Consider the following 57671-nt stretch of genomic DNA (forward strand, 5'->3'; position numbering starts at 1 on the left):
TCATAATGCTGGTATATCAGCATTATGACGCTTCTCTTTTGCTAATTGGTATCAAATTAAAACCCCAATTTTGCGTTTTGGCTGTTGTGATCACAACAGCACTGTTAAGCGCTCATAAAAAAGGGTTTTGGGATCGTGTCACAAGTAAGGGTCCTATGAATTAATTATTACTCGTTAATAGTGTCTGAAAGGCCGTTAGCGACATTCCAGGTACGACCCGTTGTCGAGTGAGATTGTATGGGTTCTGTGTGCTGGTGGCGATGCCAGGTGCCGTTGATAGGGCATACTGATAGCCAGCCTGTTTATCGGCTTTAATGGTCTGCTGATTAGCACGGCCGGCTGGGTAACAAATAACTTGTGTGTTCTGTTGTAAATTATGATCGAGCCATTTTTTGGAACTTGATAATTCCGTAAGTTGAACCTGGTAAGTTAAATTATTTAAATCCAGATGGCGAACGGTGTGACTTTGAAAATCAATATTACCGGATGCTTGCATCCGCTTAGCATCAGCTAAAGTTAAGTGGTTTTTCTTATGGGTAAAGCCGGTAATAAAATTAATGGTGGCGTGTTGGTGCGTCTGTTTCAAAATTGGCCAAGCTGCTGTCATGTTATCTTTATAGCTATCGTCGAGTGTGATCCAGACAATCTTCTTTTGTGGAATTCGCCGATGTTTGAGCGCGTATACGGCTTCATTGGCAGTCAGCGTTCGGTAGCCGTGTGCCTTTAGATAAGTCATTTCAGTTTGAAATTCTTTGGCGGGGACACGTAACTGGTTCCCGCTAGAAATACTGTGATACATCAAAATAGGCAAGTGAACATCTTTGACGGTATGCCAATGTTGATAAGGCCGTGCTTGTGCTTGGTGTTTAGCCGAGCTGTGAACGCTTTTAGCGCTAGTCTTAGATGATTGACTGCTGGCTTGTTTAGTTGCCGGTGAAGCCGCCTGACAGCCTGCTAACAGGCCGAGCGCGACGCCGAGACCTAATACAAAGTTGATACCCCGCATGTGCATGATAAATCCCCCCATGATTTAAAAACTACTTCCTATTCTAATAGAATAGCATGCAAAGCGCGATAATTATTGAATTATTGTTAAAATAATTTCCTTAATGTTTAAGGAAAATCGAATTTGATTAGTAATCGTTTAAACTGATTAAGAAAGCCTAGTTAGGGTAGCCAGAGGAGCTTTACTCCGATACGATTAATAAAATAATTAATTCGGGGGATAGTATTTATGAATAAAAAAAGGGCTATTTGGTTGGCGGCGATTATTATGATGATTAGTGTAGGTACATTGTTAATTGTACCGACGATGACGAAGAATCAGGGGGAGTGAGCTGGCAATGGCGGTGGATAACTTAAACCCATTTGTTAAGGTACAAACGGTCTATGGTCGGACTAATCAGGCAATCGGCCACTCGACTGGTCAGATGGGCGAAGATATCTATACCTATCGAATGCTGACCAGCGATGCGCAAGGTAAGCAACGCTGGTTGACATTTACCGCAGATCACCGGCTAAAGCAACGACACTATTTAAAGATTGAGACGAAGGGACAAAACGTGAATTCATGGGAGGCCGTTGCGACAAATCAGGTACCTCAAAATATACAAGAAGTATTGGCTTAAATTTAGGCATAGTGCCGTGTCAGCGATTAGTGACGCAGCACTTTTTTTGTGTTATTACGAAGGCGAGCTTAATAAATTCTTAAATCCTTTTGAGTGCTAAACTGCGATGAGTGCGTTACAATATTTTACGTGAGACTTGTAAAGATGGTTGACAAAAGGACCATTTTTAGTTAGATTAAGATACTGCATTATTATGTAATAATGAATGAAGGGGAGCGTGCAAATGCTTAAAATAGCAAAGGGTCGGATTTCGTATCCCGCGGTAATCGGTGCGGTCTTATTTATGATCGTGCAAGTGATTGCGACCTTAAATCTGCCTAGTTTGACATCTAATATTGTGAATAACGGGGTGGCTACTGGTGACATTAGTTATATCTGGAAAATCGGATTTGAAATGATTGGTTTTTCATTGTTATCAGTCGTCGCAGCGTTTGGCAACGTCTTTTTGGCGGCGCGGTCATCACAACAATTAGGGAAGAATTTACGGTCGGATATTTATAAAAAGGTCATCAATTTTTCAAATGATGAATTTGATAAAGTTGAGACGTCTTCACTAATCACTCGAACGACCAATGACGTCGTCCAGATTCAAAACGTGGCCATGATGGCGTTACGAATGATGATTATGGCACCAATCATGCTGATTGGTGCAAGCTTTTTAGCGTATACCAAGAGTCATGAATTAACTTGGATCTTCGTGGTTTCTATTCCGGTACTATTGATTTTTATTGGTTTGATCATGGCATTTGCAATACCGTTGTTTCGGGCGATGCAAACTAAGACTGACCGCATCAACCTTGTTTTTCGTGAAGGCTTAACGGGAGTACGCGTTATTCGGGCATTCCGTCAAGATAAATTTGAACAGGACCGTTTTGAAGACGCTAACCAAGATTACACGCACAATGCGATTAAGGTTAATACGATTGTAGCCTTGGCTTACCCGGTAATGACTTTGATTATGAGTGGGACTAATGTGGCAATTGTCTGGTTTGGTGGCCAATTGATTAGTAGTCAAACAATGCAAGTTGGGAATATGATTGCGTTTATGACTTATGCCATGCAAGTATTGATGAGTTTCATGATGCTTGCCATGGTATTTGCGTTCATTCCACGGGCGGCCGCTTCCGCTTCCCGGATTCAAGAAGTCTTAAGTATTGAACCTAAAATTACTGACCCTGACAAGGCAGCAACGTTACCAGCGACGACTGAACACAGCTTAGAATTTGATCATGTCAACTATCGATATCAAAGTGCGGAGCAATTAGCGCTGGCAGATATTGACTTTAAAGCCCATTCTGGACAGACCGTTGCCATTATTGGTGGGACCGGTTCTGGGAAGACCACGCTCGTTAATTTAATCCCCCGATTCTATGATATTGAGAGTGGGGCGGTCAAATTAGATGGGAAAGATGTTCGGCAGTTGAAGTTAGCTGATTTACATCAAGCCGTTTCGTTTGTTCCGCAAACTGCTACTTTATTCACGGGGACGATTCGTGAAAATATGCAATTCGGTAACGAACACGCGACCGATGATGAAATCTGGCATGCGTTAGAAATTGCTCGTTCAACTGACTTCGTTAAAGAAGAAGGCGGCCTGGATGCACACGTTGAACAAGGTGGGGGTAACTTCTCTGGTGGTCAACGGCAACGATTAGCAATTGCTCGTGCACTTGTCAAACAGGCTTCCGCTTATGTATTTGATGATTCTTTCTCCGCATTGGACTTCAAGACTGATGCTCAATTACGGGCTGAATTACGCCAGGATAAACAGATTCAACAGAGTGTCGTAGTCATCGTGGCGCAACGGATTGCGACGGTGGCGGATGCTGATCTGATCTTGGTCCTAGATAACGGTAAGTTAGTCGGCAAGGGGACCCACGCTGAATTGAAAGCTAATAATGAAGTTTATCAAGAAATTATGAAGTCACAATTACGAGAGGAGGATCAGCTGTAATGAGCGAAAAGAATACGAGTTCTACTAAGCCTGCACGTCCTGCTGGCGGTCATGGCCCCGGTGGTCATGCTGGACTAGTTGAAAAGCCTAAGAGTTTTTGGAAAACGGCGATTCGATTGATGCGCTACATGTCAGACCGGTGGGTCGGTTTGGCAGTGGTCATGATTTTTGCCATTGCTTCCGTGATTTTCCAGATTCGAACACCTAAGATTTTAGGTAAAGCAACGACCGAACTTTATAAGGGAATTATGAAGGGGGCCGCGCAACAGAAGGCTGGTATCAGTCAATCCGGTTACCCAATCAACTTTGAAAAAATCGGTCAGATTATTATGATCGTTTTGATCATGTACTTGGCCTCAGCACTGTTCAACTTTATTCAACAGTACATTATGACGCGGATTTCCCAACGGACCGTGTATAAGTTGCGGCGTTCATTTAAGGGTAAGATGCAAAAGGTGCCGATTTCATATTATGATACCCATTCGAATGGGGACATTATGAGTCGGGCCGTCAATGATATGGATAATATTGCCAACACGTTGCAGCAAAACCTAACCCAAGCGGTGACAAGTACCGTCACCTTTGTTGGAACCTTATGGATGATGCTGACGATTAGTTGGAAGCTGACCTTGATTGCACTCGTTACCATTCCACTGAGTGTCGTGGTGGTTGGTGTGATTGCGCCGAAATCACAGAAATTCTTCGGAACACAGCAAAAGAGCTTGGGGTTGTTGAATAACCAAGTTGAAGAAAACTATGCTGGACACGTGGTCATCAAGAGCTTTAACAAGGAACAAGATGCCATCGATGATTTTGAAATCCAAAACAATAATTATTATCAATCAGCCTGGAAAGCGCAATTTATTTCAGGTATTATCATGCCACTGATGATGTTCTTAAATAATATTGGCTACGTCTTTGTTGCCATCATTGGTGGGATTGATGTGGCTAACGGGAACGTTTCGTTAGGTAACATTCAAGCGTTCTTACAATACACGCAACAATTTTCACAACCGATTTCACAAATGGCGAACTTGTTGAACACGATTCAATCGACCGTGGCTTCCGCTGAACGGGTCTTTGAAGTGCTTGATGAAGAAGAAATGAAACAGACGAAATCCAACTTACCAGCCGAACCAGATAGTGATAACTTGATTAGTCTGCAACACGTTCAATTTGGTTATGCGGATAACGACCTGTTAATGAAGGATTATAATCTGGACGTTAAACGTGGGCAACAAGTGGCCATCGTTGGGCCAACTGGTGCTGGTAAGACGACCATCATTAATTTGTTGGAACGTTTTTATGACATCAAAGGTGGTTCTATTAAATTGAAAGGGACCGATACACGGGACCTGGATCGTGAAGACTTGCGGTCACACTTTGCGATGGTGCTTCAAGATACCTGGCTCTTTACTGGGACGATTTTCGACAACTTGAAGTACGGCCGTGAAGATGCGTCAGATGAAGAGATTTATGCTGCGGCTAAAGCGGCCCATGTTGATAGCTTTGTTCGCAAATTGCCAGATGGTTATCAGACGGTTCTGAACGAAGAAGCTTCAAATATTTCACAGGGACAACGCCAATTATTGACGATTGCCCGGGCGTTTGTGGCTAATCCGGAAATTCTGATTTTGGATGAAGCAACGAGTTCGGTTGATACGCGGACTGAAGTGCATATTCAGCATGCCATGGAACGACTCCTGAAGAACCGGACCAGTTTTGTGGTTGCGCACCGGTTATCAACGATTCAGGGTGCGGACAACATTATTGTGATGAACCATGGGTCAGTGGTTGAAACTGGGACGCATGAACAGTTGATGGCTCAAAATGGGTTCTATGCGGATCTATATAACAGTCAATTTACTGGCAATATTAGTCTCGACTAAAGGAGGGGTGTCAATTGTTCCGGAAAACAGCAATGGTTGCCGTTACTGCGGGTGCGCTAACGTTCTTATTAGCGGGCTGTGGTAAGACAACCTTATCAACGACTAAAACCACATACAAGCCGAACGGGTTAGTAGCGGCCGTCAAAGGAAAATCCAACGTTAAAAAGGTTCATTATCAGCTTGACGGTGGTCAGACGAAGACGGCGACGGTGCGTAATCATACGTTTGTTATTCAAGTTCCGACCAAGACGACCCGCCAAACGGTGAAGATTAAGGCCGGTTCGGATACCACGACGGTGCACGTAAAGGGCGCCAAGAAGCTAGTTGGCTATCAAAAGATGGCGACGACTTACAATCAGGCTTTGATTGCTTCTAAACTCAGCAAGTCTGATCAACAGGCGGCTAAGAAGTTGCAAACTGAGGGTGCAGCCCTTAAAAAGCAACAAGCAACGATCCAAGCCAAAGTCAAGCAAGCCCAGGCCCAAATCAAGGCTGGCGGTACGGCGGCTGCCACGGGTGCTAAGACACTCCAAGCCCAACAAACTGCTGCGGCGCAACTCAAGACCAAAGCAGCTAGTTTGCAAACGACTCAGAAGCAGGTCGAAGCGGCAATGGCAACGGCGAAAAAGCAGGTCAAGTCGCAATTGTTACCGACGAAGACGCCAAGTGATGGCATTAAGAACGTGTTAACAACTAAGGATTATAAGATCCGGCTAAATGTTCAGAAGGGTGACGTATTAGGGGCAGCGATGATTGTTCCAACCAAGGCCTTTAAGAACAAGACCCGCCAGAAGAACTTTGGGACGGCGTTTGCTTTGATGACGACAACAACGGGCGCCAATGCCAAGAAGGTTATGAAACAGTTCCAGAAGGAAACCAAGGATAATAGTGGTAGTACGACGACAATCGATCCGATTACCTCTAAGGGCGTTCGCTTCACGATTGGTGTCTCCACGTCTGACTTGTATATCTTTATGACTAAGTAATGTTTTATGAGCGCGACTGGACTTTGATTAGTCAAGTAAAGCTCACTATTCGAGGTTATGACGGGACGAACCCGTAGTTCTAAGTCGGCTGCATTTTACGCTTGTAAAGTAATCAAAAAATCACCACCTGGATGAACATAATCCAGGTGGTGATTTTTTGATTGATCCATTTTAAATTTGATTCCAAATAGACCGTAAAGGTTACGTGCGTTAAATTACTCAAATGATAACTCTAAGAAGTATAAGTGTTTGGCTGGTAAATGGGCCGAAGAAACCCACACTTCATGGTAGTTAGGGACTTTTTTCTCTGTGTAATCGAAGAAGAAATCAAGTAAGTTGCCGTTTTTAGCGACAAAGTCATCCTGAAATCGGTTGACTAATAGCTTGTTGTCAGGAAAATAAATTTCGGGGTTAGCGACCTTAATATGATCGGGAACACCCATCCGAACGACATTCGTGTATTCCGGTTGGGTAAACTGAATTTCAGTCGGGTGATGGGTGATATAGAACATGACGTTATAAATTGAATCTGAATTACTAGCCACGACAAACCAGTCCTTTGCTAAATTTACACTCATTATACCAAAAAAATCTTAAAGCGTTGGAAATGTTTGACGGGCCCTTGACAAACTTCTAATTAACCATTAATCTTTTAATTAAATTCAAATTAATTAATTTGGAAAATTACATATAAAGGAAGTCGAAGCATATGGCAGACGTACAATTAGACTGGAACAACTTGGGGTTTGAATATCGGAATCTTCCGTACCGTTATCGTGCGTATTGGAAAGATGGTGCTTGGTACAAAAAAGAATTAACGGGAGATGCAACTTTACATATTAGTGAAGGCTCAACAGCATTACACTATGGTCAACAAGACTTTGAAGGCTTAAAAGCTTACCGCACTAAAGATGGTAGTGTTCAATTATTCCGGCCAGATCGTAATGCAGCCCGAATGCAGACCAGCTGTGAACGGTTATTAATGCCACAAGTGCCGACAGACATGTTTGTGGACGCTGTTAAACAGGTTGTTAAGGCTAATCAAGATTACGTGCCACCGTATGGAACTGGTGCGACTTTATACTTACGGCCATTGATGATCGGGGTTGGGGGTAACATTGGTGTTCATCCAGCTCAGGAATACATCTTCACGGTCTTTGCCATGCCAGTTGGTAGTTATTTCAAAGGCGGGATGACGCCAACCAACTTTACGACGTCCGAATATGATCGTGCGGCCCATAAAGGAACCGGGGCTTATAAAGTTGGTGGGAATTATGCGGCTAGCTTATTCCCAGGTCAAGAAGCTCATGCCAACGGTTTCTCCGACTGTGTTTATCTTGACCCGGTTGAACATCGTAAGATTGAAGAAGTAGGTTCAGCGAACTTCTTCGGGATTACTAAGGATGGCACTTTTGTGACACCCAAGTCACCATCAATTCTACCTTCCGTTACGAAATATTCATTACTCTACTTGGCAGAACATAAATTTGGGATGAAGACTGAACAAGGCGACGTCTACATTGATGATTTAGACCGGTTTGCTGAAGCTGGGGCTTGTGGGACAGCTGCGGTTATTTCACCAATCGGTGGCTTGGAACATCAAGGCAAGTTACACGTGTTCTACAGTGAAACGGAAGTTGGTCCGGTAACGAAAAAATTATATGATGAATTAACTGGAATTCAATTTGGCGATCGGGAAGCGCCTGAAGGTTGGGTCCAGAAAGTTGAATTAGACTAAGTACAGTGTTGTTTGTGTGAATAAAAAGACGGCTTTAGTAAGACCCGTGATACGGGTGGAACTAAAGTCGTTTTTATGTGCGTGCGCATGATGCACGTGGTATTGTGAATAGTAAGAAATGCTGTCTAATCAGTAGACGCATGATCGGAACGACAGTTATTCGGCTAAGGGGACGTTACGGTTAGGTTAAGATTGCTGATTGTGATGTAAAGTTGCTGAAGAAACGCTAAAATTAAAGGGAGTTGGGCAAGATGATAAAGTGGAGTAATCGACATTGGCAGACAGTTGAATGGGTCAGCACGGGAATTTTGGTGGGCTGTACGTTACTGTATAATCATCAGGTTGTCTCGAATCAATGGCTTCTCGTCATTGGCGGGGCCGCTTTAATCAGTTATTGGTTGGTCACATTACCGCGGTTATTCGGAAGTCAGCACTAGCTTCGGGCAGGCCGTTGATGCAATCAGGTCAGTTCGTATCCGCAGAAATTGTCAGGGTAAAACGTGGACAGTTTGCCAGGTTACTTGGTTGATACTGACCTTGAAGGTAGTTTAGCCACAGTCAATCCCAACTTGAATCATGATCCTAATAAGAGAGAATGAATAAATTAATGTTAACTTTTAGTAGAACCGCAGCACTAATTAACCAAATGGTCCAAGATCAAGTGATCCCAGGGGCGAGTTATGCCTTGATTGATGGGGCTGAGTGGCACACGAATCAAGTGGGCGTCGCTCAAATAAAACCAACGATCAAACCATTATGGCCGGATGCGATGTATGATTTAGCCTCGGTTACTAAGGTCGTGGGAACAACAACCGTGGCGATGCAGTTGATGCAAAATGGGCAACTTGAAATTGACCGCCCCGTGCATGACTACCTACCGGCTTTACAGTCCACAACGATTACGGTTCGTAATTTGATGACCCATACAAGTGGGCTGAGTGGTTATATTCCAAATCGGAATGCGTTGTCAGCGGATGCGTTATTAGCCGCGATTCAGCAGCTACCAATCAGTGAGCGTAACCGCAATCATCGGGTGGTTTATACGGATTTAGGCTTGATCATCATGGGGCAAGTCATTGAACGAATTCTTGGAGCGGCCATTCAGCCAATTATCACTGAGCGCGTCTTGCAGCCATTAGGGTTGGCACACACGAGTTTTCAACCTCAACTAGCGCAAACCGTTCCGACGACGTATTCTGTGAAAACTGGGTTGTTACGGGGGATCGTTCATGATCCTAAGGCCAGAGTCTTAGGTGAACACTGTGGTTCCGCCGGTTTATTTGCCAGTGTGACAGACCTTGTTCGGTTTTCACAACTGATGCTCGGCCAAATCGACGTACCAGCTGTGCTATCACAGGCCACGATTGCAAGCTTGTATCAAGATTGGACGCCCAATCAACACTTACGCCGGAGCTTTGGTTGGAACCTCTGGCACCGTTCTAATGAGACGCTGCCGGTGATTTTTCATACTGGTTATACTGGCACGCTCCTGATGCTTGACCGTCAACGGCAACGGGGCCTTGTTTTCTTATCCAATCGGGTGCATCCAGTTGCAAATAATTCGGTGTTCCTTCCAGCACGTCGCCGGTTAATTGCGGCTTGGTTGGCGGATACGGTTACAAATTAGCTACTTCGGTTTCACAACCGCTTTCATTTATGCTAAAATTTAGATATTAAATTCAACAATGGAGTGAGTAGATCTTATGAGTGAGCCATACTTTTTAAAGCCGGTGTTCCATGAAAAAATTTGGGGCGGTACCAAATTACATGATGATTTTAATTATGATATTCCCAGTGATCATACTGGTGAATGTTGGGCTATTTCAGCTCATCCGCATGGTCCGGCGACCGTTGAAAATGGGCCGTACGCTGGCATGACACTGGATCGGGTATGGGCAGAACATCGTGATGTGTTCGGTGATGCTAAGGGAGATGTCTTCCCACTATTAACGAAAATCTTGGATGCTAGTGAAGATTTGTCGGTGCAAGTGCATCCTGATGATGCGTACGCGGCTGAACACGAGCACGAACTTGGCAAGACTGAATGCTGGTACGTGATTGCGGCTGAACCGGGTGCAACGATGATTTATGGTCATCATGCGAAGACCCGTGAACAGCTCGCTGAATGGATCAACAACGGTGAATGGGATAAGCTATTACGGCGAGTGCCCGTTAAGCCTGGTGATTTCCTTTATGTTCCATCTGGAACGATTCACGCCGTTGGTAAGGGAATTATGGTGTTAGAAACGCAGCAGAGTTCTGATACGACTTACCGGCTATATGATTGGGACCGGGTCGACAAGACCACTGGTCAGAAGCGCGAACTGCATTTGCAACAATCCATTGATACAACTAACGTTCCGCATCATGACCCTGACCTTGACATCACAACCACCCAGGTTGGGGATGCAACGGTGACCAAATACGTCCAATCACCATTCTTTGGTGTTTGGCAATGGCGGCTAACAAATGGGCAAGCAACTTTTAACCGGGGAACAGCACCTTATACGTTAGTCTCTGTACTGGATGGTGAAGGTAGCATTGTCGTTGACGGTCAAGACTATCCATTGAGTAAGGGCGTCCACTTTATCTTGCCATTTGACGTAAAACAATGGACATTGAAAGGCGATTTACAAATTATTGCTTCAGAACCTGGGGCTAAGGCGTAATTAGTTAACCCCTTGATGGGATAAAAAAGATTGATACTGGTTGGAAGCCACTATCAATCTTTTTTTGTGTATCTACTGATAGTATCAGTTTATTAATAATCGCTATCTGAAAGTATATAAATATTTATTATAGCTTGAAGGGGTTTACTAATGAGAAGGCTTCCAAAAACTGTTATCATTGTAACCAATTAATACGGATCAAACTAAAAAAATCGTCACTGGCTGGTAACTAAGTCAGTGGCGATTTTGAGTGATACGTTTTAAGGTTTCACGATGACGTTTTTAGTGAGGTCTTCGTTGAGTTGATCCAGTGCATCGAAGTTGCCTTCAGGGTACTTACGTTGTAAGGCCAGTTTCAAGATTCGTTTGGCGAGGGCTTCATTGCGTGCAAGGATTGGACCATGGAAGTAAGACCCAAAGGTGTTCTTGTAGATAACGCCTTCAGATTGATCTTTGCCATTATTGCCGTTACCTTGGAGCACTTGACCAAGGGGCCGTTCACCTTCGCCCAGGAAGGTCATCCCGTTGTGGTTTTCAAAACCATAGTAGGTCTGGTGGGTTTCGGCGTTCTCAATGGTTATATTACCAATAAAGCGATTGTTATCCTGACTGAGCGTGTAATGATCTAAGGCACCGATACCCGCGATCTTTTCACCATGGGCCCCAATGTAGTAATGGCCCAGCATTTGAAAGCCACCACAGATTGCTAATAATGGGCCACCGGCTTCGATATATGCGGTCAAGGCGTCTTTTTTCGTTTGTAAATCCTTGGAAACAATCGTTTGCTCGTAATCCTGACCACCGCCGAAGAGGGCGAAGTCATATTTTTCTTCGTCAAACCGATCATCCAAGCTAACTAAGTCAACAGTGATGTCGGCATCCACTGCTTTAGCATAGTAGCGCATTGCTAAAATGTTACCGATATCACCATACGTGTTCATTAGATCGCCGTAGAGGTGTGCGGCGTGTAGTGTATAAGTCATGGTTAAGCCATCCCCCCATCGATAATGCCTTGGCTAGCAAGTTGTTTTCGTAATTGCAACATCGCGGTGTAAGTTGCGACGACGTAGACTTGCTTGGTCGGTAGTTTTTGAATTGCGGTCGTCATGTTGGTCAGGTCAGGAATAATGGTTAACTGATCTTCCGGTACCCCAGCAACTTTTAGCCGGAACGTGATATCACGATAACGTTCACCGCCACTAATATAGGCGGGAATATTCAATGCCGGTAATTTTTCAAAATTACCATCCCAGATCCAACTAGTATCAATACCATCTGCATAGTTTGCGTTGAGCAGAGCGGCAAATGAGAATGGCCGGTCATCGGTGCTGATTGTTTGCAAGACTTGGTTAAGGCCCACTGGATTCTTGACGAGAATCAGCGTGACGTCCTTTTCGCCAACGTGAAAGGTCTCTTGACGACCAAAGACTTGTTCATCGTTGTCGCTAAGGGCGTGCGCGATTTTGGCCGGCGTGACGTCCATGAAGCGCCCAACCGCGTAGGCAGCTAGCGCATTATAAATATTGTATTGACCACCGATATTAAGATGCATGGCCTGACCGTTGATTTCAAAGTCTGAGCTAGTCGGTGTCATAGCGGTTAGGGCGTTTAATTTGTATGTCAACTGTGGACGCTCAAAACCGCAGTGGGGACAATAATACTTGCCCATATTGCTATAAGTTCGACTATGGTAACGCAAAATATGCTGACAACGCGGACAAAGCAGGCCATCCGTATTTGCTGGCGCTTGTTGGTCATGGTCGGGCTGGTAGTCAAATCCGTAATACAGTATCGGATTAGGCAATTGTTTGGCATTGAAGAGTGGCAAATCACCGTTGGCAATAATTGTCGCTTCAGGTGCTAAAGCAACCCCGTCTAAGATTTTTTGATATGTCGTGTAGATTTCACCATATCGATCCATCTGGTCACGGAAAATGTTCGTGAAGACAAAGGCTTTTGGCGTGATGTACTTGGTGACCATGATTACGTTAGCTTCGTCGACTTCTAGAACTGCGAGTGGCTTTTGGTGCGCTTTAGGTGCCCGTAAAAAGGTCGTGACGATACCTTGCTTCATGTTGGATCCACTTGGATTGGTTAAAATGTCAGGGTACTGTTCACGTAAAACCTTGACCGTCAAGGCGGTCGTTAACGTTTTACCGTTGGTCCCAGTGATGACGATGACGTCGTAGTTTTTAGCGAGATGCTTTAAAATCGTTGGATCGAGCTTCAGCGCTAACTTGCCGGGGAGTGAGCTCCCACCGCCACGGAAGGTGTGTAAAAACCAATATGCGGATTTACCCGTCCAGGTGGCTAATGTACTATTAATTGACATAAGTTATCGGTACCCCTAATTCTTGATTTACCTGGGAAATGATCAGTGTGACCAACTACCGGGTATTAAAATCATAATTACCGGACAAAATGTCCTACTCTCAAGTATTTTATACTGAACGTCCCTAAAAGAAAAGTGATACTCCCGCCATTTAACCGCATATTATCAATTCGTTAATTAGTTTTAATGACAGAATGCTGAAATTCACGGCCAAATCCGCTATAATTGACTAGAAATGTGTAAAAAAGGGGAATGAGTCGCTTGGCACAGTTATTTTTTCGATATGGCGCGATGAACAGTGGTAAAACCATTGAAATTTTGAAAGTTGCCCATAACTATGAGGAACAAGATAAGTCGGTCATTATCTTAACGAGTGGCTTAGATAATCGTGATGGTGTGGGCTATGTTGCGAGTCGCATTGGCCTTAAACGTGAAGCAACGCCAGTATTTGATGATACCAATATTTTTGAGATCGTTAAACAAACGAATCCGGATGCTGCGTGCGTTTTAATCGACGAAGCCCAATTTTTGAAAAAGCATCACGTCCTAGAATTGGCTGACATTGTTGATGAGCTAAAGATTCCAGTGATGACGTTTGGTTTAAAGAATGATTTTCGTAACGAATTGTTCGAAGGTAGCAAGTACCTACTGCTATATGCGGACAAGATCGAAGAAATGAAGACGATCTGCTGGTTCTGTCGTAAAAAAGCAATTATGAATTTACGGTTCCACGATGGTCAGCCCGTTTATGAAGGCGAACAAGTTCAAATCGGGGGTAATGAGGCGTACTACCCAGTTTGTCGTCATCATTATTTTTACCCGCCGAAATTAACAAAGTGAGGATTAACTGAGAATGGATAAGTTTTTTGATAAGTTACAAGCCGTTGCCGATCGGTATGAGGAACTCGGTGAACTATTAAGTGATCCGGAAGTTATTTCGGATTCTCAACGTTTCATGAAGTTATCTAAGGAAATGGGTAATATTCGTGAAACGGTTGAAAAATATAATCACTACAAGGAAGTCACGAGTCAGATCGAAGAAAATGACGAATTGCTTCATGAAAAGCTCGACGATGAGATGAACGCGATGGTCAAAGATGATTTAAAGAACCTTAACGCGGAAAAGGATCAATTGGAACATGAAATCACGTTATTGATGTTGCCTAAAGACCCTAACGATGACAAGAACATCATCATGGAAATTCACGGTGCTGCTGGTGGTGACGAAGCTAGTTTGTTTGCTGCGGACCTGTTCAACATGTACTCGAAGTACGCAGAACGTCAAGGCTGGCAAGTAGAAGTGGCTGATCGTAATGAAACTGAAGTTGGTGGCTTTAAAGAAATCGTTCTGATCATTTCTGGTGACAAGGTCTACTCTAAGCTGAAGTATGAGAGTGGCGCGCACCGGGTACAGCGGGTGCCAGTGACTGAATCAGCTGGGCGGGTTCATACCTCAACTGCAACAGTCGGCGTTATGCCGGAAGCGCAGGATGTTGACATTGATATTGATCAAAAAGATATTCGGACCGATGTTTTTCGTTCATCTGGTGCTGGTGGTCAGCATATCAACAAGACGTCTTCAGCGGTGCGGATGACCCACTTACCAACCGGTATCGTGGTCTCGATGCAAGACCAACGTTCGCAACAGCAAAACCGGGCCAAAGCGATGGAAATCTTGCGGGCACGGGTCTACGACTACTATCAGTCACGGGAACAAAACGAATATGATGCTGAACGTAAATCAGCCGTTGGGACGGGTGACCGTTCTGAACGTATTCGGACTTACAATTTTCCACAAAATCGGGTGACGGATCATCGAATTGGGTTAACGCTCAACAAACTTGACCGGGTGATGAACGGCGAGTTAGACGAAGTTATTGATGCCCTCGTTTTAGCTGATCAAGCTGAAAAAATGGAGCGCTTAACTAATGAATAAGCCCACTCAACCCACTTATTTTGAAGCCCAGCAGTGGGCTTCTTTTTGTCTAAAAACGTCCCAGTTGCCGACTGATAGTGCTCGCTTCCTGTTATTGGGCTTGAGTCGGCTAGACCAGACACAATTACTCATTCGTTACCGCGAGCCGCTACCCAGTGCTGTTTGGCGTGCTTATCAGCAGGGGATTGACCGGGTTGTTGCTGGTGAGCCAGTGCAGTACGTACTCGGAGACGCACCGTTTTATGGACTCACGTTACAAGTTGATCCAGCAGTGCTTATTCCTAGAGTTGAAACAGAAGAATTGGTAGACTGGATTTTGACGGATGTCCCAGCGACAGCGCCAGTTCGACTCTTAGACGTTGGTACCGGCTCGGGCGCCATTGCATTGGCAATCAAACACGAACGGCCGGCATGGGAGATTACGGCCAGCGACATTTCAACCGCTGCGCTGCAAGTTGCCAAAGCCAATGCGGACCGCCTACATTTAGATGTTAAGCTGGTTCACAGTGATCTATTGACCAGCGTATCTGCGCAGCCGTTTGATATTATTGTCAGTAATCCGCCATACATCGCTGCGAGCGAAAAAGACGTCATGGACGCCAGCGTCCTCGCCCACGAGCCACAAACGGCCTTATTTGCTGACCACGATGGGTTGGCACTTTACGAGCAGTTAGCGACGACGGTTGCCGATCATCTGACTTCGACCGGTCGCTTATACTTGGAATTCGGCTACCATCAGGGACCGGCCTTGCAGACGCTTTTCGCGCAGTCGATGCCCGACGCGACCGTGACGCTGCGACAAGACATGGCGGGTCACGATCGGATGCTGCGAGTTGCAATGACTCTGACTCGGCAATAGTTGCGCGTTATCCTGGAGAATGCTGATAAAAGCGGGCCGATTAGGTAGATTGCTGTTTGTAATCCGCGTCCCATTCCGGCCTTCGGGGGTGGGTGAACGCAGTCGTCGATTTGAGCCCGCACATAACCCGCGTTATCTCAAATGTGAGTCTTATCCTAAGCGGGCTGTTTTTAACCTGGGAGGTACGGCGTGAATTTATGAGCAATTGATTAAGTCCGTGATGTAAATAATAAATAATATTATATGAAAGTAACGATGAATTAATAATAAAGTAGAGGTTTGAATATATTATGGAAACGAAAGTATATACGCCGGCGGAGATTCCGGCCGCTGCGGCGTTGTTAACTGCGGGGCAGTTAGTGGCATTCCCAACGGAGACGGTCTATGGGCTAGGTGCCGATGCGACAAATGTGGATGCTGTTAAGCAAGTGTACTTAGCTAAAGGCCGCCCGAGTGATAATCCTTTGATCGTGCATGTTGCTGATGTGGAAACCGTTGAGCGGTTTGCTCAACCGTTATCGGAAGCAGCCAAGAAGCTGGTTAAGGCGTTTTGGCCAGGCCCCCTGACGATGATTTTTAAATTGAAACCAGATGCGTTGGCACCAGAAGTTACTGGTGGGCTGCAGACGGCGGCTTTCCGTAATCCTGATAATGAGGCAACCCTGGCTTTGATTCGTGCTGCCGGAACGCCTATCGTGGGACCATCCGCTAATACATCTGGTAAGCCGAGTCCGACGACGGCGCAGCACGTATTGCATGATCTACGTGGTAAAATTGCTGGTATTCTGGATGATGGTCCGACGAAGGTTGGCGTTGAATCTACAGTTCTGGATCTTTCAACCGACCAACCAGCAATTCTACGGCCCGGTGCCGTAACGCCTGAAGCAATCGAACGGGTCATTGGCATGCCAGTTCAAACCGAATTGCACCATGTCGGAGCTAAGGAAGTTCCTAAGGCGCCGGGGATGAAATATAAGCACTATGCGCCAAACGCACAAGTTTATATCGTTGATCGTTCGGAAGATTGGCCAGAAGCGCTGGCGTGGGCAGCCCAGCAAGATGTGCCAATGGGCGTTATGGCAACAGATGATATTTTAACTAACAATCAAATTCCGGCTAATTGCGAACAATTTTCGCTTGGAGAAGATATTCAATCGGCAAGTCGAGAGCTGTTCGCGGGCTTGCGGCACTTTGATACTGAGACGGAAATTAAAGATATTCTGTGCCAAGCCTTTGAAAATAAAGGACTTGGGCTTGCCTACATGAACCGATTAAATAAATCTGCCGGTCAGACTCATTTTTAGTGTATAATGATTGCAAGTCGGGAAAACCCGAAAGTTGTCACTTGCGAAATGGAGGAGATTTATTCATGAATTACCAGGAACAAGATCCAGAAGTATGGGCTGCGATTAGTAAGGAACAGGCACGGCAACAACATAATATTGAGTTGATTGCTTCTGAGAACATCGTTTCAAAGGGCGTCCGGGCAGCGCAGGGGAGTGTGCTGACCAATAAATACTCTGAAGGCTATCCGGGTCACCGCTTTTACGGTGGTAACGAATACATTGACCAAGTGGAAACCTTAGCCATTGAACGGGCTAAGAAATTATTTGGTGCGGAATATGCTAATGTGCAACCACACTCTGGTTCCCAAGCCAATGCGGCTGCATATATGGCACTGATTCAACCTGGTGACCGGGTGATGGGGATGTCACTAGATGCTGGGGGACACTTAACACATGGATCTAGTGTGAACTTCTCTGGTAAACTTTACGATTTTCAAGGTTATGGGCTCGATCCTGAAACTGAAGAATTAAACTATGATGCAATTCTTGCACAAGCACAAGATTTTCAACCAAAGTTAATCGTTGCGGGGGCTTCTGCTTATAGTCGGTTGATTGATTTCAAGAAGTTTCGCGAGATTGCGGATCAAGTTGGGGCCTTATTGATGGTTGATATGGCTCATATTGCCGGCTTAGTTGCGGCCGGGCTACATCCTAATCCAGTGCCATATGCTGATGTGGTTACGACAACGACGCACAAAACGTTACGGGGGCCCCGTGGCGGTATGATTTTAGCGAAAGAAAAGTATGGCAAGAAGATCAACTCGGCCGTTTTCCCTGGCAATCAGGGTGGGCCGTTGGATCACGTAATTGCGGGTAAAGCGATTGCTTTGGGCGAAGACTTACAGCCTGAGTTTAAGGTTTATGCCCAACATATCATTGATAATGCCAAGGCAATGGCGAAGGTCTTCAATGACTCTGACTTGGTTCGGGTTATTTCTGGTGGCACGGACAATCATTTAATGACGATTGATGTCACTAAGTCTGGTTTGAACGGTCGCCAAGTACAAGATCTGTTAGATACGGTTTATATTACGGTCAACAAAGAAGCGATTCCGAATGAGACGTTAGGGGCTTTCAAGACCTCTGGTATTCGGTTGGGAACACCTGCGATTACGACCCGTGGTTTTGACGAAGCTGATGCAACTAAGGTCGCTGAATTGATTTTGCAAGCGTTACAAGCACCGACAGATCAAGCAAATCTAGATGACGTTAAACAGCAAGCAATGGCTTTAACAGCGAAGCACCCGATCGATGTTGATTAAGTAATTTATATCAGGTCTGGTTTTTTCTCTCTAAATTAGCTACAATAGAAAGAAATCACTAAGGAGTGTGCGTAGCAACATGGGTAAGTTTGAGGTTTTGGATCATCCGCTCATTCAACATAAATTGACGATCATTCGGGAAAAGAACTGTGGTACTAAGGTCTTCCGGGAAATGGTTAACGAAATTTCAACGTTGATGGCGTACGAAGTATCACGCGATATGCCGTTGAAGGACATTGAGATTGAAACACCGATTGCCAAGTCAACGCAAAAAACGTTGGCAGGTAAGAAAGTCGCCATTGTACCAATCTTACGGGCTGGCTTAGGGATGGTTGACGGTTTCTTAAACATGATTCCGGCAGCTAAAGTTGGGCACGTTGGGATGTATCGGGATGAAAAGACCTTGAAGCCGGTCGAATATTTCGTTAAATTACCAAGTGATATTTCACAACGGCAATTATTTGTCGTTGATCCAATGTTAGCCACTGGTGGTTCAGCCATCATGGCGATGGATATGTTGAAAAAGCGCGGCGCAAGTAATATTAAGTTTATGTGTTTAGTTGCGGCGCCTGAGGGTGTTAAGGCACTTCGGGACGCACATCCAGACATCGACGTTTACACGGCAGCACTTGATGACCATTTAAATGAAGATGGCTACATCGTTCCTGGTTTGGGCGATGCGGGCGACCGGTTATTTGGTACGAAGTAAGTTGCATTGACAAAAGGTAGCACCGCCAGGCAATGTCTGGGGGGCTACCTTTTTGTTTTCCAAAATTATTAACAACTTTAGCTATAATCATCCGCATTCTGTGAGTTCATTAGTCATGAATCGTGACTAAAACGTGCTAATTTCTAAGATTAGAAGCAGCCAGCTATGGACCACTGGAAACGGGTGTAAGTGGGCGTAAACATGCTTTGCTGGTTCGTCCTAAGCCGACTTCCAGTCGTGACAGTGTTCGAATGGCTGACGAAGATGTACCTAACTTTTGATGAATTTGTCGTTGCTTTTTACAACCAGTAATTTTGTCAATCAACTGGCAGACTGAAAATGATATTGAGATAGCTCACTAATCCTGAATTGGTGTAGTAAAATTTAATCTCTTGACAAAGTGCTAATGCACCTAACGCTTTGTTTGAAGTTCCAGTGTCAAAATAGTCAGCGACAAATTGTACCAAGTTAAGTGGCCGTTCATCAGCCATTTGAGCGGCTTACCGACCGGAGGGGCTTGGGTGACAATGCTAAGTAGCCAAATTATTCTTAGCTGGAAGTGGTCTGCTTCCGGCTTAGAATAAGACTCGTATTTGAGATGACGCGGGTTATGCGTTAGCTCAAATCGATGTCGGCTGCGTTCCAGCAATTGGCACCCAGCCCCGGAGGTCGGCATAGGACCCACACCGGCTGACGTGCAATAATCTAATTAGCACGTTTTAATCACCGTTAATGCCAAATAATAATTTGTACAACGCGTATATTATAGGTAGTTATTGACATTAACTGTTGGGGGACACTGGATAATTAGGGTGTTTTAGATGGCGATTACACTGTATTGGTCGAATATTCGGTAACGTTGGGTGAGAAAGTCACATTATTTCAGGAATGTTGTCGCAAATATTATGATGTTTTGAACTAATATCGTTTTTAGGGGCTGTTACTGGTTCGGTTCAAACATTGAGTTGACAATTATTTCGGAGACGAGTAGACTAATTGCAATTAAACAGTTCCTTTAAATTAGCTCAGAGAGGCTGAAAAGGATGAACGGACGTACGCTTTCAAGGAAGCCGTGCGTAATTTCGGACAGCCTAGCCGCTTTGAGTGGTGGGCTGTCTTTTCTTTTGCAATCATTCATAAAAAGGGGTGCGTTATGACAAAGAAAGCGGCGTTTCATAATGATGAAGTCGTGTTAGATATTCATGACCGACCAAAATTAGGTAGTTGGTTAGGCTTGTCGGTGCAACATCTGTTCTCGATGTTTGGTTCCACGGTATTGGTGCCAATCCTGGTGGGATTAAATCCAGGTATTGCGCTGTTTAGCTCTGGTGTTGGGACGCTAATGTATATCCTCATCACGCGCGGAAAGATTCCGGCGTATATGGGCTCGAGCTTTTCATTTATCGTTGTGATGCAGTCTCTGATGAAGACCGCAGGATATCCGGCCATCGCTCAGGGGACTGTCGCGGTGGGCTGTGTGTACCTGCTAGTTAGTTTATTAGTTACTTTAATTGGTTCTGACTGGATCGATAAGGCGCTTCCCCCGATCGTCGTGGGGCCGATTGTGATGGTAATTGGGTTGTCACTCGCAGGGACGGCAGCTAAGGACGCAACAATGAACGGGAGTAGTTATGATATTAAATATTTCGGCGTCGCGATGGCGACGATGTTACTGACCGTCATTTTTAACATGTACTTGCGTGGATTTATGAGTTTAGTACCGATATTGTTGGGAATCGTCTGTGGGTATATCATTGCCGTGTTAGTTGGAATCGTTGACTTTTCTGGTGTGGAAAAAGCGCAGTGGTTTGCGATGCCCGCCTTTCAATTGCCTTTTATTAGTTATCATCCTGGCATTTATTGGGGCGCGATTCTGAGTATGGCACCAATCGCCTTTGTGACGATGTCAGAACATATGGGCCATATTATGGTACTCAATAAGTTGACTAAGCGGAATTTCTTCAAGGATCCAGGTTTGAACCATACATTGGCTGGCGACGGGACAGCCTCGATTATCGCCGGCTTTGTCGGTGGACCACCCGTGACCTCCTATGGTGAAAATATTGGGGTGCTGGCAATTACGCGGGTCCACAGTATTTATGTGCTCGGTGGGGCCGCCTTTTTTGCCATCGTCTTTAGTTTTGTGGGTAAGTTATCCGCGTTGATCGAGAGTATTCCATCACCCGTCATCGGTGGGGTCAGCTTTCTACTGTTTGGGGTAATTGCTTCAAGTGGGATGCGAATTCTGATTGATAATAAAGTTGATTTTAATCAGAAGCGAAATTTAATGATTGCATCAGCGATTTTGGTCATTGGAATTGGCAATGCCTATTTACAACTGGGAAGCTTTCAGTTCAGTGGTCTAGCAGTTGCAACGGTGCTCGGAATTGTGATGAACTTGGTGCTGCCAAAGACGGCGGTAAATGAGAAGTAGGCCGTCATTGCGCGTGCCAAGAATGAAAATAAAGTCAAAATAATGAAAATCCAACGATTTGAAAGCTTAATGAAAGCTTGATATTGTTGGATTTTTATTGATTGACGAAATGTTGAAATTATTTTGAATTTTTTCGACGGTGGTGGTATTATTACCTTTGTATTTTGATTAGGGGTGTCTCTAATCTACCATTTCAGGTTACGATAAAATTGACGTTGACTAGCTCAAAGGTTAAGGTTATCGTAGCACCGAAATTAAAGGAAAGAGGTGATATTCAGTGGGTGATCCAGTTCCTACAGTCAAATTCCTTGGACTGACGTTTAATATCGCGAATGACATCTCAGTAATTGTGACTTGTCTGATTGTTTTCTTGTTTGTTTTTTTACTTTCGCGACATTTAACAATGAAGCCCAAGGGTGGACAAAATGTGCTGGAGTGGCTCATCGAGTTCACGAATGGCATTGTCAAAGGGTCGATCAAGGGTAACGAAGCGTCTAACTTCGGTTTGTACGCATTTACATTGTTTCTCTTTATCTTCATCGCTAACCAACTTGGATTGTTCATTCACGTTCAGGTCGGGCAGTATACGTATCTGAAGAGTCCAACCGCCGATCCGATTGTGACTTTGACGTTATCGTTTATGACCGTTGCACTTGCACATGCTGCGGGTGTTCGTAAGAAAGGTATGGGTGGTTATTTGAAAGAATACACACAACCTTTTGCTGTTTTCTCGGTTATTAACGTCTTTGAACAATTTACCGATTTCCTAACTTTAGGTCTTCGGCTGTTCGGGAACATCTTTGCTGGTGAAATGTTACTAACGAAGGTTGCTGATTTGGCAAAGAGCAACGGTTGGTTGAGCTATGTTTACTCATTTCCAATTGAACTCTTATGGCAAGGTTTCTCAGTGTTTATCGGGAGCATTCAAGCGTTCGTGTTCGTAACCTTGACTTCAGTTTATATTTCTCAGAAGGTTAACGACGAGGAATAATTTCTAGTTTTTTAATTTTAAGGAGGATACACAGATTATGGGAGCAATTGCTGCAGGTATTGCTATGTTTGGTGCCGCTTTAGGTGCTGGTATTGGTAACGGTTTGGTTATTTCTAAGATGCTTGAAGGGATGGCCCGTCAACCAGAATTATCTGGTCAATTACGGACTAACATGTTCATCGGTGTTGGGTTGATCGAATCAATGCCTATCATTTCCTTCGTTGTTGCTTTGATGGTTATGAACAAGTAATCATTGGTCAACGAGTTCATTTTAATGAAAATGAAAGAAGGAGGTGTCATTAGATGCTCTCGCATTTAATTATCGGTGCATCCGGTCTCTACCTTGGTGATATGTTGTTTATCGGGATTAGCTTTATTGTTTTGATGGCATTGATCTCTGTTGTTGCTTGGAAGCCCATCACAAAAATGATGGCTGATCGAGCTGACAAGATTGCGAACGACATTGATTCAGCACAAAAGTCACGGCAAGAAGCGAGTGACTTAGCTGATCAACGGCGTGATGCGCTATCACACTCTCGCGCTGAAGCGAGTGAAATTGTCGCTGACGCGAAAAAGAGTGGCGAAAAGCAACGGTCAAGTATCGTTGCCGATGCGCAAAACGAAGCAACGCAGTATAAACAAAATGCGCGTAAGGATATTGAACAGGAGCGTCAAGATGCCTTGAAGAACGTCCAATCAGACGTCGCTGACATTTCGGTTGCGATTGCTACGAAGATTATTAAGAAGCAATTGGATCCGGAAGGCCAACAGGCATTAATTAATTCGTATATTGAAGGGTTGGGAAAGCATGAGTCTTGATAATCTTACAATTGCAAGTCGTTATTCAAAGGCACTCTTTGAACTTGCAGTTGAAAAAGATCAGACCGAAGCATTCCTGGCCGAGTTAAAGCAATTACGGCAAGTCTTTGTCGACAACCCGCAATTGGCAGAGGTCCTCTCAGGATCATTGCTTCCGGTTGATCAAAAACAGACAACGTTGTCAACTTTGACTGACCACGCTTCAGAATACATTAAAAACTTTATTCAAATGTTGTATGATTACGGCCGCATGTCGAACTTAGTTGGCATTGTTGACGCGTTTGAAGCACGTTTCGATGAGAGTCGCAAAATAGTGCATGCCGAAGTAACGTCTGCGGTCAAGTTGTCAGATGAGCAAGCTGATGCAATCGCAAAGGCATTCGCCAAACGTGTTGGTGCCAATCAGGTTGTTTTGTCACGTAAAGTCGATGAAGCAATCATTGGCGGTGTAATTGTGAAGTCAAATAATCAAACGTTTGATGGTAGCGTTGCGTTACAACTAACGAATTTAAGACGAGCACTCATCAACAATTAGTTTACGAAGAGGTGAAACTTTTATGAGCATTAAATCTGAAGAAATCAGTGCTCTAATCAAACAACAATTAGAAAGTTATCAAACTGAGCTCTCAGTTGCTGAAACCGGTACTGTCACCTACGTTGGTGATGGGATCGCCCGTGCTCACGGACTCGACAACGCCTTACAAGGTGAATTACTCGAATTCAGTAACGGAGTTTACGGGATGGTACAAAACCTCGAAAGCAACGATGTTGGTATCGTTGTTTTAGGGGATTTTGATGGTATTCGTGAAGGCGATACTGTTAAGCGGACTGGCCGCATCATGGAAGTTCCAGTCGGTGACGCCATGATTGGCCGGGTCGTTAACCCATTAGGTCAACCAGTTGACGGTTTAGGTGAGATTAAGACCACGAATACGCGGCCAATCGAACATAAAGCTCCTGGTATTATGCAACGGCAATCAGTTAGCGAACCACTTCAAACTGGGATCAAGGCCATTGATGCCTTAGTTCCAATTGGTCGGGGCCAACGTGAATTGATTATCGGTGACCGTAAGACTGGGAAGACGTCCGTTGCCATTGATGCCATTTTGAACCAAAAGGACCAAGACATGATTTGTGTCTACGTTGCAATCGGTCAAAAGGACTCAACTGTACGGGCCCAAGTTGAAACGTTGAAGAAGTTAGGTGCGATGGACTACACAATCGTTGTAACTGCCGGACCTGCTGAACCAGCGCCATTACTGTACTTAGCTCCTTATGCTGGGGCAGCGATGGGTGAAGAATTTATGATGAACGGCAAGCACGTTTTGATCGTCTATGATGACCTTTCAAAGCAAGCAACGGCTTACCGTGAACTTTCCTTGATCCTCCGTCGTCCTCCAGGTCGTGAAGCTTATCCTGGGGATGTCTTCTACTTGCACTCACGGTTACTCGAACGGGCTGCCAAGTTGAGCGATGAATTGGGTGGCGGTTCAATGACGGCCTTACCAATTATCGAAACGCAAGCTGGGGATATTTCGGCTTATATTCCAACTAACGTTATTTCAATCACCGATGGGCAAATCTTCTTGGATAGTGATTCATTCTATTCAGGTGTGCGGCCAGCGATTGATGCCGGGGCCTCTGTTTCCCGGGTTGGTGGGGATGCGCAAATTAAAGCGATGAAGTCGGTTGCCGGGACCTTGCGTCTTGACTTGGCTTCTTATCGTGAATTGGAATCCTTCTCACAATTCGGTTCTGACTTGGATGCTGCAACCCAAGCGAAATTAAATCGTGGGCAACGGATCGTTGAAGTCTTAAAACAACCTGTTCATTCACCATTGAAGGTCGAAGAACAAGTAATGATTTTATATGCTTTGACCAACGGTTATTTGGATAAAGTGGCAGTTGATGATATTGCCCGTTACCAAAGTGAATTGTTTGAATTTATTCATGCTAGTCATCAGGACCTCTTTGATACGATTTTGGCAACCAAGAAGTTACCAGAAGCTGATAAGATGAATGGGGCCTTAGATGCGTTTGCAGAACAATTCCAGCCAACCGCTGCCGCTGCGAAGTAGTTATGGCTGAAAAGGATGGTGAGTAGTGCATGGCAGAATCATTAATGGATGTCAAGCGCCGAATTGACTCAACAAAGAAGACTCATCAAATTACGTCGGCAATGCAAATGGTCTCAACTTCAAAATTGAACCAGATTCAAAAGCATACCAGCACGTATCAGGTGTACGCTTCTAAAGTTGAAAGCATCGTTTCACATCTTGCCAAAGCTCATCTGATGTCAGCAAGTGCCGGTGTTGCTAACAGTAATTCGAATACGATTTCAGTTAGTGAATTGCTCGCGCAACGCCCCGTTAAAAAGACTGGTTTATTGGTGATCACTTCGGACCGTGGCCTCGTTGGTAGTTACAACAGTAACGTGTTGAAACAGACTAACGATTTCATGCGGACGCACAAGGTTGATGCCGATAACGCAGTCGTTTTGGCGGTTGGTGGCACTGGTGCGGATTTCTATAAAAAGAACGGGTTAAACGTGGCTTATGAGTACCGCGGCGTCTCTGATGTCCCAACTTTTAAAGAGGTTCGTGAAATCGTTAAGACAGTCACATCAATGTACCACAACGAAGTCTTTGATGAACTTTACGTCTTCTACAACCACTTTATTAATCGGCTCTCTTCTGGTTTTCGGGCCGTTAAGATGTTACCGATCTCCGAAGAGACCTTTGAACAAAGTGAGTCAGATAATCGTAAAGCCAAGGATAGCCGGGTAGATGTCGGTCCCGAGTATGAAATGGAACCGTCAGAAGAAGCCATTTTGTCGGCCGTGTTGCCACAATATGCTGAAAGCTTGGTTTATGGTGCAATCTTGGATGCCAAGACTGCTGAACATGCTTCGTCGTCAACCGCGATGAAGGCTGCATCAGATAACGCTGGCGATTTAATCGATAAATTAAATCTGAAATATAACCGCGCACGTCAAGCTGCTATTACCACTGAAATCACTGAAATCACTGGTGGTTTGGTTGCGCAAGAATAACGAAGTGGGAGGAATTAACGACTAATGAGTACAGGTAAAGTTGTACAAGTTATTGGACCCGTTGTTGACGTTGAATTCTCTCTAAACGATAAGTTACCCGATATTAATAACGCCTTGATCATTCAGAAGGACAACGATGACACTTTAACGGTGGAAGTATCGTTGGAATTAGGTGATGGGGTTGTTCGGACCGTCGCGATGGATGGTACGGATGGCTTGCGCCGGGGAATGACAGTTGAAGACACTGGTTCTTCAATTACTGTTCCCGTTGGTAAAGAGACGTTAGGCCGGGTCTTCAACGTTTTAGGGGAAACCATTGATGGTGGTCCAGAATTCGGTCCAGACGCAGAACGTAACCCGATTCATCGGGATGCGCCTAAATATGATGAATTAACGACCAGTACTGAAGTATTGGAAACTGGAATTAAAGTTATTGACCTCTTAGCACCTTATGTTCGTGGTGGTAAGATTGGGTTGTTCGGTGGTGCCGGTGTTGGTAAAACTGTTTTAATCCAGGAATTAATTCATAACATTGCCCAAGAACATAACGGGATTTCCGTGTTTACCGGTGTTGGTGAACGGACGCGTGAAGGGAATGACCTTTACTTCGAAATGAAGGCTTCCGGCGTTTTGAAGAATACCGCCATGGTTTATGGTCAAATGAACGAACCACCTGGTGCCCGGATGCGGGTGGCCTTGACCGGTTTGACGATTGCGGAATACTTCCGTGATGTTCAAGGTCAAGACGTGTTGTTATTCATCGACAATATCTTCCGGTTCACGCAAGCTGGTTCTGAAGTTTCCGCCTTACTTGGTCGGATTCCTTCAGCCGTTGGTTACCAACCAACCTTAGCCACTGAAATGGGTCAATTACAAGAACGGATCACTTCTACCAAGAAGGGGTCAGTTACTTCGATTCAAGCCGTTTATGTACCTGCCGATGATTATACCGACCCGGCACCTGCAACGACTTTCGCCCATTTGGATGCGACGACCAACTTGGAACGTTCTTTGACGGAACAAGGGATCTACCCAGCCGTTGACCCATTAGCTTCTTCTTCAATCGCTCTGGACCCATCAATCGTGGGCGAAGAACATTATCAAGTTGCAACGGAAGTTCAACGGGTCTTGCAACGTTATCGTGAATTGCAAGATATTATCTCGATTTTAGGGATGGATGAATTATCTGACGAAGAAAAGACAACTGTTGCGCGTGCACGGCGGATTCAATTCTTCTTGTCACAAAACTTCTTCGTTGCCGAAAACTTTACGGGCCAACCTGGTTCGTATGTGCCAATCAACGATACCATCAAGGGCTTCAAAGAAATTCTTGAAGGTAAATATGATGACCTACCAGAAGACGCATTCCGTCAAGTTGGTAAGATCGACGACGTGGTCGAAAAAGCGAAATCGATGGTAACTGATTAGGAGGGGTTTACATGGCTGACAATGCAAAATCATTAACCGTTAGCATCGTAACTCCAGACGGTCAGGTCTATGAGAATAAGACGCCAATGTTGATCGTGCGAACGATTGACGGCGAACTCGGAATTTTGCCGAACCATATTCCTGTGATTGCATCGCTTGCAATCGATGAGGTTCGGATCAAGCAACTTGAAAGTGATCAGGAAGATGACGAAATTGCCGTTAATGGTGGTTTTGTTGAGTTCAGTAATAATACGGCAACGATTGTTGCCGATAGTGCTGAACGTCAGAATGACATTGACGTTGCTCGAGCTGAAAATGCACGGAAACGCGCTGAAACACGGATTCAAAATGCCCAACAAAAGCACGATGATGCTGAGTTGGCGCGGGCCCAAGTCGCTTTGCGGCGTGCCATGAACCGTTTGAATGTTGCTCGGCATTAACAACTTAAAATTCTGAAAAGCATCTGCAATTATTTGCGGGTGCTTTTTTTGTGCGGTTCAGTTAAGCCGCGATGCACAAGTTAGTCAAACTTACCGCGGTGAGTCGTACCCGTTACTGTCCAGTTTTAAGCTTGCACGGTTCAAAGCAGATTGGAACCGTGGGTTGATCAAGGGCCAAGCACTGGCTTACTAATGGCGATATCGCGTTGTTAACTAGAAGAATCGGTCTGATTCGAATATTTTTCGCCAACATTGCATCAGTATCTGGCAGAGCAGTAATTAAGACGTGGATCGCGTCTTAAAAGGGTGATCATCACGTTCCGACAATTGGCAGCAATTCCAAAGGTCGGCATAGGAAACATGAACAACTAAGTTTACAGCGAACTTAAACGTTTCAGCGGCCAATTTTGTCGCGACGTTGAAATGTTTTGTCCAGTCGGCGCGGATGTTCGTGAACTAGATTTTACTAATCGATTGAGCGTATTAGGGGCATTGCGATAAGTTGAATGGTAGAATGCAACTTATAGTGAGATTACAATAAAGAAAACGATTACAAATGAACGATACTGCTAATCAATATGGGTATGGCTTGTCAAATAATTACACGACGGACTTCTAATTAGTTAACTAATCATAAGTATTTAATATTTGTGTTGAAATTGTAACGAAAATGTAAAATGTAATATTTATCCACTAGTGTTCTATGGTATGATGATTAGGAACCGATTTGAACCTGCATGCTGCTATTGGCAAGTTGCCATGGTGTGTCCAGGTTGTTTTGATGGTTGAGCTGGTGTTTGGATTGCACACCGCGCGTTGCCGATTTGCTTAGTACAGCGGTGAACAGTGGAATTTGGGCAGGTGCGAGGCATCTGATCCAATCGGGTTCTTTTAGTAAGTGTGCTTTTTACGCAATCCGAAATCTCACGTAACTTGTTTGTTGATTATCGTTTAGTGATGGAGGGTTTATCCATGGAGGAAATTGTAGTTCATGGCGGTCAACGTTTGACAGGAAATGTCCATATTGAGGGCGCTAAAAATGCCGTGTTACCAATCTTAGCCGCAAGCTTGTTGGCTAGTTCTGGTCAGACACATTTATCAAATGTACCAGTGTTATCAGACGTTTTTACAATGAACAACGTCTTGAAATTTTTGAATACTAAAATTGATTTTGATGAAATTAATAAAACAATTGATATTGACGCTAGTCGTCAATTATCATCCGAAGCACCATTTCAATACGTATCCAAAATGCGTGCTTCAATCGTGGTCATGGGACCACTATTAGCACGATTAGGCCATGCGAAAGTCGCGATGCCAGGTGGCTGTGCGATTGGTTCACGACCAATCGATTTACACTTAAAGGGGCTGAACGCGCTTGGTGCTGAAATCGAACGCCACGATGGCTATGTTGAAGCAACCGCGAACCAGTTACACGGAGCGGCCATTTACTTAGATTTTCCAAGTGTTGGGGCAACGCAGAACATAATGATGGCGGCAACACTTGCAGATGGCATCACGACGATGGAAAACGTCGCTCGTGAACCTGAAATTGTGGACCTAGCGAACTATTTGAATCAGATGGGCGCTAAGGTTACCGGGGCCGGTACTGAAACGATCCGCATTGAAGGGGTTAAAGCGATGCATGGCTGTGACCATAGTATCGTTCAGGATCGGATTGAAGCTGGGACATTCATGGTCGCTGCTGCGGTGACTCAGGGAAACGTCTTGGTTGAGGATGCTATTGCCGAACATAATAAGCCATTGATCTCGAAGATGCGTGAGATGGGCGTCACAGTAACGGAAGAACCGGCTGGTATTCGGGTCATTGGTCCAGAAATCTTGAAGCCAACCTCCGTTAAGACGATGCCCCATCCGGGTTTCCCAACGGATATGCAACCACAAATGACAATTTTGCAGTTGTGTGCGCAGGGCACTAGTTTATTAACTGAAACGGTTTTTGAGAATCGCTTCATGCATCTTGATGAGTTACGGCGAATGAACGCCGACTTCAAAGTTGAAGGGCGCTCCGTCATTATGTATGGTCCCACTGACTTTAACGGGGCCCAGGTCACTGCGACGGATCTTCGGGCAGCTGCAGCGTTAGTAATCGCTGGACTGGTCAGTCGGGGTTACACTGAAGTGACTAATTTGAAGTATCTTGATCGGGGCTACTTTAACTTCCATGGTAAGCTGGCTAAATTAGGTGCTGAGATTAAACGAGTTGATGTTCCCGATGGCACCGTTTATGCGTTGAATCCTGATTTTGCGAACGAAGCTGCGGAATAAATCGAAATAAATGCTTACAAAACCTTCAAAGTGCGATAAACTCGTTTTTGAAGGCTTTTTTGTGGCGAAGCGGGGTAACCCGGCGCCAACATTCAGGAGGACAGCTTATGTTTATTAATATTATCGACAAACACATTTCATTGAAACCAACTGAAGTGGCTGACGCGGAGCCGCTTTTCGACTTAGTTGATCATAATCGCGACCATTTGAAGTTATGGATGCCGTGGGTTGATGCGACGGCGACCGTGCAAGACGAGCGTCATTTTATCGAATCAATGTTGACCAAGCAGGCTCATGGACAGGTGTTTATCACCACCATCATTGTGGATGGCGAAGTCGCTGGGATGCTAGACTTGCATAATATTAGTGCCATTAATCACAACGGTGAGATTGGCTACTGGCTGGGCCAGAAATATACTGGTCGTGGCGTCATGACTAAAGCGCTCGAACGATTAGAAGAAATTGCTTTTACGGAGCTTGATCTGCACAAGGTCATCTTAGGTGCAGACGTTGCCAACCAGGCAAGTCGGGCTGTTGCTGAGCGACGCCAATATCATTTGGATGCGACCCTGCCAGAAAATATCTTGTTAAATGGTCAATATCGTGATGAAGCAATTTATTCGCTGACGGTCGATGAGTGGTCGAAACGACAGGATGATTAGGCACAGCCAATTGATTGGTAGTGACAAATGAACGAGTGGCTAGGACAGCCGTCAGTTCTCATCAACTGTAGAGTATGGTATAATGATTAGTCGTATAATTGTATGTTTGAGAGGAGCAAAAACATGGCTTTAGATATTGGTATTGACTTAGGTACTGCCAATGTTTTAATTTACGTATCGGGTAAGGGCATCGTCCTTAACGAACCATCCGTGGTCGCTATCGATACGAACACGAATCAAGTGTTGGCAGTCGGGTCCGAAGCCTACCAAATGGTTGGAAAGACGCCTAGTAACATTCGGGCAATTCGACCATTAAAAGACGGAGTAATTTCGGATTTTGATGTCACCGAAGAAATGCTGTCCTATTTTATTAAAAAATTAAATGTCCGTGGCATTATGTCGCGGCCAAGTATCATGATCTGTACCCCAACGAACACTACTGAAATTGAACGCAAGGCAATCTTGCAAGCTGCTGAAAAATCTGGCGGTAACAAGGTTTACTTGGAAGTTGAACCAAAAGTGGCGGCTATTGGCGCAGGGATGGATATTTTCCAACCACGTGGGAACATGGTCATTGATATTGGTGGTGGGACTAGTGATATCGCTGTCCTATCATTAGGTGACATTGTGGCAAGTAGTTCGTTACGAATGGCCGGCGACCGGATGAATCAGGACATCGTGAACTACGTCAAAGATCAACATCACTTGTTGATCGGTGAACGCAGTGCAGAACAAGTTAAGATTCAAATCGCACAAGTTTTCAAGCAGGACGGCGATGATGATAAGGTCACCCAAGTTCGTGGTCGAGATACTGTGACGGGGATGCCGCGCTCAATTGACATTGACTCCAATCAAGTTGAAGAAGCTATTCACGAAACGCTGATGCAGATCGTTAGCACGGCCCATCACGTGATGGAAACTTTACCACCAGAAATTGCGGCCGATATTATTGACCGTGGAATTACGTTGACTGGTGGTGGCGCACTGTTGAGTGGCCTCGATCAATTGATCAGTGAAAACTTAAAGGTGCCCGTAATAGTTGCCGAACACCCATTGAACAACGTTGCTCAGGGGGCTGGGATTTTACTTGAACATATGCAGAAAACTGCTAAGAACAAGAAATAAATTACGATGCGACGGTTATTAATGAAAGGCATCCGCTTTTATCAGCGGGCCTTTTCTGCGTTTAGTCCGGCTCATTGTCGCTATTATCCAACCTGTTCTAATTACACGTTAGAAGCGATCGATCGGTTTGGCGCAGTTAAAGGCGTTCTAATGGGAGTTGCACGTATCTTACGTTGTCAGCCCTTAGTTAAGGGCGGCTTTGATCCGGTACCAGCCCATTTTTCATTGCGTCGTAATCCGCAATACAAGGAGGAAGACCACCGTGGCAAGAAAAGATAAGGCGATTTCGGTCACTTTAAACGAAACTAAGGTCAACGGTCAACCAGTTACCGAAGTTTTGATCGGTAAACAAGTGATTGGACAAGTGACTCAAGTCGGTGAACGATTTGAAGCTGAAATGGTTAGTGACAACCAACCATTTGCGCATACCAAATCTTTTGATGAGAGTCTGCAAGAGATCTTGTCGGCTTACCATCTACACAAAGGCTAATTTTTAGTAAACCTTCAACCTGGTTCCGAGAATTCGGCACCAGGTTGTTGTATAATAAAAACTATCTTAAAGTACAAAATGATATTGTGAATAGGGTTAGTCTGACGCGTGCGGTGGGCTAATCCCAACAGGTTAGGAGCGTTATTTGTGGCAGAAGAATCTAGACTCCGCAGTCAAGACGAGGATTCAAGAATTGACTGGGGTATCATATTTTCAGTGATGATGCTAGGATTGATCGGGCTGGCGTCGATTTATGTCGCCGCAGTGCACGACTCTAGTTCAGTAAACGTCACGAAGCAGGTGATTTCTCAAGTCATGTGGTTCGTGATTGGGACCGCGATTGCCGTAATTGTGATGCAATTTGATTCGGAACAGTTATGGCGAGTGGCACCGATTGCCTATTGGTTTGGGATCTTCCTGCTTGCGGCCGTTTTGGTCTTGTACAGTAGATCACTGTTTGCGAGCACTGGGGCTAAAAGTTGGTTCGCAGTTGGTTCCTTGACGTTGCAACCGTCTGAAGTCATGAAGCCCGCCTTCATCTTGATGCTTGGACGAGTCGTGACAATGCATAACACGGAGCACCCAACACATACGATGGCGAGCGATTGGCAACTCATTGGGAAGTTAATTGCGTACATGGTGCCAGTTGCTATCCTTTTGAAGTTACAAAATGACTTTGGGACGATGCTGGTGTTCTTCGCGATTCTTGGGGGCGTTATCTTAGTTTCTGGGATTTCGTGGCGATTATTGGCACCGACGTTTGCCATTGTGGCGGCGATTGCGGGGACTGCGTTATATCTCGTGATCTCGCAGAGTGGTCGCCATATTTTGGAAGCTATCGGTTTTAAGCAATACCAATTTGCGCGGATCGATACCTGGTTGAATCCGTCGACGGACACGTCTAACAATGCTTATCAAGTTTGGCAGAGTATGAAAGCGATTGGTTCAGGTCAGATTACTGGGCGGGGATTTAACGTTTCCCACGTGACTGTTCCTGTGCGTGAATCTGATATGATTTTCTCGGTAATTGGTGAAAACTTTGGCTTTATCGGTTGTGCCGTGGTCATTTTATTGTATTTCTTATTGATTTACCAGATGATCCGAGTGACGTTTGATACGAAGAATGAATTCTACGCTTACATTTCAACCGGGGTCATTATGATGATTCTCTTCCACGTGTTCGAAAACATTGGGATGAGTATCGGACTGTTACCAATGACTGGGATTCCCTTGCCGTTTATTAGTCAAGGGGGTTCGGCGTTGATTGCCAATATGGCTGGGATAGGTTTAATGATGTCGATGCGATATCATTACAAGTCCTACATGTTCAGTCGTAACGACCGGTTTGAATAGTAAAATTATTGTAAAGGTATGGTGTTTAGTATGAGTGAAGATGCAGCTTATTTTTGGACAAAAGACGTTGATGGACATACGCGGTTAGGTTTAACTAAGGCCGCCCATGAGGCTCTTGGTGAAGTGAAATATGCTGAGTTACCAGCTATCGGTGACAAGGTCAGTCAGAACAGCGCTTTTCTGAGCGTTGAAGCGACCAAAGCCGTTTCTGAATTCAACTGTCCAATCAATGGGACCGTGGTTGCGGTCAACCCGGCGTTGAGTGAGAACTTCGATGCGTTAAATAGCGTTGAAGACGGCGTTGCTTGGTTAATCGACGTGGACTAATTGCCAGGCCTTGACAATTAGAAACAGGCTCGGTATACTCGTTACATTAACAATTGATTAAAAAAGTTATCATTTTGAAAAGATGAGTACGCGGTTATGATTACTTAGAGAGTCCCTGATTGGTGAAAGGGGATTAATCGTGAAGCTGAAGATGGTCTTGAAGTAATGAAGTTTAGTGAGCAGTCGCAAGCTAAGCTTGGGTCGCACCCATTATCATGCGGAGTTCAAAGTAACTCTTGAGACAACTGGCGTGAGCTAGTTGTGAAGATGGGTGGTACCACGAGGCTAAGCTTCTCGTCCTATTGATGATTATTGTCGTAATTGTCTGGGATGAGGAGCTTTTTTTGATGCGTAAGGAGGAATTGACTTGATTGAATTTAAAGATGTGACGAAAACCTTTGATGCTAAGCAAGGGGCGGTTCACGCCGTTCAAGATGTTAATTTAAAAATCGAAGATGGTCACATTTATGGCATTGTTGGCTATTCGGGTGCTGGTAAAAGTACTCTGGTACGGATGCTGAATGGCTTAGAGACACCCACTAGTGGGTCAGTTGTGATTGATGATGTCAATATTACAACGTTGAGCGGGGCCAAGTTACGTGCCCAACGTCAAAAGATCGGCATGATTTTTCAACATTTTAATCTATTATGGTCGCGGACCGTTTTGGAGAATATTATGTTTCCACTTGAAATTGCTGGTCTGTCCAAGGTGGATGCCCGTAAGAAAGCCGAACACTTAGCAGACTTGGTTGGGTTGGCCGGTCGGGAAACGGCTTATCCGTCAGAATTATCAGGTGGTCAGAAGCAACGGGTCGGGATTGCCCGGGCACTTGCGAATGATCCTCAGATTTTACTTTCTGATGAAGCCACTAGTGCCCTAGACCCGCAGACAACTGATGAAGTGTTGGATCTGTTGTTATCGATCAACCAGAAGCTCCATTTGACGATCGTATTGATTACGCATGAGATGCACGTGATTCGCAAGATTGCTGATCATGTCGCGGTGATGGAAGCTGGTAAAATCGTCGAACAAGGACCAGTACTTGAAGTCTTCAAGCGACCACAGCAGGCTGTGACTAAGCGGTTTGTTAATGAAGAGGTCACGCCGTCGCTGAATGACACAACGGTGGTCGTGGACCAGCTGCTGGCGAAATATCCAAAGGGAACTATCGTACAACTGACGTTCCATGGCGATCAAGCCCAGCTACCGATTGTTTCAGAGATGTTGAAGAAGTATCCGTTAGATTTAAATATTATTGAGGGTGGGATTCACCAAACCCAAGAAGGGGCGATTGGTTCGCTGTACTTACAACTAACGGGTGATCAGGAACAGATTAAGGGCGCTCTAGCGTACCTACAAACGATGCGGGTGGAAACGGAGGTCTTGAACCGTGAATGATCAAGGATTAGATTCATATTTTAAATTTGCAAATGTCGATTGGGGTAGCATGATGTCGGCCACGTGGGAAACAATTTGGTTGACGATTGTGTCGATGGTCGTAGTTGCCATTCTCGGAATCGCCTTAGGTCTGTTACTTTATGAGACGGCTGGGAGTCAGAATCCGCTGGCTAAGGCCTTGAATTGGATCGTTGCGCTGTTTGTCAACGTTTTCCGGTCGATTCCTTTCATTATTTTGATCGTGCTATTATTGCCGGTAACGTCTAAGTTAGTTGGAACGATTATCGGACCGCGCGCGGCCTTACCATCACTGATTATTTCTGCTGCGCCATTCTATGCGCGGATGGTTGAATTGGCCTTCCATGAATTGGATCATGGAGTGATTGAGGCCGCTGAATCAATGGGGGCGACCCGGTGGCAGATTATTCGAAAAGTCCTATTGCCAGAAAGCATGCCGGCATTAGTTTCTGGAATCACGGTCACGACGATTTCATTAATTGGCTACACCGCGATGGCAGGAGCCATTGGTGCTGGTGGTCTGGGTAATTTGGCCTACCAAGACGGGTTTCAGTCCAATAACAACGCCATCACATTTGTAGCGACGGTAATCATTGTGATTATCGTGTTTATCTTCCAAGTTATTGGGGATATTGCAGTTCGGCATATTGATAAGCGGGTTAATTAAAGTTCGTATAGGAGGAAACGGAATTATGCAAAAAAAAGGGATTCTAGGATTATTAGCAGTTGCGGCAACGGCAATTTTGTTAGTCGGTTGTGGGAAGTCAGCGTCAACAAAGACAACGACCATTACTGTAGGGGCTTCTTCAGTGCCACATGCACAAATCTTGAAGCACGTGCAACCGGAATTGAAAAAGGAAGGCGTTAACTTGAAGATCAAAGTCTTTCAAGATTACATCTTACCTAATAAGGCATTGGCTTCGAAAGAATTAGATGCCAACTACTTCCAACACATCCCATTCTTGGATAACTGGAACAAGGAGAATCATGGGAGTCTCGTATCGGCGGGGAAAGTTCACTTGGAACCAATCGGTGTTTATTCCAAGAAAGTTAAGAGTCTAAAAGACTTGAAAGACGGCGCAACCGTTCTGGTCAGTAGCAACGTGGCTGACTATGGTCGGGTCCTGACGTTATTTAAGGATGCGGGTTTAATTACTTTGAAAAAAGGGACAGATTTAACTTCAGCAACTTTTAATGACATTAAGACTAACAAACGTCATTTGAAGTTCAATCATTCGTCTGATGCTAAGTTAATGACATCGTTCTACAAAACCAATGATGGTGATGCGGTCGTTATTAACGCGAACTACGCGGTTCAAGCTGGGTTGAATCCTAAGAAGGATGCGATTGCACTTGAAAAATCAGATTCACCATATGCCAACATTGTGGCTGTTCGTAAGGGTGATAAGAACAAGCCAGCTATTAAGAAACTAATGAAAGCTTTACGTTCTAAGAGCACCCAGAAATGGATTGAAAATAAGTACAAGGGTGCCATCCTGCCAGTTTCGGCCGACTAAACGGACCATCTTAAATCAGAATATTGATTGATTGAGCTAGCTTCAGGGATTCCCTGAGGCTAGCTTTTTTCACGGAGTTTGACTACGGTAACTTTCCGAAGCGGGTTAATGAAAATGCACGTTTGATATTATCTAAGTAGTACTGTTGATTAAATTCTTATGAGACAGCGTCCTGCTTGACTTTATAGCGGTTGCAAGGTACGCTAACCAAGTTAAATAAACTACAGATTGGGGTTTGCAGCATGCGTAAATATGGTGTGATCGGGTTAGGCCAAGTCGGTGCGACAGTGGCTTATACGTTGGTTCAACAAGGAACCGTTGATGAATTAGTTTTAATCGATAAGAATGAGGCCTTGGCCAAGGCGCAAAAACTCGATTTAGACGACGCGTCACCTCGTCTAAGCTCAACCACTAAGATTATTTTAAACGATTATTCAGCTTTGGCCGATGCCGAAGTGTTGATCGTGGCTTCTGGCAATATTGGTGCCATTGATATGAATAGTTCCAAGGGTCGCTTTGGTGAGTATGATTTAAACCAAGCGATTGTACGGGAGATCGCGCCCAAGATTGTGGCATCTGGCTTCAAAGGTATTTTGATCGATATTATGAATCCGTGTGACGTCATGACGGATTATTTACAACGAATGACAGGTTTTCCACGGCAACGGGTTTTTGGTACGGGGACCTTCTTAGATACGGCGCGGATGCAAAAGTATGTCGGACAAGCAGCTGGTACGAATGGTAAAAATGTTGCGGGGTACGTATATGGCGAACACGGCAACTCACAATTTGTAGCTTGGTCAACGGTTAGCGTCAATGGGCAGCCTATCAAAAATTTCCCAGGTCTGAACCTTGATCAACTTGAAGAAGATGCAAGGCAAGGGGCATTTGCAGTCATGGCGGGTAAGCATTATACAAACTTTGCGATTGCTACTTGTGGTGTCCGATTGGCAGAAGCTGTCAGCGCGGATGCACAACTGGCTTGCCCAGTTTCAGCTTTTGATCCGCAATATGGGACATACGTTGGCATGCCTGCTGTGATTGGTAAAAACGGGATTGAATCATTAATTCAACTAGATCTGACCACTGATGAACGAGCGTCGTTAGCAGCGTCAGCGAAGTTTATCAAGTCGCAAGTGGACGTTTTACCGCAAGCATAAGCTTTTTCTAAGCATGGATTGAAACATCTTGTCATTAAACGTGGCCTAATCAGGGTGTGCGGTGTGGACTTGGGTATTGGCTCAGGTTGGCTTCGTGACGTCTATAATTAGGTCACGTTTTATGATTGAATGGTTCTTTTGGGCAGACAGGCGCTGACATGCTAAAATAGAAGGTAAATTCGAGATTACGAGGTCATTATGCAAGCAGAGAAATTGATGCAGGTTAAGGATGCAGTGTTAAAGTTAAGACAACAACTTCGAGCGGGACAAATCTATCAGTCACTGCCCAGTCGAATGGCAACGCTGATTAAGCAGTTACCGAGTACCGTGACAACCACGGTAACGATTCCGAGCGACGAAGAGGTGCTTCCACTGATTGCAACACTTCATGAGCAGTTGAAGAAAGGCACGTTGACCGCGATGAGCGACGATCAAATCAAATTATTGATGGCACACGTTGGTTCGCTGAATCCGCTGGTTCGTGATCAAGGCGTCTACTATTTGTTAAACGAGGCATTACAGCAGCAGGTACTCACACCGGAACAGTTGGGCGATATTTTTGATCAGTTGATTCAAGATCAGATGTTATTTGCACACATCGATGAGCCGCAAAATGATGCCATTTATCAGCGGTCATTTGCGATACTATTACTGTCAGTGCTCTTGTATGCGGACCATGCGGGTCTCAAGTTTATGACACCCGCGCGGCTGGATCTAGTTGTTGAGCAAATGACAGTCTACATTTTACTCGAAAAGGATACTCGGGGGTTTGTGGGCACCACCGGTTGGGCGCATGCGTACACGCATATTGGTAATATCTTAGATGAACTGGCAGATGAGTCTCAACTCGCACGTGCGGATAAATTATTACTGTTGGCCGCATTGATTGCTCGTTATCAAAAGTTAACAACGCCGTTGATTTTTGGCGAGCCAGAACGACTATCGACTTATTTGACCTTGATTACAAACAAACATGAGCTTTATTGTGATTATTTGTTAACTGCGATGAAGGACTGGCATCAGCAGTTGATGATGCATACTCGTCCGGCTAGTGAAGCTGAATGGACGCAGATTTTCAATCGTAATCGATTATTGGAAGCACTTGCATTACACGATGATCTGCCAACGGCCGTCGTAGATTATTTGGATGATGAATTAGAATTTTTAGGTTAGTTTTGGAAGGAAGTCTTTTGAATGCAGGCAAAAGCAGTTGGATTAACGCAAGGGTTGCCAGTGAGCGATCCGAATAGTTTACAAGATGTCACCATTAATGTAAATCAACCTCGTGGCCGTGATATCTTAGTAGCCGTCTTAGCAACCGCAGTCAATCCAATCGATACGAAGCAGCGGCAAGGTCAATCGCCAGTGACAACGCCGCGAATACTAGGTTTTGATGCCGTTGCTAAAGTGTTGGCGGTCGGTGAAGCAGTGACAACGATTATGACAGATGATGTCGTTTATTATGCTGGCGCCGTCGATCGGCCGGGGAGTGATGCTCAGTATCAATTGGTTGATGAACGGTTAGTTGCGTGTGCCCCGAAAACGTGGTCGCCGGCGCAGTCAGCTGGTCTGCCGCTAACGACACTGACAGCTTGGGAAGCATTGTTTGAAAAATTACCATTCACTGCAGCGGCTGACGCGAATCTTGGTCAGAGCGTCCTTATCATCAATGGTGCTGGTGGGGTTGGCTCGATGGCCATCCAGTTGGCAAAGTGGGCGGGTCTTCAAGTTATTACGACGACTGGTAAGCCAGAAACCACTGAATGGGTTAAGCGGTTAGGTGCTGATATCGTCTTAGATTACCATCAAGATCTGGGATCGCAATTAGCTGCGGCCGGTTTGCAGGCTGTCGATCATGCGATACTATTACACTCTACGGATCAATACTTGCCATTAGTGACACCGCTAGTCCGGCCACTTGGCACGATCGTCGCCGTAGTGACAAATCAGCACCCCTTGCCAATGGCGTTACTAAAGCCGAAAAGTTTGAATTTTGCTTGGGAGTTTATGTTTACGAAGGCTAACTATCAGTTGCCATCGATGGCGACGCAGGGGAGTATTCTGGCACAGGTAGCGCAACTGGCCGATGCCGGGGTGATTGTACCGACGACCAAGCGGACTTTAGCTGGAATTAATGCAGCAAATTTGCGAACTGCGCACACAATCGTAGAGACGGGGCAAATGTTGGGTAAGATTGTCTTGACTGCGCCATTTGACGCGTAAAAAACAACGTTTTATTGTAAAAATGTTTTCAATTGTGCTCAGATATTGTAGAATTAACTAAGCCGTAGTATGAAATAAACCTTGATAGGATGAACAAAATTATGGAGACACAAAAAAAGATCCATGTTGGTATGTTGTTTGGTGGTAACTCTTCAGAACATGATGTTTCGAAGCGTTCAGCGCACAACATTTATGATGCCATGGACAAGAATAAGTACGAGATTGACTTGTTTTTAATCACGAAGAACGGGATTGTCTTGAGTGATGCTGCAACTCGGCGCGTATTTGATGGTGAACCAGAAGATCAAGTCGTCGCCGAAGAAATGCCAAAGTTGGACATGAGTGATCCATTAGCTCCCATCAAGAACCTGACACTGGCCAAAGATATTGATATCTTCTATCCAGTGGTTCATGGTAACTTAGGGGAAGATGGTACTTTACAAGGGCTGTTCAAGTTATTGAAAAAGCCGTATGTTGGTAGTGGTGTCTTAGCGTCGGCAGCTAGTTTTGATAAGGATATTACGAAGCAGATTTTAACGCATCATCATATTCAAAACACCAAGTACGTGGTGGTTACACCGGAAAACCGGGACCAAATGACGTACGCTTATTTACAAGCCCACGTGGGTGATCATTTATTCATTAAGCCAGCCAATCAAGGATCGTCGATTGGGATTCATAAAGCTGAGAATGAACAAGAATACTTGGATGGTTTGGCCGATGCGTTCAAATATGACTACAAGATTTTAGTTGAAGAATCGATTGACAATCCGCGTGAAGTGGAATGCTCGATCTTAGGCAATGAAAATCCTAAGGCATCTAAGCTTGGTGCCATTGATGTGCCGAAGACGGACACGTTCTACGACTATAATAATAAGTTCGTGGATGCGAGTGGTGTAACGTTCGAATTACCAGTCGAATTACCAGCTGATTTGACGAAACGGATTCAACAGATGTCGCTAGACGCGTTTAAAGCGCTTGGTCTAAAAGGAATGGCACGCGTCGATTTCTTAGTGTCTGAAGATGGTGAACCATACTTGGGTGAAATCAATACGTTACCTGGTTTTACTAACATTAGTTTATATCCAAAGCTATGGGAAGTTTCGGGCATTAGTTATACGGCGTTGATCGATCAATTGATCCAACTTGGTTTTGATGAATTCAAACGTCAATCTGATATTCACTATGATTTCGTTGCGTTAGACGCGGAATAAGATAGTAATGAGTTTTGTGGTGGTTGGGATGAAGCGATTCATCACGGCCGCCTTTTTTTGTGAGGAGGGGTCAGGTTGTTAAGTCGCGGATGGCACTTAGTGATGCAGGGAGCGCGCCAACTGGCTGGACCGCTAGCCTGCTGGTGGTTGGCCGGCATATTGCTGGCGGTACTCGCTAAGGTGCTCGGGATTCTGGTCGGTGGGGTAGTCAGCTTGCTAGGCTTGTTGCTTTTGAGTGCCTGGTTACCAGCCATGGTCGCTCGTAGTAATCATGAGTCGTGGCAGGCCGGTCAATTTTTGTATCGCTGGGTGCTGTTAATGTTTACGGCGGTGTGGTGGTTACCACTCGGTTGGTTAGGCTATTTAGCAACTTTACAAGCGAGCATACAATTGCCAGCGACTGTTCAAAATATAATCTTTAATACGCGTTATGACTGGCTTCCTGTGGCGGGACCACTTTGGCTGTTGGGCTGGCTGATTAGCTGGAAGTGGTTACCAGCACTCCAACGCCAATTGACCGCTCCGACCAGCTGGCGTAATTATTGGCGAACGGGTTGGCGGATTTCCTGGTGGACAGTCTTTAAAAAAAGTCGAAATGTGTGGCTGTTCCTGATTAGCTGGCTCGTTATGGCAATCATTAGTGGTGGCATAGTGTGGGCTAGTGGCGCTGTTAGCCAGCTGGTCAGTCAATTTATTGCAGTTTTCATGATGACTGGGTTGCAACTGCTGGCTTGGTTAATGTTTATGGGATGGTGGTCGTGCCTTTGGCCAGAAACAGCAATCGCCGGTCACTCTAACTGGCAAACTGGGCTACTTACGTTGACCGGTTTGCTAGTCTTGGGTGGTTACGCAGGCTGGTGGCTAGGAACGCCACCAACGGCGCCGCTAGCAATTATTGCACATCGGGGTGTTAATGGTCGTGACGGTGTCCAAAATACCACAGCGGCGCTTAAAAGGACTGTAAAGCAAGTTCAGCCTGATATGGTCGAAATGGATATCCAGCCGACAGCGGATCGCCACTGGGTCGTCATGCATGATCCAACGCTGAAAGCTTTAGCGGGTCAACCCGGTCCCGTTCATGAGTACCCCGTTGATAAGTTGAGTGGATTACCACTACGGGAGCATGGTCAAAAAGGCTACTTGAGTACGTTTAAGCAGTACTTTGCGGTGGCACACAAATTACAGCAACCTTTATTAGTCGAAATCAAGTCAGTTGGGACGGCTGATCAACTAATGGGGATTTTTGCCGACAACTATGCACAACGACTGATACAACAAAAAGGGGCGGTACACTCTTTGGACTATCGTGTGATTGAACGATTACATCAACGGGCGGCGCAACTACCGGTTGGCTTCATAACACCGTTTTATCTGACGGATTTTTCTAATTCCGTCGCGGGATTTTATTCTTTACAAGCACTGACCGCGACCCGTGAGCAGATCAGTGCGGCCCACCGCCAACATCGGATCGTCTACTTCTGGACTGTTGATCGGCCGCTTGCAATGCAGCGACTGACGGCCATGGGGGCTGACGGGCTGATCACAAATCGACCGGGCCAACTACGAAGATTACAGGGTCAATCTAAGCATTATTATTTTTATCAATTGATAAATTGGTTAGTTAGTTGGTTATAAACTACTGAAAGAAGTATGAGAACTAATCTTAATTATTAAGCCACGTCAACCGATTAATTGAGGGTGTCATGACAATTGATGTTTGCTGTTAATAAGGTTAATTCGCTCCCCTTTAAATCGCTTTCAGTAGTTCTCACTTTTAATGAACAAGTCCTTGATTAGGGTGGTTAACGAACTGTAAGCCTGGATAATTAATAAATGACCTTCGGCCGATATCATGGTATAAACTTAATATTAAATAAGAATTACGCGTATTTCTTGCTAAAATTCCGTTATGTGAATATAATTATATGCGTAATTGGTATTGTCCAATTGGTTAGTGCTCAATTATTCGAACGGATTAACGAGGATTGATTAGGTGTCACGATACCCTTGTTCATTTAGTGGGGGCAGCAAGGGGAGTTACAAAATGAGTTTGGTTTAAGGCAATCAATGAAGAGGGGTTAAGCATGAGAATATTAGGAGAAAAAGTGCGGCAGTTCAGAAAGCGGAAGGGCATGTCGCAGAAGGAACTGGCTGATGGGATTTGTACTCAGGCAACGATTAGTCTAATCGAGAAAAAAAGTAAAATTCCAAGTATGAAGATTATGATGAAAATTTGTAATCGATTAGGAATTCGTTTATCGGAAGTCATTATTGAAAATGACGACCAGTTATATCGGACCTTCAAAAAAATTGATACTTTGATTCGACATACACAACTGGAAGAGGCTCAGGATGTGTTCCAGCATATCCGTCCGAAGCAGTTACGTAGTAATACGGATAAGAAACAGTATTATTACTATGAGGGCTATCTTCAATTAGTGCTCAATGACAATGCTGATGAAGCCATCTTTAACTTTGGGATGTTGCTTAATCAGTTCGTCAAGTCTAGTCACGATATGTTTGCCATCCTGGCCACACTTGGAACCGGCTTAGCTTATGAACGTAAGCAGGCCTATGACAAGGCTGAAATTTTTGTCAAACAGGCAGTTGCTACCTTACACACAATGGATGCGCAAGCAATGCCGATGGGTGACGACGATTACTTACAAAATGAAATTTTGATTTACGCCTCAGCCGCACAATTGTATGCTAAGATCAATTTTCCAGAGGAAGCTTTGGAGTTGATCGACTTGGCACTCAAGAAGGCTCAGGAGAGTCAGTCACTTTATTTATTAGACCGTTTGTATGCACAAAAGGCGGCCAATGAAGTTGTTTTAAATAATGTCCAGTCAGCGCATGATCACTATTACGTGGCGTATGCGTTAAGTCTGGTGACACATAACAGTAGTTTGACCGAAAAAATCACGAAAGAAATGGCCGAGTACCATATTGCACCCTTGCAAGTGGCTAACGACGCTTAGATAACGTGATAGGACAGTTAGCGGTGAACGGCCGCGCTTAATGGGAGATATTGCGGTTCCCATTAGGCACGGCACACCGCTGACTGTCCTATTTTTAATACCGGGGGGAATGTGAAGATGAGTTGTCAAAACTGTGGTTACCAAAATTCACCGCATGCCGTGACTTGCCTAAAATGTGGTCATCGTCTAACGCCAGTGAATGGTGATGTCAATCAGCAAAGCCGAGTCCAGCGGCGGCGTCAACAATCACGGCGGACAACTTTTTCGAGTCGCTTTAGGCCACAAACACTCCTTGGGGTATTAATTGCGGGGTTACTATTGCTGGGTGGCGGCTATATCGTGGGACAACTATTGTGGTCGTCTACGACATCGGCAACTGCCGAGTCGGCAGGTAAAAGCCAGGTGCATAAGCCGGCTGCCAGCGATTCTGACGCACCGATGAAGGCAACACAGACATTTCCGACTACGACAGTTACTGATCTGGTTGCGCAAGCAACGAATGGGTTGGCTGGTCAAACTTCGGTAGCGGTGATGCCATTAACGGGTAGCCAGACCGTGGTTTTGAATAATCGAGCGCAACGTGCTGGCAGTTTGATCACGTTATTTATTATGGTCACTGCCTTTGATCAGGTCCATCAAAATAATTGGCGCATGCAGGATCGTTATACCCTGCGTGCTGCCGATAAAGTTGGTGGAACCGGGACGTTGCACACGTTACCAGCTGGAAGCCAGTTGACGTATGCTGAAATCACGAAACGCATGATTACGGAGAGTGATAATACGGCTGCTAATATCATGTTGGATCGTGTTGGCGGCTTCTCGGCGGTCAACACGGAAATTGCACAGTTGGGTCTGACTGATACAAAAATGGCTCGGCGGTTAATGGATACTGCCGCACTAAAGGCCGGGCATGATAACGATACTTCGGTTCGGGATGTGGCAACGGTGCTGAAACGACTGGCGAACCTGCGTTTGATCTCGAACAAAGCCGATCACGCGATGTTAACGATTTTGAAGGCGAACACGGATCACAGTAAGTTGGTCAAAAATCTGCCAACACGCGCGACGATCTATAACAAAACTGGGGACTATCAAGCATACGGTGTTCAAAATGATGCGGCCATCGTTCAGAATCGTCAGGGAACTTTTATCATGACGATGATGACTGCTAGTGGGGAACGTACCGCGCAAACGGTCGCGATGAATGATCTTGGTCAGGCGCTTTACCGGGCAATTTTAGAGCAGTAAGTGGTATGATTTTGGCAAATAGTAAAAAATCGGCCAGTGAGGTAAGTAACTTCACTGAGCCGATTTTTATTGTACGTGTATCAAAAGATTACTTTTTCTTTGGTTTAGGAGCTGGCTTATTTTCCAAGTCAGTCCGGACAACGAGAACGTCACAAACAGCCATCCGAGTGACATATTCGGTGACTGACCCGATCAATAAGCGTTCAACCGCGTTGAGACCAGTTGCGCCAATCATAATTAAATCGATGCCCATATCCTTAGGAACGTCGCGCGCAATAATCGTCTTAGGTGCGCCATATTCAATCGAATAATCCACGTTATCTAAGCCGTCCGCCTTAGCTTCTGCAACGTACTTGTCCAACGTTTTTTGAGCAGTATCGGTCACTTGTTCAACCATGGTCGTATCAAAACTAGAAATGTTTTGGAAAGCACGGGTATCAACCACGTGGACCATGTGAACTGAGGCGTTAGGTCCGTTCCGTTTCGCGACGGCAACCGCCTTTTTAAATGCTAATTCCGCTTCATAAGAACCATCAACAGGAACTAAAATGTGTTGGTATTGTTGTAACATCATTCTCACCCCTCATTACTTTATAACTATATTGTAAAGGTTTTCGCAAAAAATAAAAAGCGTTTTCTATGAGATTTGCATGAAACTCACTAAAATTAGTGCAATTGCCATCATAATCAGTGAACCGCTAGCCAGTACAATGGCAATTAGCATTGTCGCTTGAACAAAGATGGTCACGAAACAGGCGATGGTAACTAGTAACATTAAGCCGCCACCATAGCGTGCGACGTGTTTGATTGTCGGCGCTTTGTTCGGGTCAAAAAAGAGAAATGGTCGGGACTGGTGCGTCAGCAGATAATAACTGAGCCAACCCGCAATGAGCGTGTATATGACAAGCAGTAATGTAATCAAAATGAACCTCCAACAGGTGATGTTAATCTTATTTTAGTTGATTCCGGAAGAGAAGACAAATGCAATGCTAGCTAAAGATAAGCGATTAGTACTAGTAGTTCACACAACACAATTTAGCGTCAAATGATTGCGACACACGTCATGCTGGTTTTATGAGGATGAGTAATTGTTCAGGAGTGCCGGATTGTTGCAGAAATACCCAAACCAGCGTGATGGACTGTATTTCAGTAGCCGAGATTATTCATGTATAACCGGCTTCCCAATTAACCATTCTCCCCATGAGTTTTGGACGGTGTTAGTAAAATGACGTTGTGAACTTGGGTCGCTTTCACGCCACAAAAAAAGGCCAGGAACAAGTCCTGACCAACGGAAGTAAACTTCCGGAAAAACTAGTGGTGCCGTTAATCGCCCTTCAGTATTGACCCGCTTTAAGGCAGGTGGGACGTTCTGACTAATTCGCTAACTACCAAAGGATAAGGCATGTTATGGAATTAGCTAACGGACATCCCAAAGTAGTATTAATTGTTCGGCAACACTTTGTTTAGAGCAATGCGCACACCTTAGTAATTTCGACTCTTAGTCTAGCATATAAAAATAAAAGTTGCAATTATTAGCACAACCAAGGTATTGTTAGCGATTTCTCTCGTTAGCCTTTAATAATTTTTCGTATTGTTGCGCAAGGGCTGTTTCGTAGCGGCCATTTGTTTTGGGCTCGTAATACTTGGCTGATTTGATGGCATCTGGTAAATACTGTTGAGCGACCCAATCACCCGGGTGATCGTGTGGAAAATCGTATCCAACACCATGACCGAGTTTGGCAGCGCCTTGATAATGCGCATCCTTGATGTCGGCCGGGATATCACCGAAATGGCCGTCACGGACCGTTGTGAGCGCGGCATCAATGGCACTGATCCCTGAATTTGACTTTGGCGATAAGGCTAATTCAATCACAGCGTCAGCTAGCGGAATCCGTGCTTCAGGAAATCCCAATTGATCGGCAGCTTGAACAGCTGCGACGGTGTGGGCACACGCGGCTGGATTAGCTAATCCAATATCCTCATAGGCAATCACCATCAGCCGACGCATAATACTCTTTAAATCCCCCGCCTCAACTAGCCGGGCTAAGTAGTGTAATGCAGCGTTTACGTCGGAACCGCGTATGGACTTTTGAAAGGCCGAGATCACGTCGTAGTGGGCGTCACCATCTTTATCTGCGGATAAGGCTTTCTTTTGCAAGCATTCTTCAATCGTTTGTTGTGAAATGGCGATGGTGCCGTCATCGGCCGGAGACGATGATAATACGGCCAATTCTAACCCATTGAGGGCACTGCGCAAATCACCGTTGGTAGCGGTGCACAGGTGGTGCATGGCCGCGGGTGCTAAATCAACGTGGTAACTGCCAAGACCGTTTTTTTCGTCAGCGAGGGCTCGTTCCACCGCGTGCTGAATATCATCGTCAGTGAGCGGGAAAACTTGAAAGATCTGCGTTCGACTACGGATGGCTGGATTAATGCTAATATATGGATTTTCGGTCGTAGCACCAATCAAAATGATGCGGCCACTTTCTAAGTGAGGCAATAAAAAGTCTTGTTTAGTTTTATCCAACCGGTGGATTTCATCCAGCAGAAGAATGACCGTCCCGCTCATTTTGGCTTCTTCGGCTACGATTTGAAGTTGTTTTTTACTGTCGGTAGCTGCATTCAGCATGCGAAAAGCATACTTGGTGGAACCGGCAATGGCACTCGCGATACTAGTCTTGCCAGTACCTGGTGGGCCGTATAGAATCATTGATGATAGTCGTTTGGCTTTGACTATCCGGGCGATGATCTTGCCTGGGCCGACCAATTGTTGCTGGCCGACAACGTCTTTCAGCGTTTTTGGTCGCATCCGGTAGGCTAATGGTTGTTGCATCGTTTGAAATCCCTCCTTGCAAAACTAGTCCCAACTATTATAGCATTTACAATGAAGGACACCGAATAATCAGTTTAACGAACAAAATAATTATAAAGGATTGATCATTATGGAATTAGATGCCGTTGGTAAGGCAATTGTACAGTATCACTTAGTCCCACTCGTTCATCAGGCTAATTTAGGACTAGAGGTCACCATGCACCGGGTGGACGACCATGGTCACTTAGCGACGACAGCACACCCGCAAGCGTTTGGATCAGCGCAACAAAATCATCAGTTACGTCCGGGCTTTTCCGCAAGTGCTTTAAAGTTTACTACGCCGGTGCGTCGTGACATTCCTGCATTGATGGCGTATCTGAAGGGCTTGAATACCGCAGCACGGCGGTCACTCGATGCGGACGAACGACTTTGGCCACTGTCGAGTACGCCTGTGTTGCCGGATGATCTAACGAACGTGCCACTGGCTGATGTTGATCAAGTCAGCTATCAGCGTCGTCGCGTCTTAGCTCGTAAGTATGAGTTACAGCGATTAATGACGACTGGTAGTCACGTGAATATGAGCTTGAATGAAGCTTTATTCACCCGTTTATATACTGAGACTTTCCATCATCAGTATCACAGTTATGTTGACTTTCGCAATGCAATTTATCTGAAAGTCGCTCAGGGATTGGTGCGCATGAACTGGCTGATTCAGTATTTATTTGGCGCTTCACCACGCCTAGCCGTTACGGATACTACGAGTCGTCCACAGCGCAGTAGTGTTCAACATCCCGATGGTCGCTACAGTCAAGTGACGGGAGACTATACGTCAATTGATCGCTACGTGGCCAAGTTGACGGCGGCTGTTCGTCAACAGCAGCTGTTGTCGGTCAATGATTTTGACGGGCCAGTTCGGTTTCGGAGTAATGGGCAGCTAGCTACGATGGCCCGGCAGGGGGTCTATTATCTTGAATACCGGGGCTTGGATCTCGATCCAACTAGTCCAGTCGGGGTGGACGCGAACGCGGTGGCATTTGTTCGTTTGTTGGCGAGTTATTTCGTAATGATGCCGGCACTTCCAGCTAAGATGGTATCCCAAGTCAACGCTCAAGCTGACCAATTGACCCGTCAAGTTTTGGGTGAAAATCCAACGACGGCTAGTGCTCAGGCTGTACCGGCTGTTCAAGTTTTAGATGCACTTGCTGATTTTGTTAAAACCTATGGCCTACCAAATGAAGATGCCGTGTTACTCAAACAGTTGAAGACGCGGGTCACTGATCCAAAGACGACGTTGAGTGCGCAGATTGCCATGCAAGCCGATCCGTTAGCATGGGCACTCGAACGGGCTGCACGCTATCAGGAATCGAGCAATGAACGTCCGTTTGAACTTGCGGGCTTTACCGCGCTAGATCTATCGAGCCAGCAACTAGCCCAGCAGGCCTTGACGCGGGGAGTGCAGGTGGACGTTGTTGACCCACACGCTAACATTTTACGATTGACTAAGTTAGGACGGTCGCAATTAGTTGTGAATGGGAGTGGAACGGATTTAAATCCACAGGCGCTAACGACCGTACTGACACATAAAGCAGCGGCCAAACAAATTCTGGCTGAGCACGGGGTTCCGGTGCCGGCTTCACAGACATATCATACAGCTAATCAGTTGATTGCTGATTATGATCGGTACGTTCAAGCTGGTGGGATCGTATTAAAAGCGGCGGATGAGTCGCACAAAGTAATTGTCTTTCGGATTATGCCCGAACGCGGACTGTTTGAACAAGTCGTCCGGCAACTATTTGAGCAAACGTCCGCGGTAATGGCCGAGGAAGTGGTAGTCGCATCAAGTTATCGCTTTTTGGTTATCGATGGTCGTGTGCAAGCAATCGTCGAACGAATTCCAGCCAATATTGTTGGTGATGGTCGCTCAACAGTCAAGACGTTACTTGACCGCAAAAATGGTCGAGCGTTGCGCGGGACCGCTTTTAAGTGGCCTCAATCAGCGCTACAGTTAGGAACGATCGAACGGTATCGCCTGGACTCATATCACTTGACCTTAGATTCTGTGGTCAGCCGGGGAACTCAAATCTTATTACGAGAGGATGCGACTTTTGGTAACGGGGCGGACGTGTTAGACGCGACGGCTGATATGCATCAATCCTATGTGCAGGCGGTGGAAAAGCTGGTAGCAGACTTACACTTAGCGGTCGCTGGGGTCGACGTGATGATTCCCAATCTCTATGCCGAATTAGTGCCAGAGCATCCTGAAATGGCGGTATACTTGGGTATTCATGCGGCGCCGTACTTGTATCCGCACTTGTTCCCAATGTTTGGTACTGCCCAACCAGTGGCGGGGCAGTTGTTGGATGCATTGTTTAAAAATGAAGATTAAGTTGCGATTGATTTAAGCTGTAATCATACGGAATTATACCGAAAAAATGAGCTTGACAAGGTAATCTTGTTAAGCTCATTTTTTATCCCTGGAAAACGCATTTGGACATTCTTAGATAAAATTTACGTTTAAATAAATACAACAGAAAAACATGAAAACGATACCAAAAAATATTGACAATCAAAATATAAGCTTGTATTATGATGAATGAAGAAAGTAGTTCTATTAAGGAGTGCGTAAATGGCAACGATTTCAGACGTCGCAAAGTTAGCGGGTTTGTCAGTCTCAACAGTTTCACGGGTTATCAATAACAGTCCACACGTATCAAGTAAAAAGAGAAATCTTGTTAAAGCAGCAATGACCGAATTGGGTTACGTTCCACGGCCGGCCGCTCGGCAACTGCGCGGGTCTAAAACGAATACAATTGCGGTTACAATTCCACGAATCGTGAATCCGTTCTTTGCATATTTGGTAGATGCTATTGAACGGGTTTTAGATGAGCAAGGTTATAGTACGCTGATTGTTCAGACTTTTGGTCGACCAGAAGAAGAGGTGACAGCATTAAATTTATTGAAAAATCAACAAGTTGATGGTGTGATTCTTTGCTCAATTGAAAACTCATGGGCAGTTATTGGAGCATATCAAAAATATGGAAAGATTGTCCTAGTTAATGAGTATCTAAAAGAAAAAGATGTCCCCGTTATTCGTTCGAATCAATATAAGGGTTTTTATATGGCAACCAGTTTTTTATATGATCAAGGGTATCGTAAAATTGCCTATGCTACTGGCCGTAAGAATATCGTGATTACAGAACGTGGAGAGGATTTTGATTCGGACCGGTTTGCAGGTTTTCAAGATTCATTAAATGAGCATCAATTACGTTTCAATCGGCAGTGGTTATTCACTGGCGCTCATACTTTTGAAGATGGTCGTAAAATATTACAACAAATATTGACACTGAATGTACGACCCGATGTGTTGATTGCGGGGAGTGATGAAGTTGCCATGGGTGTTGTTCAAGAGGCAGAACGATGCAAAATTAATGTTCCTAGTGCCATTGGAGTATTGGGCGTGGACGACCAGCCAATGTCTGCGAATCTAAAAATCCCGTTATCAACTGTACAACAACCGGTTAAAAGAATGGGACAAGCAGCTGCCGAAGTCATGTTAAAACAGATCAGTGGCACAGAAACGTCTACTGAAACAGTATTTGAGCTAAAGGTTATTAAGAGAGCATCAGCCTAATGCTCTTTTTAAAATAAATAATTTGGTATCGATACCAAAAATGGAGGAATTAATTATGTCAGTAATTTTAGCACGGGTAGACCAACGTTTGATTCATGGATTAATTGTTAATCAATGGGCACAAGCATTACAAGTTAAACGGTTTATGGTGGTTGATGATGAATTAAGTACTAACGAGGCCATTAAAGCAAGTATGCGGATGTCTAAGCCAGCCGGAACTGGGATGTCTATTATCAATACGGAAAAAGCTATTACTAACTTCAACGCTGGTAAGTATGATAATCAACGGGTATTTGTTTTAGTAAAAGAACCCGCTACATTGATTAAGCTTATTGAAGGTGGCGTCGAAATTCCTAAAGTTGATCTTGGTATTCTATTTAATGAAAGCGGTCGCAAACCAGTTACGAAGTTTGTTGCCTTAGATGATGAGGAACGTCGTGATTTGCAAATATTGGAACAGAAAAATGTCCCTTTGGTAATCCAGTACGTGCCAACTGATCCAGAAGAACCTTTTAAAGCGTAGACGAGGAGGAACTAATAATGTCAGGTATTCAAATATTACAAGATATTCTTATTGTTTTGTTAGCAGGGTATATGACGATTGATCAGAACGGTCTTGTGATTATGTCTTGGTTCCCGGTAATTGTCGGAACGATTACTGGTTTGATTATGGGAGATTTACCCACTGCGTTAACTATTGCTGGGACATTTCAATTAATGATGTTAGGTGTCGCCGCTTTAGGTGGTGCGTCTGCGCCTAATTACGGATTGGCAACAATTGTCGGTATTTTTATTGCTGTACGAACTGGATCTGGGATTAAGTCAGCGATTGCTGTTGGGTTACCAGTTGGATTATTAGCAATCCAGTTAGAAGTCATTGCACGGATCATCGTCAATTTCTTAGCGCATAAGATGTTAGGTGATGTTCAAAAGCATGATTTTCAGAAAATGCGTCGTGAAGCCTGGTGGGGTCCGGCCTTGTTCAGTTTGCAAACTGCCTTACCTGCAATTCTAATTGTTTTCTGGGGCGCCGATGTTGTCAAATTTATTTTGAACGTTGTGCCTAGTTGGGTTACAAACGGACTAACTGTTGCTGGCGGTATGTTACCTGTAGTCGGAGTTGGCATGCTATTACGGTATATGCCAGTCAAAAAGTTCCTCAGTTACATTATTGTTGGCTTTGTGCTAGCGGCATATTTGAAGATTGATGTCTTGGGTGTTGCCTTAATTGGATTTGCTGCAGCTTATTGGTACTTCTTAAGCGAGTCCAAAAAGGTCAGTCAAGTAGCAACAAATGCCGGTGTGGTTGAAGATGAAGGGGACGATTATGATGAATAAGCAACCAACAACTAAGATTACGAAAAAAGATCGTCGGCGGGCCGCGGTACGCTATAATTTTATGGCTTGCAATATCTTTAATTATGAATCCCAAATGGGACCTGCGGTGGCTTGGGCACTGGCACCAGCCTTACGAAAAATTTATGATGATGACGATGAGTATCAAGAAGCATTAGAAAATCATTTTAATTATTATAATTCGACAACTGTAATGTCTTCGCTGATTTTGGGCGCTTCATTAGCCATGGAAGAGCGTGATGGTATTAAGGCTAAGACAGCAGTTCAATCATTGAAGACAAGTTTAATGGGACCGATGGCTGGTGTTGGTGATACGCTTGTCTGGGTATTGTGGCCGACAATTATGGGATCGATTTCAGGGTATATGGCCTTACAAGGAAACCCATTAGGTGCAATCGTTTGGTTGATTGCAAACATTGTTTTTTGGTTTGTGAAACTTAAAATGTTTGATATTGGCTTTACCAGTGGTACGAAGCTTATTACGTCATTGGGTGAACGACTAAATATTTTTACAGAATCTGCCTCAATTGTCGGACTAAGTGTTGTTGGCGCTCTGGTTGCAACGGTGGTTAAAATTTCAATGCCTGTTAAATTTGCGGTAGGTAAAGTAACGCTTAATCTTCAAACCGGAATTTTTGATAAAATCATGCCTGCATTGTTGCCGGCATTACTGACTTTATTAATTTATCATTTGTTAGGCAATAAGAAATGGACACCAACAAAAATAATCTTACTAGTTATTGCAATATCACTGGTAGGAACATTTTTAGGCATCTTTAAGGCATAGGGGAGAGTTGTGAATTATGAAACGTAAAATTATTTTAGCATCACATCATCAATTTGCTAGTGGGCTGGCTGACACCGTTAATTTTATTTCTAATAATGCAGCTGATATTGTTGCTTTAACGGCATACATGGATAACCAGCCAGTAGAACAACAAGTTAAATCATTAATGGCTAGTATTCCTGCAGAAGTGGAGATCGTTATTTTGACAGATATGCTGGCGGGCAGTGTAAATCAGCAATTTTTTAATTATCGAATGCGCCCCCACACACAAATTATTAGTGGCATGAATCTTCCGTTAGCGTTGGCCATTGCACTAGAACCGACTGATCACGAGTTAACAGATCAGCGGGTTTGCGATTTAATCACCCAGGCTCAAGAATCAATTGTTTCAGTTAATCAAATGAGTATAGAAATGGATGATGATGATGAATAAAACAGAGTGGTGGCGGAAGAGTGTTGTTTATCAAATCTATCCGAAAAGCTTTAATGACAGTAATGGCGATGGAATTGGCGATATAAGAGGTATCATTGAAAAGTTAGATTATTTGAAGCAACTTGGTGTGGACGTTATTTGGCTGAATCCTATCTATCAATCTCCACAAGTTGATAATGGTTATGATATTAGCAATTACCGAGAAATTGACCATCAGTTCGGAACGTTAGCGGACTTCACTGCATTACTAGATGCAGTACATCAGCGACATATGCGATTAATTTTGGATTTAGTCGTCAATCACACATCAAGTGAACATCCGTGGTTCAAGGCGGCTAAGCAAAGTACAAGCAATCAATATCATGATTATTACATTTGGAAAGATGGGAGTAAAGAACAGTTGCCTAACAACTGGGGTTCCTCATTTGGCGGCTCAGCTTGGGAATATGTTGATCAACTCGGTCAATACTATTTACATTTGTTTGCAAAGCAACAGCCTGATTTAAATTGGGAAAACCCTAAAGTACGTCAGGATGTATATGAAATTATGCGTTTTTGGTTGAACAAAGGCGTTGATGGTTTTCGGATGGATGTCATCAGTCTGTTGTCGAAAAAACCAACTTATCCGGATGGTCCGGTCATTCAAAATAAAGCGTATGGCAGTTATTATTATGGTGCAGCCAATGGGCCTAAAATCCATGATTATTTACGTGAGATGAATCAGCAAGTATTAAGTCATTATGACATTATGACTGTTGGCGAGACACCCCATACTAGTGTTGCTGAGGCTGAAAAATATACGGATGAACGACGTAAAGAATTAAACATGGTTTTCCACTTTGACCATATGCATTTAGATTATGATGAAAATGGTAAGTTTTCTACGAGACGCTTCAAATTATCCGCACTAAAACAAGTGTTTAATAAGTGGCAATTAGGCATGGCTGAACATCATGGCTGGAATAGCTTGTATTGGAGCAATCATGATCAAGCACGTCCGGTAACTCGGTTTGGTGTCGATGATACTGAGTACCGAGTTAAATCTGCGAAGCTGTTGGCGACTGTGTTACATTTTCAACAAGGAACACCGTTTATTTATCAAGGTGAAGAACTAGGAATGACAAATGCCAAGTTCACCTCAATTGATGACTATCAAGATATTGAAACACATAATATCTATCAAGACTTTATTAATCATAAACATCTCAGCAAAGAGTACACAATGAAGGCCATTTATTTGAAGTCACGGGATAATGCGCGGACCCCGATGCAGTGGACCAGCAAACATAATGCCGGTTTTACAACGGGAACGCCATGGCTTAGCGTCAATCCTAACTATACTAGAATTAATGTGGAACAAGCGTTAAAGGATAAAGACTCAATTTTCTATTATTATCAGCAACTGATCAAGTTGCGTCATTCTTTATCGATTGTGACAACGGGCGACTTTGAGTTGCTTGATCCCGACAATGAACAAGTATTTTCATACTTAAGACGAGATCAGAAGCAGATACTATTAGTCGCCGGGAATTTTACCGAAAAACCAAAAAAAATTGTTTTGCCAACAGAACTGCAGAATAGACCATGTGAGAAGATCATTAGTAATGATCAAAACATTGCAGAAGAGACTAACAGTGTTGTTTTACCAGCATATGGTGCTGTTGCTTATTTGTTCAGTATTGATTAAATTTAACAGAGGCTAACAGTGCAACAATCGAGTTGTCCAGTGTTAGCCTTTTATTTTATATAAAGGATTATAGTCAATACACGGTGTCGTGATTGAAAACACCTATTTCGAATTTTATCTAAATATCTCTTGTTGAATTCCTGGTTGTCTGTTATACTCTATTTAGATATATATCTAAATAGGTGATTGGAGGTAGCCCGTATGGCGTTGAATACGACCTTTAAAGCAATTGCAGATCCTGTCAGACGCCAGATTTTGGAAGATTTACGCCAGAATCGGCAATCGGCTGGTGAGATTGCGGCTCATTTCAAGTTAAGTAATGCAACGGTGTCTTATCATCTCAAGCTTTTGAAGCAAGCTGGTTTAGTTAACGTGACCAAGGAAAAAAATTATGTGTACTATGAGCTAAATGCGAGCGTATTTGAGGAAATGTTGACGTGGCTATATCGTTTTAGTCCAAAGCAGGGGGATGAAAAGTGATGACAAA

General features: G+C 44.5%; 57 protein-coding genes and 1 other RNA gene (1 of these 58 running past the window's edge). 49 read left to right on the forward strand and 9 right to left on the reverse strand.

Annotation, left to right across the window (positions count from 1 at the left end; translation table 11 throughout):
- Nucleotides 1-160: 160 nt before the first annotated feature.
- On the reverse strand, nucleotides 161-1012 hold the full coding sequence (locus MMY95_RS00725; RefSeq protein WP_003644667.1) for a polysaccharide deacetylase family protein: 852 nt from the start codon (nucleotides 1010-1012) through the stop codon (nucleotides 161-163).
- A 331-nt stretch (nucleotides 1013-1343) separates the two neighbouring features.
- Here MMY95_RS00725 and MMY95_RS00730 point away from each other — a divergent pair, with 331 nt between their 5' ends.
- From MMY95_RS00730 to MMY95_RS00745, 4 genes are all read left to right on the forward strand, one after another.
- Nucleotides 1344-1628 carry a YxeA family protein gene (locus tag MMY95_RS00730; protein ID WP_241277453.1) on the forward strand — a complete coding sequence of 95 codons (285 nt, stop codon included), beginning with the start codon at nucleotides 1344-1346 and terminating at the stop codon, nucleotides 1626-1628.
- A gap of 223 nt (nucleotides 1629-1851) precedes the next feature.
- The gene (locus MMY95_RS00735; protein ID WP_003644665.1) at nucleotides 1852-3582 is read left to right on the forward strand and encodes an ABC transporter ATP-binding protein; all 1731 of its coding nucleotides are present in this window, start codon (nucleotides 1852-1854) and stop codon (nucleotides 3580-3582) included.
- Nucleotides 3582-5471 carry an ABC transporter ATP-binding protein gene (locus MMY95_RS00740; protein ID WP_003641422.1) on the forward strand — a complete coding sequence of 630 codons (1890 nt, stop codon included), beginning with the start codon at nucleotides 3582-3584 and terminating at the stop codon, nucleotides 5469-5471. The genes MMY95_RS00735 and MMY95_RS00740 overlap by 1 nt, the downstream gene beginning before the upstream one ends.
- Before the next feature lie 14 nt (nucleotides 5472-5485).
- Complete coding sequence (locus MMY95_RS00745) at nucleotides 5486-6457, forward strand: hypothetical protein (protein WP_053267751.1); 972 nt, start codon at nucleotides 5486-5488, stop codon at nucleotides 6455-6457.
- A 215-nt stretch (nucleotides 6458-6672) separates the two neighbouring features.
- On the opposite strand, the gene MMY95_RS00750 is transcribed toward MMY95_RS00745, so the two are convergent.
- Nucleotides 6673-7035, reverse strand: a complete 363-nt coding sequence (locus MMY95_RS00750; protein ID WP_003641424.1) for a hypothetical protein — start codon at nucleotides 7033-7035, stop codon at nucleotides 6673-6675.
- Between the two features lie 131 nt (nucleotides 7036-7166).
- Here MMY95_RS00750 and MMY95_RS00755 point away from each other — a divergent pair, with 131 nt between their 5' ends.
- From MMY95_RS00755 to manA, 4 genes are all read left to right on the forward strand, one after another.
- The gene (locus MMY95_RS00755) at nucleotides 7167-8195 is read left to right on the forward strand and encodes a branched-chain amino acid aminotransferase (protein ID WP_003641425.1); all 1029 of its coding nucleotides are present in this window, start codon (nucleotides 7167-7169) and stop codon (nucleotides 8193-8195) included.
- 251 nt (nucleotides 8196-8446) lie between these two features.
- Complete coding sequence (locus tag MMY95_RS00760; protein ID WP_003641426.1) at nucleotides 8447-8632, forward strand: hypothetical protein; 186 nt, start codon at nucleotides 8447-8449, stop codon at nucleotides 8630-8632.
- Nucleotides 8633-8802: 170 nt separating this feature from the next.
- A complete protein-coding gene (locus MMY95_RS00765; protein WP_045353078.1) occupies nucleotides 8803-9822 on the forward strand; it encodes a serine hydrolase domain-containing protein in 1020 nt (339 codons plus the stop codon).
- A gap of 76 nt (nucleotides 9823-9898) precedes the next feature.
- The gene (manA, locus tag MMY95_RS00770; RefSeq protein ID WP_015640662.1) at nucleotides 9899-10864 is read left to right on the forward strand and encodes a mannose-6-phosphate isomerase, class I; all 966 of its coding nucleotides are present in this window, start codon (nucleotides 9899-9901) and stop codon (nucleotides 10862-10864) included.
- A 260-nt stretch (nucleotides 10865-11124) separates the two neighbouring features.
- On the opposite strand, the gene MMY95_RS00775 is transcribed toward manA, so the two are convergent.
- Nucleotides 11125-11847 carry a glutamine amidotransferase gene (locus MMY95_RS00775; protein ID WP_003641430.1) on the reverse strand — a complete coding sequence of 241 codons (723 nt, stop codon included), beginning with the start codon at nucleotides 11845-11847 and terminating at the stop codon, nucleotides 11125-11127.
- Nucleotides 11848-11849: 2 nt separating this feature from the next.
- On the reverse strand, nucleotides 11850-13196 hold the full coding sequence (locus MMY95_RS00780) for a Mur ligase family protein (protein ID WP_003641431.1): 1347 nt from the start codon (nucleotides 13194-13196) through the stop codon (nucleotides 11850-11852).
- A 261-nt stretch (nucleotides 13197-13457) separates the two neighbouring features.
- On the opposite strand from MMY95_RS00780, the gene MMY95_RS00785 reads away from it, so the two are divergent.
- The 6 genes from MMY95_RS00785 to upp all read left to right on the forward strand — a co-directional run bounded on the left by MMY95_RS00785 (nucleotide 13458) and on the right by upp (nucleotide 19308).
- The gene (locus MMY95_RS00785) at nucleotides 13458-14036 is read left to right on the forward strand and encodes a thymidine kinase (RefSeq protein WP_003644660.1); all 579 of its coding nucleotides are present in this window, start codon (nucleotides 13458-13460) and stop codon (nucleotides 14034-14036) included.
- A 13-nt stretch (nucleotides 14037-14049) separates the two neighbouring features.
- The gene (gene prfA, locus MMY95_RS00790; RefSeq protein WP_003641433.1) at nucleotides 14050-15132 is read left to right on the forward strand and encodes a peptide chain release factor 1; all 1083 of its coding nucleotides are present in this window, start codon (nucleotides 14050-14052) and stop codon (nucleotides 15130-15132) included.
- Nucleotides 15125-15991, forward strand: a complete 867-nt coding sequence (gene prmC / locus MMY95_RS00795; RefSeq protein ID WP_104795828.1) for a peptide chain release factor N(5)-glutamine methyltransferase — start codon at nucleotides 15125-15127, stop codon at nucleotides 15989-15991. The genes prfA and prmC overlap by 8 nt, the downstream gene beginning before the upstream one ends.
- Before the next feature lie 290 nt (nucleotides 15992-16281).
- Nucleotides 16282-17295, forward strand: coding sequence for an L-threonylcarbamoyladenylate synthase (locus MMY95_RS00800; RefSeq protein WP_241277455.1), 1014 nt, complete (start codon nucleotides 16282-16284; stop codon nucleotides 17293-17295).
- 65 nt (nucleotides 17296-17360) lie between these two features.
- Entirely contained in the window at nucleotides 17361-18599 is a 1239-nt protein-coding gene (glyA, locus tag MMY95_RS00805; RefSeq protein WP_003641436.1) for a serine hydroxymethyltransferase, read from the forward strand.
- Nucleotides 18600-18678: 79 nt separating this feature from the next.
- Nucleotides 18679-19308 carry a uracil phosphoribosyltransferase gene (gene upp, locus MMY95_RS00810; protein WP_003639227.1) on the forward strand — a complete coding sequence of 210 codons (630 nt, stop codon included), beginning with the start codon at nucleotides 18679-18681 and terminating at the stop codon, nucleotides 19306-19308.
- 317 nt (nucleotides 19309-19625) lie between these two features.
- Here upp and MMY95_RS00815 read toward each other — a convergent pair whose 3' ends face one another.
- Nucleotides 19626-19799 (reverse strand): hypothetical protein, encoded by a 174-nt coding sequence (locus tag MMY95_RS00815; protein ID WP_080371152.1) that lies wholly within the window; start codon nucleotides 19797-19799, stop codon nucleotides 19626-19628.
- A gap of 662 nt (nucleotides 19800-20461) precedes the next feature.
- Here MMY95_RS00815 and MMY95_RS00820 point away from each other — a divergent pair.
- The 26 genes from MMY95_RS00820 to MMY95_RS00945 all read left to right on the forward strand — a co-directional run bounded on the left by MMY95_RS00820 (nucleotide 20462) and on the right by MMY95_RS00945 (nucleotide 46478).
- Complete coding sequence (locus MMY95_RS00820) at nucleotides 20462-21742, forward strand: solute carrier family 23 protein (RefSeq protein ID WP_003641437.1); 1281 nt, start codon at nucleotides 20462-20464, stop codon at nucleotides 21740-21742.
- A 277-nt stretch (nucleotides 21743-22019) separates the two neighbouring features.
- Nucleotides 22020-22733, forward strand: a complete 714-nt coding sequence (gene atpB, locus MMY95_RS00825) for a F0F1 ATP synthase subunit A (RefSeq protein ID WP_003641438.1) — start codon at nucleotides 22020-22022, stop codon at nucleotides 22731-22733.
- A gap of 37 nt (nucleotides 22734-22770) precedes the next feature.
- Nucleotides 22771-22983: a F0F1 ATP synthase subunit C gene (atpE, locus tag MMY95_RS00830; RefSeq protein ID WP_003639224.1), complete on the forward strand. Its 213-nt coding sequence runs from the start codon at nucleotides 22771-22773 to the stop codon at nucleotides 22981-22983.
- 53 nt (nucleotides 22984-23036) lie between these two features.
- On the forward strand, nucleotides 23037-23552 hold the full coding sequence (gene atpF / locus MMY95_RS00835; RefSeq protein WP_003641439.1) for a F0F1 ATP synthase subunit B: 516 nt from the start codon (nucleotides 23037-23039) through the stop codon (nucleotides 23550-23552).
- Nucleotides 23542-24087, forward strand: a complete 546-nt coding sequence (gene atpH / locus MMY95_RS00840; RefSeq protein ID WP_003641440.1) for an ATP synthase F1 subunit delta — start codon at nucleotides 23542-23544, stop codon at nucleotides 24085-24087. The genes atpF and atpH overlap by 11 nt, the downstream gene beginning before the upstream one ends.
- 22 nt (nucleotides 24088-24109) lie before the next feature.
- Nucleotides 24110-25630: a F0F1 ATP synthase subunit alpha gene (gene atpA / locus MMY95_RS00845; RefSeq protein WP_003641441.1), complete on the forward strand. Its 1521-nt coding sequence runs from the start codon at nucleotides 24110-24112 to the stop codon at nucleotides 25628-25630.
- Between the two features lie 29 nt (nucleotides 25631-25659).
- Nucleotides 25660-26604, forward strand: a complete 945-nt coding sequence (locus MMY95_RS00850; RefSeq protein ID WP_003641442.1) for a F0F1 ATP synthase subunit gamma — start codon at nucleotides 25660-25662, stop codon at nucleotides 26602-26604.
- A gap of 24 nt (nucleotides 26605-26628) precedes the next feature.
- Nucleotides 26629-28032, forward strand: a complete 1404-nt coding sequence (atpD, locus tag MMY95_RS00855) for a F0F1 ATP synthase subunit beta (protein WP_003641443.1) — start codon at nucleotides 26629-26631, stop codon at nucleotides 28030-28032.
- A gap of 11 nt (nucleotides 28033-28043) precedes the next feature.
- On the forward strand, nucleotides 28044-28472 hold the full coding sequence (locus MMY95_RS00860) for a F0F1 ATP synthase subunit epsilon (RefSeq protein WP_003641444.1): 429 nt from the start codon (nucleotides 28044-28046) through the stop codon (nucleotides 28470-28472).
- A 972-nt stretch (nucleotides 28473-29444) separates the two neighbouring features.
- Nucleotides 29445-30761 (forward strand): UDP-N-acetylglucosamine 1-carboxyvinyltransferase, encoded by a 1317-nt coding sequence (murA, locus tag MMY95_RS00865; protein WP_003644659.1) that lies wholly within the window; start codon nucleotides 29445-29447, stop codon nucleotides 30759-30761.
- Between the two features lie 107 nt (nucleotides 30762-30868).
- Entirely contained in the window at nucleotides 30869-31423 is a 555-nt protein-coding gene (locus MMY95_RS00870) for a GNAT family protein (RefSeq protein WP_003641446.1), read from the forward strand.
- 123 nt (nucleotides 31424-31546) lie between these two features.
- Complete coding sequence (locus tag MMY95_RS00875) at nucleotides 31547-32548, forward strand: rod shape-determining protein (protein ID WP_241277456.1); 1002 nt, start codon at nucleotides 31547-31549, stop codon at nucleotides 32546-32548.
- 6 nt (nucleotides 32549-32554) lie between these two features.
- Nucleotides 32555-32827 carry a membrane protein insertion efficiency factor YidD gene (gene yidD / locus MMY95_RS00880; protein WP_003644657.1) on the forward strand — a complete coding sequence of 91 codons (273 nt, stop codon included), beginning with the start codon at nucleotides 32555-32557 and terminating at the stop codon, nucleotides 32825-32827.
- On the forward strand, nucleotides 32811-33038 hold the full coding sequence (locus MMY95_RS00885; protein WP_003641449.1) for a DUF2969 domain-containing protein: 228 nt from the start codon (nucleotides 32811-32813) through the stop codon (nucleotides 33036-33038). Before yidD ends, MMY95_RS00885 begins: the two co-directional genes overlap by 17 nt.
- A 147-nt stretch (nucleotides 33039-33185) precedes the next feature.
- Nucleotides 33186-34391 (forward strand): FtsW/RodA/SpoVE family cell cycle protein, encoded by a 1206-nt coding sequence (locus tag MMY95_RS00890; protein ID WP_003644656.1) that lies wholly within the window; start codon nucleotides 33186-33188, stop codon nucleotides 34389-34391.
- 30 nt (nucleotides 34392-34421) lie between these two features.
- Nucleotides 34422-34718 (forward strand): glycine cleavage system protein H, encoded by a 297-nt coding sequence (locus MMY95_RS00895; protein WP_003644655.1) that lies wholly within the window; start codon nucleotides 34422-34424, stop codon nucleotides 34716-34718.
- Nucleotides 34719-35085: 367 nt separating this feature from the next.
- Entirely contained in the window at nucleotides 35086-36117 is a 1032-nt protein-coding gene (locus tag MMY95_RS00900) for a methionine ABC transporter ATP-binding protein (protein WP_003641452.1), read from the forward strand.
- Nucleotides 36110-36802 carry a methionine ABC transporter permease gene (locus MMY95_RS00905; protein ID WP_053267760.1) on the forward strand — a complete coding sequence of 231 codons (693 nt, stop codon included), beginning with the start codon at nucleotides 36110-36112 and terminating at the stop codon, nucleotides 36800-36802. Before MMY95_RS00900 ends, MMY95_RS00905 begins: the two co-directional genes overlap by 8 nt.
- A gap of 25 nt (nucleotides 36803-36827) precedes the next feature.
- On the forward strand, nucleotides 36828-37652 hold the full coding sequence (locus MMY95_RS00910; RefSeq protein ID WP_053267761.1) for a MetQ/NlpA family ABC transporter substrate-binding protein: 825 nt from the start codon (nucleotides 36828-36830) through the stop codon (nucleotides 37650-37652).
- A gap of 242 nt (nucleotides 37653-37894) precedes the next feature.
- On the forward strand, nucleotides 37895-38812 hold the full coding sequence (locus MMY95_RS00915; protein ID WP_003641455.1) for an L-lactate dehydrogenase: 918 nt from the start codon (nucleotides 37895-37897) through the stop codon (nucleotides 38810-38812).
- A 198-nt stretch (nucleotides 38813-39010) separates the two neighbouring features.
- Nucleotides 39011-39985, forward strand: coding sequence for a DUF2785 domain-containing protein (locus MMY95_RS00920; protein WP_003645413.1), 975 nt, complete (start codon nucleotides 39011-39013; stop codon nucleotides 39983-39985).
- A 21-nt stretch (nucleotides 39986-40006) separates the two neighbouring features.
- Nucleotides 40007-41035, forward strand: coding sequence for a zinc-binding alcohol dehydrogenase family protein (locus MMY95_RS00925; RefSeq protein WP_003641457.1), 1029 nt, complete (start codon nucleotides 40007-40009; stop codon nucleotides 41033-41035).
- Between the two features lie 101 nt (nucleotides 41036-41136).
- Entirely contained in the window at nucleotides 41137-42249 is a 1113-nt protein-coding gene (locus MMY95_RS00930) for a D-alanine--D-alanine ligase family protein (protein WP_003644652.1), read from the forward strand.
- Between the two features lie 75 nt (nucleotides 42250-42324).
- Nucleotides 42325-43884, forward strand: coding sequence for a glycerophosphodiester phosphodiesterase (locus MMY95_RS00935; protein ID WP_003641459.1), 1560 nt, complete (start codon nucleotides 42325-42327; stop codon nucleotides 43882-43884).
- Between the two features lie 449 nt (nucleotides 43885-44333).
- Entirely contained in the window at nucleotides 44334-45230 is an 897-nt protein-coding gene (locus MMY95_RS00940; RefSeq protein ID WP_003641460.1) for a helix-turn-helix transcriptional regulator, read from the forward strand.
- Nucleotides 45231-45347: 117 nt separating this feature from the next.
- A complete protein-coding gene (locus MMY95_RS00945; protein WP_003645410.1) occupies nucleotides 45348-46478 on the forward strand; it encodes a serine hydrolase in 1131 nt (376 codons plus the stop codon).
- An 88-nt stretch (nucleotides 46479-46566) separates the two neighbouring features.
- Here MMY95_RS00945 and MMY95_RS00950 read toward each other — a convergent pair whose 3' ends face one another.
- The 4 genes from MMY95_RS00950 to MMY95_RS00965 form a co-directional block, all read right to left on the reverse strand.
- The gene (locus MMY95_RS00950) at nucleotides 46567-47049 is read right to left on the reverse strand and encodes a universal stress protein (protein ID WP_003644650.1); all 483 of its coding nucleotides are present in this window, start codon (nucleotides 47047-47049) and stop codon (nucleotides 46567-46569) included.
- Nucleotides 47050-47115: 66 nt separating this feature from the next.
- A complete protein-coding gene (locus MMY95_RS00955; RefSeq protein ID WP_003641462.1) occupies nucleotides 47116-47400 on the reverse strand; it encodes a hypothetical protein in 285 nt (94 codons plus the stop codon).
- A 382-nt stretch (nucleotides 47401-47782) separates the two neighbouring features.
- Nucleotides 47783-47970: non-coding RNA, 6S RNA (ssrS, locus tag MMY95_RS00960), on the reverse strand.
- Nucleotides 47971-48030: 60 nt separating this feature from the next.
- On the reverse strand, nucleotides 48031-49311 hold the full coding sequence (locus MMY95_RS00965) for a replication-associated recombination protein A (protein ID WP_104795824.1): 1281 nt from the start codon (nucleotides 49309-49311) through the stop codon (nucleotides 48031-48033).
- 109 nt (nucleotides 49312-49420) lie between these two features.
- Here MMY95_RS00965 and gshAB point away from each other — a divergent pair, with 109 nt between their 5' ends.
- The 9 genes from gshAB to MMY95_RS01010 all read left to right on the forward strand — a co-directional run.
- Complete coding sequence (gene gshAB, locus MMY95_RS00970; RefSeq protein ID WP_241277457.1) at nucleotides 49421-51676, forward strand: bifunctional glutamate--cysteine ligase GshA/glutathione synthetase GshB; 2256 nt, start codon at nucleotides 49421-49423, stop codon at nucleotides 51674-51676.
- 240 nt (nucleotides 51677-51916) lie between these two features.
- The gene (locus MMY95_RS00975) at nucleotides 51917-52921 is read left to right on the forward strand and encodes a LacI family DNA-binding transcriptional regulator (RefSeq protein WP_003641465.1); all 1005 of its coding nucleotides are present in this window, start codon (nucleotides 51917-51919) and stop codon (nucleotides 52919-52921) included.
- A gap of 55 nt (nucleotides 52922-52976) precedes the next feature.
- Nucleotides 52977-53444 (forward strand): PTS sugar transporter subunit IIB, encoded by a 468-nt coding sequence (locus MMY95_RS00980; protein ID WP_003644648.1) that lies wholly within the window; start codon nucleotides 52977-52979, stop codon nucleotides 53442-53444.
- Nucleotides 53445-53461: 17 nt separating this feature from the next.
- The gene (locus tag MMY95_RS00985) at nucleotides 53462-54259 is read left to right on the forward strand and encodes a PTS sugar transporter subunit IIC (protein WP_003641467.1); all 798 of its coding nucleotides are present in this window, start codon (nucleotides 53462-53464) and stop codon (nucleotides 54257-54259) included.
- Nucleotides 54249-55064, forward strand: coding sequence for a PTS system mannose/fructose/sorbose family transporter subunit IID (locus MMY95_RS00990; protein WP_003644647.1), 816 nt, complete (start codon nucleotides 54249-54251; stop codon nucleotides 55062-55064). Before MMY95_RS00985 ends, MMY95_RS00990 begins: the two co-directional genes overlap by 11 nt.
- A gap of 16 nt (nucleotides 55065-55080) precedes the next feature.
- Complete coding sequence (locus MMY95_RS00995) at nucleotides 55081-55497, forward strand: PTS N-acetylglucosamine transporter subunit IIBC (protein WP_003641469.1); 417 nt, start codon at nucleotides 55081-55083, stop codon at nucleotides 55495-55497.
- Nucleotides 55490-57184, forward strand: coding sequence for an alpha-glucosidase (locus MMY95_RS01000; RefSeq protein WP_027821948.1), 1695 nt, complete (start codon nucleotides 55490-55492; stop codon nucleotides 57182-57184). Before MMY95_RS00995 ends, MMY95_RS01000 begins: the two co-directional genes overlap by 8 nt.
- A 201-nt stretch (nucleotides 57185-57385) precedes the next feature.
- Nucleotides 57386-57664 carry an autorepressor SdpR family transcription factor gene (locus tag MMY95_RS01005; RefSeq protein ID WP_011101717.1) on the forward strand — a complete coding sequence of 93 codons (279 nt, stop codon included), beginning with the start codon at nucleotides 57386-57388 and terminating at the stop codon, nucleotides 57662-57664.
- Nucleotides 57664-57671, forward strand: the start of a protein-coding gene (locus MMY95_RS01010; protein ID WP_013355713.1) for a DUF1648 domain-containing protein. The gene runs 619 nt beyond the window's last position; only the first 8 of its 627 coding nucleotides appear in the window; the start codon lies at nucleotides 57664-57666; its stop codon lies beyond the right edge, outside the window. Before MMY95_RS01005 ends, MMY95_RS01010 begins: the two co-directional genes overlap by 1 nt.

The organism is Lactiplantibacillus sp. ME-2, from assembly GCF_022549155.1.
Lineage (GTDB): Bacteria > Bacillota > Bacilli > Lactobacillales > Lactobacillaceae > Lactiplantibacillus > Lactiplantibacillus plantarum.

Bases quoted from the DNA above. Each gene is read 5' to 3' on its own strand.
- MMY95_RS00725 (WP_003644667.1), bottom strand. From the start codon at position 1,012: ATGCACATGCGGGGTATCAACTTTGTATTAGGTCTCGGCGTCGCGCTC.
- MMY95_RS00730 (WP_241277453.1), top strand. From the start codon at position 1,344: ATGGCGGTGGATAACTTAAACCCATTTGTTAAGGTACAAACGGTCTAT.
- MMY95_RS00735 (WP_003644665.1), top strand. From the start codon at position 1,852: ATGCTTAAAATAGCAAAGGGTCGGATTTCGTATCCCGCGGTAATCGGT.
- MMY95_RS00740 (WP_003641422.1), top strand. From the start codon at position 3,582: ATGAGCGAAAAGAATACGAGTTCTACTAAGCCTGCACGTCCTGCTGGC.
- MMY95_RS00750 (WP_003641424.1), bottom strand. From the start codon at position 7,035: ATGAGTGTAAATTTAGCAAAGGACTGGTTTGTCGTGGCTAGTAATTCA.
- MMY95_RS00755 (WP_003641425.1), top strand. From the start codon at position 7,167: ATGGCAGACGTACAATTAGACTGGAACAACTTGGGGTTTGAATATCGG.
- MMY95_RS00760 (WP_003641426.1), top strand. From the start codon at position 8,447: ATGATAAAGTGGAGTAATCGACATTGGCAGACAGTTGAATGGGTCAGC.
- MMY95_RS00765 (WP_045353078.1), top strand. From the start codon at position 8,803: ATGTTAACTTTTAGTAGAACCGCAGCACTAATTAACCAAATGGTCCAA.
- manA (WP_015640662.1), top strand. From the start codon at position 9,899: ATGAGTGAGCCATACTTTTTAAAGCCGGTGTTCCATGAAAAAATTTGG.
- MMY95_RS00775 (WP_003641430.1), bottom strand. From the start codon at position 11,847: ATGACTTATACACTACACGCCGCACACCTCTACGGCGATCTAATGAAC.
- MMY95_RS00780 (WP_003641431.1), bottom strand. From the start codon at position 13,196: ATGTCAATTAATAGTACATTAGCCACCTGGACGGGTAAATCCGCATAT.
- prfA (WP_003641433.1), top strand. From the start codon at position 14,050: ATGGATAAGTTTTTTGATAAGTTACAAGCCGTTGCCGATCGGTATGAG.
- prmC (WP_104795828.1), top strand. From the start codon at position 15,125: ATGAATAAGCCCACTCAACCCACTTATTTTGAAGCCCAGCAGTGGGCT.
- MMY95_RS00800 (WP_241277455.1), top strand. From the start codon at position 16,282: ATGGAAACGAAAGTATATACGCCGGCGGAGATTCCGGCCGCTGCGGCG.
- glyA (WP_003641436.1), top strand. From the start codon at position 17,361: ATGAATTACCAGGAACAAGATCCAGAAGTATGGGCTGCGATTAGTAAG.
- upp (WP_003639227.1), top strand. From the start codon at position 18,679: ATGGGTAAGTTTGAGGTTTTGGATCATCCGCTCATTCAACATAAATTG.
- MMY95_RS00815 (WP_080371152.1), bottom strand. From the start codon at position 19,799: ATGGCTGATGAACGGCCACTTAACTTGGTACAATTTGTCGCTGACTAT.
- MMY95_RS00820 (WP_003641437.1), top strand. From the start codon at position 20,462: ATGACAAAGAAAGCGGCGTTTCATAATGATGAAGTCGTGTTAGATATT.
- atpE (WP_003639224.1), top strand. From the start codon at position 22,771: ATGGGAGCAATTGCTGCAGGTATTGCTATGTTTGGTGCCGCTTTAGGT.
- atpF (WP_003641439.1), top strand. From the start codon at position 23,037: ATGCTCTCGCATTTAATTATCGGTGCATCCGGTCTCTACCTTGGTGAT.
- atpH (WP_003641440.1), top strand. From the start codon at position 23,542: ATGAGTCTTGATAATCTTACAATTGCAAGTCGTTATTCAAAGGCACTC.
- atpA (WP_003641441.1), top strand. From the start codon at position 24,110: ATGAGCATTAAATCTGAAGAAATCAGTGCTCTAATCAAACAACAATTA.
- MMY95_RS00850 (WP_003641442.1), top strand. From the start codon at position 25,660: ATGGCAGAATCATTAATGGATGTCAAGCGCCGAATTGACTCAACAAAG.
- atpD (WP_003641443.1), top strand. From the start codon at position 26,629: ATGAGTACAGGTAAAGTTGTACAAGTTATTGGACCCGTTGTTGACGTT.
- MMY95_RS00860 (WP_003641444.1), top strand. From the start codon at position 28,044: ATGGCTGACAATGCAAAATCATTAACCGTTAGCATCGTAACTCCAGAC.
- murA (WP_003644659.1), top strand. From the start codon at position 29,445: ATGGAGGAAATTGTAGTTCATGGCGGTCAACGTTTGACAGGAAATGTC.
- MMY95_RS00870 (WP_003641446.1), top strand. From the start codon at position 30,869: ATGTTTATTAATATTATCGACAAACACATTTCATTGAAACCAACTGAA.
- MMY95_RS00875 (WP_241277456.1), top strand. From the start codon at position 31,547: ATGGCTTTAGATATTGGTATTGACTTAGGTACTGCCAATGTTTTAATT.
- yidD (WP_003644657.1), top strand. From the start codon at position 32,555: ATGCGACGGTTATTAATGAAAGGCATCCGCTTTTATCAGCGGGCCTTT.
- MMY95_RS00895 (WP_003644655.1), top strand. From the start codon at position 34,422: ATGAGTGAAGATGCAGCTTATTTTTGGACAAAAGACGTTGATGGACAT.
- MMY95_RS00910 (WP_053267761.1), top strand. From the start codon at position 36,828: ATGCAAAAAAAAGGGATTCTAGGATTATTAGCAGTTGCGGCAACGGCA.
- MMY95_RS00915 (WP_003641455.1), top strand. From the start codon at position 37,895: ATGCGTAAATATGGTGTGATCGGGTTAGGCCAAGTCGGTGCGACAGTG.
- MMY95_RS00920 (WP_003645413.1), top strand. From the start codon at position 39,011: ATGCAAGCAGAGAAATTGATGCAGGTTAAGGATGCAGTGTTAAAGTTA.
- MMY95_RS00925 (WP_003641457.1), top strand. From the start codon at position 40,007: ATGCAGGCAAAAGCAGTTGGATTAACGCAAGGGTTGCCAGTGAGCGAT.
- MMY95_RS00930 (WP_003644652.1), top strand. From the start codon at position 41,137: ATGGAGACACAAAAAAAGATCCATGTTGGTATGTTGTTTGGTGGTAAC.
- MMY95_RS00940 (WP_003641460.1), top strand. From the start codon at position 44,334: ATGAGAATATTAGGAGAAAAAGTGCGGCAGTTCAGAAAGCGGAAGGGC.
- MMY95_RS00945 (WP_003645410.1), top strand. From the start codon at position 45,348: ATGAGTTGTCAAAACTGTGGTTACCAAAATTCACCGCATGCCGTGACT.
- MMY95_RS00950 (WP_003644650.1), bottom strand. From the start codon at position 47,049: ATGTTACAACAATACCAACACATTTTAGTTCCTGTTGATGGTTCTTAT.
- MMY95_RS00965 (WP_104795824.1), bottom strand. From the start codon at position 49,311: ATGCAACAACCATTAGCCTACCGGATGCGACCAAAAACGCTGAAAGAC.
- gshAB (WP_241277457.1), top strand. From the start codon at position 49,421: ATGGAATTAGATGCCGTTGGTAAGGCAATTGTACAGTATCACTTAGTC.
- MMY95_RS00975 (WP_003641465.1), top strand. From the start codon at position 51,917: ATGGCAACGATTTCAGACGTCGCAAAGTTAGCGGGTTTGTCAGTCTCA.
- MMY95_RS00980 (WP_003644648.1), top strand. From the start codon at position 52,977: ATGTCAGTAATTTTAGCACGGGTAGACCAACGTTTGATTCATGGATTA.
- MMY95_RS00985 (WP_003641467.1), top strand. From the start codon at position 53,462: ATGTCAGGTATTCAAATATTACAAGATATTCTTATTGTTTTGTTAGCA.
- MMY95_RS00990 (WP_003644647.1), top strand. From the start codon at position 54,249: ATGATGAATAAGCAACCAACAACTAAGATTACGAAAAAAGATCGTCGG.
- MMY95_RS00995 (WP_003641469.1), top strand. From the start codon at position 55,081: ATGAAACGTAAAATTATTTTAGCATCACATCATCAATTTGCTAGTGGG.
- MMY95_RS01000 (WP_027821948.1), top strand. From the start codon at position 55,490: ATGAATAAAACAGAGTGGTGGCGGAAGAGTGTTGTTTATCAAATCTAT.
- MMY95_RS01005 (WP_011101717.1), top strand. From the start codon at position 57,386: ATGGCGTTGAATACGACCTTTAAAGCAATTGCAGATCCTGTCAGACGC.